We start from the raw sequence: 56309 nt of genomic DNA, 5'->3' as shown, positions 1-56309 counted from the left end.
CTGGTCCGCGCCCTCGGCGCCAGGCAAGCCCACGTGATCGGGCACGCCTGGGGTGGGTTGCTCGCCTGGACGGTCGCGGCACTGCATCCCAGGGTGGTCGCCTCGATCGGCTCCGTAGCCGCGGCACACCCGCTGGCCTACCGCACCGCGCTGCGGCGGGGTTTGTTCCGCCACAGCGGGCAGTCCCAGTTACGAGCCAGCAGGCACGTGCTGCGCGCGCAGCTACCGGTCATGGCCGAGCGGTGGCTCACCCGAGACGGCGCCGCCACCGTCGAGCGGCTGCTGCGAACCTGGTCCGGTCCGGTGTGGCCGGAGCGACCCGAGTACCGGGAAGCCGCCTCCCGCTTACGTTCGGCGATGCTCATCCCCGGGGTGGCCCACTGCGCCCTCGAGTACTACCGGTGGGCGCTGCGCTCGCAACTACGAGCCGACGGCAGGCGCTTCGCCGCGGCGGTCGATAGGCCGTGCCCGTCACCGGTGCTACAGCTGCACGGCACTGCCGATAGCTGCATCCTGCCTGCCACCGCTCGATCCTCGGCCGCATGGGCGGGCACCCGGTCACGGCTGGTGCAGCTACCCGGTATCGGCCACTTCCCGCACCTCGAGGTTCCCGACGAGACCTCACGGCTGCTGCGGGAGTGGCTCGACGAGGTGTCCTGACGCCCAACTCGCGGTGTCGGGACACGAGACACGGGGTGTCACAGTGCCAGACACGGGGTGTCACACGCAGGGACCGGTGCTGACCTCATTGGTCATGCCGGGGGCCGCGGACACCTCGGAGGAGACCTGGTCGGCGGTGAGCGTGAACCCGGTGTCCGGGTCCTGCACCGAGGCGCCGAAGACCACACCGACCACGCGGCCCTGCGGATCCACCATCGGACCACCGGAGTTCCCGCTGTGCACCTCGGCGCGCACCGTGAAGACATCGCGCTGCACGGTCGCGCGGTCGTAGATGTCCGGCCCCTGTAGGTTGATGCGGTCCCTGATCCGCGCGGAGGTAGCAGTGTACGGGCCGTCCAGCGGGTAGCCGAGCACGATCGTGCTGTCGCCCGCCTGGCCCGCTCGCGGAGCGAAGTCGAGGACGGGGGCCTGCAACCGCGGCACGTCCAGCACGGCGACGTCGATGCCGGGGTCGAAATGCACCACCCTGGCCGGCAACGTGCCCGCGTCGGTGTTCACCCGCACGCTGTCGGTGCCGGCTACCACGTGCGCGTTGGTCATCACCCGCTGCGGCGCGATCACGAACCCGCTGCCTTCGAGCGACCGGCCGCAGGCGGGTGCGTCGCCGCTGATCTTCAGCACGCTCGGCCGAACCTCCTGCACGACCGGGCTCGCCTGCAGAGCCGTATCGGGAGGCTCCACCTCCGGGGCAGGCGCCCGCATGAACGGCTGCTCGAAGGTGGGAAAGATGGTGGCATCCAGCAGGTTACGCAGGTCGTTCGGTAACCGCTGTGCCTGCGGGGGCATCACGTCGTTCACCCCGCCGAGCACCACCGAGTTGTTGATCGCCGCCGTCAACCCCGGCATCCCGCTCACGCTGGTCAGCGGCACCGCCAGGAGCCAGGCGACGACGAATACGACCGCCCCCTGCATCACCGCGCCGAGCGACTTGTCGAGCCAGGACAGCTTCGGCAGCGAGACCCGTTCCTTGACCGTCCGGCCGATCCACACCCCGAAGGTCTCCCCGAGGGCGACCAGAAACACCACGGTGGCCACCGCGAAGATGACCTTCGCGGCCGGGTTCTCGACAAGCTCGACCACCGAAGGCGCCAGCCGAATGCCGAGCACAGCACCCGAGAGCACGCCGAGGAAGGCGGGCAGCGCGACGATCACTCCCTGCCTGCCACCGGAAACCGCGGCGAGCAGTGCCAGCAACACAACCAGCAGGTCAACCCAGTTCACGAGCACTCCCTCGGGTGCGCCGCGCACCGCTCGGCCTGTCGCGCCGACTTCATCACTGCCTTGGCCATCTCCCGCATCACCCTAAGCGCTGACCGTGTTCCCTCAACGCTACATCCAGCGGGCGTACGTCCGAGGTGTCCCACTGACGCTCCCAGCCACCGAGCGCGAGCAGCACGCTGAGCAGGCCCGCCGTGAATCCCCACACGAACAGCCCGTCGACGCGGAACGCGGGACCCTGCCAGCCGGCGTCCTCCCTGCGTACCTGGAACCGGTTGGCCGGGTCGGCGAGCGAAGCGAGCCGCACCCTCGCCACCTCGGCGACCTCACCGGGATCAACGACGTCGACCGGGGTGGGGTTCTCCCAGTGCGCCAGCACTGGCCTCACCGCGAAGCCGGAGACCGGCACATACAGCTCAGGGAACAACGCGACCGGCCGCACGCCATCGGGATCCAACCCGGTCTCCTCGCGCGCCTCGCGCAGGGCGGTGGCCACCGGGCCACCGTCACCGCGGTCGACACCACCGCCGGGAAAGGCCACCTGGCCCGCATGCGAATCCTGCCCGTCCGCCCTGCGCACCAGCAGCACATCCGGATCGGCGGCACCGTCCGCCGAGGGCGCGTCACCGCTGCCACCGGCGAGCAGCACGAGCACAGCGGCCTGCCGCGCCGAGCCGTCCCGCGGCGGGGTGAACCGGGTGAACGCGCCGGTGTCCAGCTCATCGGCCATCCTGACCAAGCCACGCAGCCAGCCGGGAACCTCCCCGGCGTCGACCAGCGCACCGTGCCGCATGCCGCGATCCGTATCGCTACCGGTCGCACCGCCGGGTGCCTGCCCGTTCACGCCTGCCCCCCGAACTCGCGCACCGCCTGCCGGACATCGTCGACGCTGTGGAACAGCCGCGGATTGGTGATCAACTCGATACCGCCTTCCGGGGTCACCAGGTACGAAGCGGGCAGCGCGCGCGGCACCCGGAGTGCCTCGCGCACCGGGCCGCTCGCGGAATCCCCGTCGTAGACCGACGGGAAGCTCACATCGAGCTCCCCCAGCATCTCCAGGCCCTCCACCGGGTCGCTGTCGACCTGCACGCCGAGGACATCGACCTCCTGCTGTGACCCGGCGTAGGCCTCCAGCACCGGCAGCTCGTCGAGGCACGGCGTGCACCACGTCGCCCAGACGTTGACCAGTGTCGTGCCGCCTGCCAGCAGCTCACCGAAATCCACCGGCTTGCCGTCGGCCAGGCACACCGTCTCGACATCACGCACCTGCCCGGGAACCTGACCGCCGGGCTCGGTGCCGCCCTCGCACGGGCGCAACGCCGCGTCCTGCCGTGCCTGCTCGAACTCGGCCGAGGCCGCGACGTCCGGCGGTTCGATGCCGTTACCCCCTTCGCCGCGATCACCGAGCATCGGCAGCAACGCGATCACGCCTGCGAGCGCGAGGGCACCGCACACCAGTGCCCAGCGCGCCGCCACGCTCATCGCGTGCCTCCCGCCAGTTCGAGCAGGTGCTCCCGCTCCTGGCCGCGCACCAATTCCGCGGCCTCGTCGAACCCGGTGGGCCCGATCCCGAAGGACGGGCACTGGTCAGCCAGCAGGCAGGCGCCACAAGCGGGTTTGCGAGCGTGGCAGACCCGGCGGCCGTGGAAGATGATCCAGTGGGACAGCTGGGTCCAGTCACGACGCGGGATCAGCTCGGCGACCGCATGCTCGATCTTGGTGGGATCCTCCTCCCTTGTCCAGCCCCACCGGCGCACCAGCCTGGCGAAATGGGTGTCGACGGTGAGTCCGGGAATCCCGAAGGCATTGCCGAGCACCACGTTCGCGGTCTTGCGCCCCACGCCCGGCAGGCTGGTCAGCTCCTCGAGGGTTCGCGGCACCTCGCCGTCGAACCGCTCGACGAGCGCGGCCCCGAGCCCGAGCAGCGCGTTCGCCTTGTTGCGATAGAAACCCGTCGGCCTGATGTAGGACTCGAGCTCGGCGCGGTCGGCACCCGCGTAGTCGGCCGCGGTGCGGTAGCGCGCGAACAACCCGGGCGTGACCTCGTTGACGCGCTTGTCGGTGCACTGCGCGGACAGGATCACGGCGACGAGCAGTTCCAGCGAGTTACCGAAATCGAGCTCGCACCGCGCGTCCGGGTAGGCCTCGGCCAGGCGCCGCGCCATCCGGCGCGCCCGACGCACCAGCGCGAGCCTGCTCTCTTGCCCGTTCGCGCGCCTGCGCGCCACCGCGCCAGGCGCTTTGGTCACCGGGGCGTGCGAACCTGTCTCGGTGGAGGGTGGCACACGTCCAGCCTACGGGCGATACGTGACACCCCATCGGAGGGCCGGTGCGCATCACTCACCGTGCATCGGCGAAGATGGCGCGTATGACCGTGTGGTTCGTTGTCGTGGTACCGGTCGTCATCATGGCCTTCGCGCTGTTCATGGAGCGCGTGGAACACCGGCTGAAGAACGTGTCCGTGCGGGGCGAGGAGGTGGAGGAGTTCCTGGAGCAGGCCCGCCCCAACGAGGTGAGGGCCCTCTACGGGTACGGCATCGGCCGGGCCCTCGAACTGTTCCGCCGCCGCAGGTTCGGCAGCCGAACCGGCAGGGCCCGTACCCGGAGGGCGCGCGCCTGAGGGGCTACCGCAGGCTCGGGGGCCTCGCCTGCGTCGAAGCTGGTATCAAGCAGGCACGCAGACCGCTTGGCCCGAACGGACCGGCCGGTCATCTCCCCCGACCGGGCCAGTATCGCCACAGAATCGCCCGGGATCGGCGGGTCTGCACAGGCTGAATGCGGCACGGCTTACACTACCGAACGTAAGGATGTTGCTTTGCGGTTATTACGGATGGCCGTAAGGCAGCCCACACCGAGCACAACACGCTGTGCCGACCTACAGTAGCGCGTGAGAGTTAGATGAGGCACAGTGATCGGCGACACGCATCCTCACGCCGAGGACGGCGGTCGCGTGTCGACAGGAGGCAGGAGAGGTGGACGAGACCCTCGCCCGCGCGGGCATCTTCCAGGGCGTGGAACCAGCTGCGGCTGAGGCGCTTGTACAAACCCTGGAGAGCGTGGAGTTCCCACGCGGCCACGTCATCTTCAACGAGGGCGAACCCGGCGACAAGCTCTACATCATCCAGTCAGGCAAGGTGAAGATCGGCCGCAAGTCGGCCGACGGGCGGGAGAACCTGCTCGGCATCTTCGGCCCGTCCGACATGTTCGGCGAGCTGTCGATCTTCGATCCCGGGCCCCGGACGTCCACGGCGACGACGGTCACCGAGGTTCGCGCGGTGGTCATGGACAGGGCGGCGCTGCGGCAATGGATCTCAACCCGGCCGGAGATCTCCGAGCAGCTGCTCCGGGTGGTCGCGCGCAGGCTGCGCCGTACCAACAACATGGTCGCCGAGCTGATCTTCACCGACGTCCCCGGTCGCGTGGCGAAGGCACTGCTGCAGCTGGCGCAGCGTTTCGGTAGCCAGGAAGCAGGGTTGCTGCGCGTCACGCACGACCTTACCCAGGAGGAGATCGCGCAGTACGTCGGCGCGTCCCGCGAGACGGTCAACAAGGCGCTCGCGGACTTCGCGCACCGCGGCTGGCTCCGGCTCGAAGGTAAGAGCGTGCTGATCCTCGACCCGGAACGACTCGCGCGTCGCGCGCGCTGACCGCCTAGTCGCCGCCGGGCCGGTTCCGCCGTCCGGCCAGGACACGAGGCGCTGCGGTCACCTCACGTGCCTCACGCGAGCGAACCGGGCAAATACAACAGCGAACACAACAATAGGGGCCGGGCGCCACCCCCGACGTGGCACACCGGCCCCTATTGCTCGCGGTCCATCCCCCGACGTACCGCGTTTCCCCGCCCTCCGGCCGAAGGCCCCGACCCGATACCGGAGGGAGTCTCGCGTCATACTGTTATGGTTGCGACGACGGTGCTCGGCCGGGATGGTAGAGCACCTCAAGCGCGTGGTGTGACTTTCCACGATCCACGACAGGTCCCGTCGGTCTCAACCCGATTCACTCGCTAGGACGTATGTCGGAGCCGATTCGTTGTCAATCAGGCCGTAAAATCCCGTGATCGTTACTGGATCGAGACCGACTCGTGATCCCCGGCGTTGGTCCCGTCATTCCGGTCGGGTCCTCAGGTAATCCAGCTGGGCGCGTACGCTCTCCTCCGCCGCGCCCCACAGGGCAGGGTCGGTGTCGGAGTAGACGTACTCCACGATCGCCCTGGCGCTCGCGTCGCGGCCGAGCACCCGCAGCGCCTGCCGGATCTGGTCGAGGCGTTGCTGACGGTGCTCCAGGTACTCGCGCACGGTGCCCGTCAGGTCTCCCAACTCGGCACCGTGGCCAGGCAGGCCGAGCGCACCGCCGGGGAGCTCGCTCAGCAGCCGCAACGAGTACAGGTACTCGCCGAGATCGCTCAGCACGGTCGTGCCACGCCCCAGGATGGTGTCGCCGGTGAAGACATGGGAGCGTTCCGGGCGATCGAGTACGAACGTCACCGAGTCCGCGGTGTGCCCCGGGGTGTGCAGCACCCGTATCACCAGCTCACCAGCGGCAACGACCTCGCCGTCGACCAGCGGTCCGGCGCCGTGACACTGTGCCGGCGCGAACGCGCGCACCGGTGCGCGGACCTGGTCGGCGAACCGGGAAGCGCCCTCGGCGTGGTCGGGGTGGTGGTGGGTGAGCAGCACGAGCTCGACCTCGCCCGCGGCCGCGGCGAGCCGCTCCAGGTGGTCGTGGTCATCGTGTCCCGGGTCGATCACCACGCAGGGAGCGTCGTCACGTGCGCGCACGATCCAGCTGTTGGTGCCTTCCAGGGTCATCGGGGAGGGGTTACGTTCCAGCAGCACTGCGGTCACCGGGCTGACGCGTCGCAACTCGCCGTAAGCGGGATGGCTGGGCGTCATAGCGTGAACTCCTGCCCGTCGATATCCACTCGCAGTCCCCGATCGTCCCGGATCAACCGTGGCGTGATCCGGCGGATGCTGCGCTCGGCCGCGAGCGCGTCGGCCACCGAGCCCAGCTCGGCGAGCTCGGCCAGTGCCACCCAAGTCGGCGGCAGCACGGTCGTGCGGCCCGCGCGCGCATCAGCCAGCGCGTCGGCAGGCTGCTGCCATCCCGAGCCGACCGCTTCGGTCGTCTCGCCGTCCGCGCACTGGCCTTCCGGTAGCGCGGCGAGAAAGAACCGCGTGTCGTAGCGGCGCGACTCACCGCGTGGGGTGAGCCAGTGCGCCCACGGCCGTAGCAGGTCGGCCCGTAACACCAGCCCGGTGCCGGTGAGGAACTCCGCGAGCGACAGTTGCCTGCTCACCAAGGCGCGCCGAGCCTCACGGAACCGGCCGGTGTCACCGACCACCGCCCCGGAAGCCTCGCCTGCCAGCAGCACGCCGGACTCCTCGAAGGTTTCCCGCACCGCCGCGCAGGCCAGCGCCCTCGCCAGTGCGGGGTCGCAGTCGAAGTGCGCCGCCCACTCCTCAGGCGGCGGTCCCTGCCACGCGATCGAGGCATCGGCATCGCGCCGGTCGACCCCACCGCCGGGGAAGACCGTCATACCCGCGGCGAAGTCCATCTGCGCCACGCGGTGTTGCAAGAAAACCTCCGGCCCACCCGCGCCGTCGCGTAGCAGGATCACCGTGGCGGCAGGCCGGATCGGGACGTCATCCCCGTGGGCATCATCCCCGCGAGCGTCATCGCAGGCGGTGCCGCCTGCCCCCGGCTCGCCAGCCGTGCCCTCGTCGTGCCGCGAACTCACGCGACCTCGACGATCAGCTCGACTTCCACCGGTGCGCCCATCGGTAGCTCGGCCACACCGACCGCCGACCGGGCGTGCACCCCGGCCTCGGCGAAGATCTCACCGAACAGTTCGGAAGCGCCGTTGAGCACCGCGGGCTGCGCGGTGAAACCTTCGGCGGACGCCACGAATCCGACCACCTTGACGATACGGACCACCGAGTCGATACCCACCAGGTTGTGCACAGCGGCCAGCGCGTTGAGCCCGCAGGTACGCGCGAGCTCGGTGGCCTCGGCCTCACTCACCTCGGCACCGACCTTGCCGCTCGCGGCCAGCGTCCCCTGCACCATCGGGACCTGGCCCGCAGTGTAGACCAGCGACCCGGTCCGCACCGCGGGGACGTACGCGGCGACCGGCGCCGCCACCGGCGGCAGCTCGATCCCCAACTCGGCCAGCCTCGCGCTCCAGCTCATCCCAACTCCCTCGATACCGGCGATCTCGATCAGCTACCCGCTTCGCTCGCACGGTAGCGGTGACCGCCCGCGGTGTCAGCCCTCCAGCGGACGCTTGAGGTAGGCGACATGCTGCTCACCGGTCGGGTTCGGCAACACCGTGACCAGCTCCCAGCCGTCCTCGCCCCACTGGTCAAGGATCTGCTTGGTGGCGTGGATCAGCAGCGGAACCGTGGCGTACTCCCACTTCGTCGCGCTCACTGCGCATCCTCGTTTCGTTCTCGGGTGCCGTTACTCCCGGCAGCCTAGCTGCCGGGACGCCGGCCGGAGCGCAGGGGAGCGCCCGCCGGTAAGCCTCACCGGCCGCCCTAACACCAGCGACAGAAAACGGCTGTTGTGTCGGTAAGCCGGTTATGGCTAATCTCATGCGCATTGTCCCGTACCGGGCGCGCCCGCCCGGCTGCCCGCCGAACGAGGTGAAGCATGCGCACCGTGCCGTACGTGTTCTCGATCATCGCGGTCCTGGTTCTGGCCGGCCTTCCGGCCCAGGCTTCGGCCACACCCGCCGCAGCTACCGGGACCGGCCCCTCCGCGGGCGTGCTGGCTTCGTCGATCGAGCCGGACGCTGTGGAGATCGGTGATCCCGACACCCCACCACCTGGTGCGAACGACTGGTCCTGCGAGCCGGATGAGCAGCGACCGAACCCCGTCGTGCTGGCGCACGGGCTGCTCGCCAACCAGGCGGCCAACTGGCGGATGCTGGCCCCGCTGCTAGCCGACGAGGGCTACTGCGTCTTCTCGTTGACCTACGGTGTCAAGGACGGCGTCGGGACCCCTGTGTACACCCCGGGCGGGATGACCAGGATGGAGGATAGCGCCGAGGAGTTCGGGGCGTTCGTCGACAGGGTGCTCGCCGAGACCGGCGCCCAACAGGTCGATCTGGTTGGGCACTCGCAAGGCACCCTCATGCCCAGCTACTACGTCCGGTTCCTCGACGGTGCCGCCAACATCGACAACTACATCAGCCTGACCCCGCTGTGGCAAGGAACCACGCTGCTCGGCCTGGACACCCTGTATGCCTACGGCGAGGTTCTCGGCCTGCGGCCGGTGGTGGATCTCGCGCTGGAGACGGTGTGCGAATCCTGCTCCCAGTTCCTGCGCGGCTCGGACTTCCTCAAGCGGCTGCACGCTGTCGGGATCTTCGACCCGGACGTCACCTACACCAACGTCGTTACCCGCTACGACGAGGTCGTCGTGCCCTACACCAGCGGCATCGCCGAGGGCGAGAACATCACCAACATCGTGTTGCAGGACGAGTGCTCCCGGGACTTCGGCATGCACGTGGCGCCTGCGTTCAGCACCCATGCCGCTGGCCACGTGCTGAACGCGCTCGACCCGGCAGCAGCCGAACCGGTGCCGTGCCGGTTCGTCGGCCCGGCCGGTAACCGGTGGTGGTGATCCCGCTCACGCCCGCCGGTGGTTCACCACGTCAGGGCAGCTCGCGGGCTGACCGCGATGCTGTGCCACAGCACGTCCTGGCTTACGCTTGCCACTGATGACATCGCTCGACAGCCTCGACCACCTGGCGCATGCGGGCGCTGGTTGGACAGCCGAGCTCGCCCGTGCCCGCCTGCACTTCGTGACGGGTAAGGGAGGGACGGGCAAGACGACGCTGGCCACCGCACTGAGCCTCGCCCTTGCCAGCGGTGGCCGCCGGGTACTGCTCGTGGAGGTCGAGGGCAGACAGGGCATCGCGCAGGTGACCGACAACGAACCGTTGCCCTATGGTGAGCGGCACGTCCTCTCCGCCCGCGACGGCGGTGACCTGCGCGCGCTGCACATCGATGCCGAGGCCGCGCTGCTCGAGTACTTCGACATGTTCTACAACCTCGGCTTCGCCGGACGCACCTTACGCAGGATGGGTGCGGTGGAGTTCGCCACCACGCTGGCCCCTGGGCTGCGGGACGTGCTGCTCACCGGCAAGATCAAGGAGTGCGTCTCGCGCACGGAATCCGACGGCCGTTACACCTACGATCACGTGGTGGTCGACGCGCCACCGACGGGCCGCGTGGTGAAGTTCCTCGACGTAACACGCGCACTGACCGACATCGCGAAGACCGGCCCCATCAGGAGCCAGGCCGAAGGCGTGGTCAAGCTGATGCACTCGGAGAACACCGTGGTGCACATCGTCACGCTGCTTGAGGAGATGCCGGTCAGGGAAACCCTGGAGGCCGTCGCCGAGCTGGACGAGGCCGACCTGCGCCCCGGCGCCGTACTGATCAACCGCATGCGCCCGCCGCGGCTACCGCAGGACACACTGCCCGAGGCCGCGCGGGGGAACCTCGACGTCGACACGATCCGCCGCGAGCTGTCCAGGATCGGCTACGACCTGGCCGACGAGGTGCTGCACGGCCTGGTGGCCGAGGCCAGCGAGCACGCCAAGCGGGTCACCGCCGAGCAGTCCGCGCTCGACCAGCTCGCCGAGGGAGACCTTCCCGCGCTCCAGCTGCCCGAGCTGACCGCCGGGGTGGATGTCGCGGCGCTATACGAACTCGCCGACACGCTCAGCGAACAGGGGGTGCGGTGACCATGGCAGGCGACCGCACACCGCATCAGGAGTACTCCGGTATCGATATCGACGGCTTGATCGACAACCTCGACACCAAGGTCGTGGTGTGCTGCGGCTCGGGCGGCGTCGGCAAGACAACCACCGCGGCGGCGCTGGCGATGCGGGCCGCCGAACGCGGCCGACAGACGGTCGTGCTGACGATCGATCCGGCGCGCAGGCTCGCCCAGTCCCTCGGTCTGCGGGAACTGCGGAACTACCCGAAGCAGATCACGGTCGAAGGGTTCGCCCCCAAGGGCGAACTGTGGGCGATGATGCTGGACATGCGCCGCACCTTCGACGACATGGTGCTCGCGCACGCGGGCAAGGAACGCGCCGAGCAGCTACTGGCCAACCCCTTCTACCAAACCATCTCCTCGTCGTTCTCCGGGACGCAGGAGTACATGGCGATGGAGAAGTTGGGGCAGCTGGTCCAGGCGGGGGATTGGGACCTGATCGTGGTGGACACCCCACCCAGTCGCTCCGCCCTCGACTTCCTGGATGCCCCGAGCAGGCTTTCCAGCGCGCTCGACGGGCGCATGATCAGGATGCTGACCGGACCGGCCAGAGCAGGCGGGTGGGGCATCCGCAAGGTCGTCTCCGCCGGGTTCTCGATGTTCTCGAAAGCCGTGTCCACGGTCGTGGGAGGTCAGCTGCTCGCCGATGCCTCAGCGTTCATGCAGGCCTTCGACACGATGTTCGGCGGGTTCCGCGAACGGGCGGAGAAGACCGCCGAGCTGCTGCGCTCGCCGGGCACCTCGTTCCTCGTCGTCGCCGCACCCGAGCCGGACGCGCTGCGGGAGGCGAGCTACTTCGTGGAGCGGCTCTCCGAGGAATCCATGCCGCTGACCGGGTTGATCGCCAACCGCACCCACCCGGTGCTCGCTGAACTCAGCGCGACCAAGGCGCTGGCCGCCGCTGACGCGCTGGCCGGTAACGACGAACGCGCAGGAGAGGCGATCACCGAGGCCGTGCTCCGCCTGCACGCCGACCGGGTGTCGCTCGCCGAGCGGGAGAAGCGGTTGCTGGCCCGCTTCACCCGGGCGCACCCGAACGTCGACGTCGCAGGCGTGCCCGCCCTGCCGACCGATGTACACGACATCGACGGCCTCCGTGCCATCGGCGACCGGCTCGCCGGGTTGGCATGACCGGCTCGGTCGCGTCCCTGGCCGGGTTCGGCGTGCCGCTCGGACGGTCACGACGCCACATGGTGCTCGCGTTTGGCCTCGTCGAGCAGGTCGTACCAGGACGTGACGTCCGGCCTGCGGCGCAGCAGCGACCGGCGTTCACGTTCGGTCATGCCTCCCCATACCCCGAAGTCGATCCGGTTGTCCAGTGCTTCGGCCAGGCACTCGGCGCGCACCGGGCACCCCATGCAGATCAGCTTCGCGCGATGCTGCTCGGCACCCCTGACGAAGAGACCGTCGGGGTCGCTGTCCCGGCACGACGCCCACATACGCCAATCGGCCCGAAGAGACCTCTCCGTACTCGTCTCGTTCATGCCCCCAGCTCCCTCAACTGGTATCTACCAGCGCATCACTTCAGGAGACGCGCCCCTCAGTCATGCTCTGGTCTCCTCATGCCTGACTCTATCCAACTCCCGTACCGGGCTTGCATGAGACCTTGACGCACGGTAGCGCCAAGTGGTTCCAGTCGGATTCCCTTTCAGCCCTAACCCGAAAGGCTGATATCCCAACTCACAGCGAAGCATCCGACCGATTGAGTACCCTCAGAGATGTGCGCGTACGGGATGGACTGCTGAAGCTCACCGGGCTGTGCCTACTTGCCGGCGTCCTGGTCGCCGGTTTGCTCTTCCCGGTGGTGGGCGGTCTCGGCGTCATGTCCAACCAGGCGAGCGCCACGGTGGACGACATGTCGGCCGAGCTGGCCACCGACCCGCCGCCGCTGGTGACCACCATCACCGACGCCGAGGACGAACCGATCGCCACGCTCTACGACCAGTACCGCATCCCGAAGGCCAGCGATCAGATCTCGGATGCGATGAAGTGGGCGCTGATCTCGGTGGAGGATCGCCGCTTCTACGAACATCACGGCGTCGACTGGCGGGGCACCATGCGTGCCGCGATCTCCAACCAGACCGGTGCCGACACCCAGGGCGCTTCCACACTGACGCAGCAGTACGTCAAGAACTACCTGATCAACGTGGTGCACGGGGGCGACGACCCCGAGGACAAGGTCGGGCGGCAGCGGGCGCAGGAGCAGACCATCGCGCGCAAGCTCCAAGAGGCGCGGATCGCGATCCAACTCGAGAATCGGATGGACAAGGAGCAGATCCTCACCGGCTACCTCAACGTCGTGGAGTTCACCCATGAGATCTACGGGGTCGGAGCCGCCGCGCGCGCCTACTTCGACACCGAGGCCGAAGACCTGACCGTGCCGCAGTCCGCGCTGCTCGCCGCGATGGTGATCAACCCGGTCATGCACGACCCATGGCAGTACCCTGAGCGGGCCAAGGAACGCCGCGACCTGGTGATCGACCTGATGGTGCAGAACCGCAAGCTGTCGGAGGAAGACGCCGAGGAAGCCAAGGCGGAGCCGCTCGGAGTCGTGCCGGGCGGGCCGGAGAAGCCGCCTGCCAACTGCATGGGGGCAGGTCCGGAGCACGGGTTCTTCTGCCAGTACGTGGAGGACTACCTGCTCGAATCCGGCGTCGACAAGGAAGCCCTCTACCAGGGCGGCTACACCATCAAGACCACCCTCGACCGCGATATCAACCGCATCGCCAAGGAATCGGCCGAGGAACAGGTCGACAAGACCGAGGACAATGTGGCCAACACGCTGTCGCTGGTTCGCCCCGGCACCGACAGCAGGGAAGTCGTGGCCCTTGCCGCCAACAGGGACTACGGGACCAATGCCGATGAGGGGCAGACCAGCTGGGCACTGCCATCGGCGGTGGCCAACGTCACCGGCGCCGGATCGACCTACAAGGTCTTCACCGCGGCCGCGGCGTTGCAGGAGGGGGTCGTTGGGGTCTACGACGACGTCGACGTGCCCAACACCTACGCCTCGGACGTGTTCATCAGCAGCCAGCCGCACTGTCCGGCGATCAACCAGTACGGCGACACCAAGTACTGCGTGCGCAACGCCGAGGGTGCGAATTTCCCCTCGCGGATGACGCTGCAGGACGCACTCGCGCGCTCACCGAACACCACGTTCGTCATGCTGGCCGAGCAGGCGGGCATGGACACCATCGTGGAGATGGCCAGCGACCTGGGAATGCGGCGCTCCATGGCGGTCAACGGCCTGGGAAGGGAGCCGGATCCGGACTCCGACGAGCGCGCGGTGCAGCTCAGCCAAAAGGAGCACTTCGGGCCGTCCGGCAACTCGCCGGGACTGGGCTCGTTCACCCTCGGCCCCGCCGCGCTGAGCGGGCTCGAACTGGCCAATGTCGGGGCCACCATCCTCAGCGACGGCGTGTGGTGCCCGCCGTCGCCGGTCCGCGAGGTCCTCGACCGGGACGGCAACACCGTCGAGTTCGAGGAGGAATCCTGCGAGCAGGTCATCGACGAAGGTGTCGCGCACGCCCTCGCCGATGGGATGAGCGTGGACCACCTCGAGGGCGCCACGGCCCACCGCGCCGCATCCGAGGTCGACTGGGGTGACCGCCCCATGATCGGCAAGACCGGCACCACCCAGAACAACAGCTCGGGCACGTTCCTCGGCGCCACCCCGCAGCTGTCCGGCGGCGCGATGGTGTTCCGCCCCGATCAACCCAACGGCGGGCTCTGCTACCACGGCGTCGGTAACGTGCGCGCTTGCGGCATCGACGAGGGGACCATGTTCGGTGGCCGCACGCCCGCACAGACCTGGTTCGGCGCGATGAGCGAGATCCTCGACGGCGAGGACCCCGAGCCCGTACCCGAAGCACCCGATGAGTACCGGCACGTGAACGGTGACTGAGCACGGCGGCACGTATCCTCAGGCTGTGAGCATCCCCGTTCGCCGAACCCCGAAAGCTCTGGGCCACGCCAGCGACAGCGGCGACGAACCCCGGAACACCAGGCGCGGGCGTCGGGCGCGCACCTGGGCGCTGGCGACCGCCGCCGCGGGTGTGGCTGGCGTGGCCTACGCCTCGGCGATCGAGCGAAGGCTGTGGGCGCTGCGCGGCGCCGAACTCGGCGTGCTTGCCGAAGGGGCCTCCCCGATCCGGATCCTGCACATCTCTGACCTGCACATGCTTCCTGGGCACCGGGCGAAGCAGCGCTGGGTGGCCGGGCTGCGTGACCTGGAGCCCGACCTGGTGGTCAACACCGGCGACAACCTCTCCCATCCCAAGGCCGTGCCCGGGGTGCTTCGGGCATTGGGACCGCTACTCGAGTTGCCGGGGATGTTCGTCTTCGGCAGCAACGATTACTACGCGCCCAAGCCCAAGAACCCTGCTCGCTACCTGATGCCCGAAGGGCGGAAGAAGCGGATCCACGGCCCGAAGCTGCCGTGGGAGGATCTGCGGGCGGCGTTCCTCGAACGCGGCTGGCTCGACCTCACCCACCGCAGGCACACCGTGGCGGTCGGCGGCTCGGTCATCGAAGCCGCCGGTGTGGATGATCCGCACCTCGGCTATGACCGGTACTCCACGATCGCCGACCGCGGTCACGAGCCGGCTGCCCCCGGCACCGCGCAGGCAGCGCGGTCGGCGCCTGCCCTGCGGCTGGGGCTGACCCACTCGCCGGAGCCACGCGTGCTGGACAGCTTCGCGCGTGACGGCTACGACCTGGTTCTCGCCGGGCACACCCACGGTGGCCAGCTGCGGGTACCCGGTATCGGTGCGCTGGTGACCAACTGCGAGCTCGACCGCTCCCGCGCGCGGGGCGCGTCCCGGTGGGGTGCCCACATGTGGCTGCACGTCTCGGCGGGGTTGGGGACGTCGCCGTTCGCGCCGGTGCGGTTCGCCTGCCGCCCGGAGGCCAGCCTGCTCACCCTCGTCCCGCGACCGGCGACGCAACGGCAGGATCGAGCCCGCTGCAGCGCCGGCAGCGATGTGGGCTAGACTGGCACGCGGTTCGCCACGCTAGCCGCGCTAGCCAGCAGAACCATCCCGGGGTGTAGCGCAGCTTGGGAGCGCGCCTCGTTCGGGTCGAGGAGGTCGTGGGTTCAAATCCCGCCACCCCGACAGCAGGGCGAGCCGAAGGGCCTGTCCGGTGCCGCTGCGGTACCGGAGGAGTCCTTCGGCTCGCCCTTTGGCACGATCAGGGGGTGACTCGCGACAACCACCCTGCACCCGAGATCCCGTCAGTCCTGTTCGCCGACCCCGAGGCCGAAGCCCGGTGGCGCGCTCGATTCACCGCGCCGCGAATGTCCCCTCCCAGCTGGGCGCTCGACGCGCCGGAGGCCAACATCTACGTCTCCAACGCCAGCGGGGTGTGGGAGGTCTACGCCTGGAACCGCACCACCGGCGAGCACCGCAAGGTCACCGACAGGCCCAACGGCACAGTGATCGCGACGCTGCCACCCGACGGCACGTCGATCTGGTGGTTCAACGACACCGACGGGGACGAGTTCGGGTCCTGGGTCTGCGAACCGTTCCATGCCACGGGCGAGAAGGCCAGCCGCGCGCTGGTCGAGGTCCCGGACGGCTACCCGGCTGGCCTCGAGCTGGGGCGTACGCTCGTCGCGGCGGGAGTGTCCACCGATGCAGGCAGCAGCCTGTACGCGCGCTTCGCTGACCGCACCGTCACGTTCTACACCAGCACCGACGACGCCGGTGTCAGCGCGCTCTCGCGGGACGAGCGGCTGCTGGCAATCTCGCACTCCGAGCACGGCGACTCGCGGCATCCCGCGCTGCGGGTGCTGGCCACCGACGGGTTCGGCACGGTCGCCGAGAAGTGGGACGGGCCGGGCAAGGGGCTGGCGGCGGCGGAGTTCTCCCCTGTCGCGGGCGATTCCCGGCTGCTGGTCTCGCACGAGCGGTACGGCAAGGACGAGCTGCTGATTTGGGAGCCCGAAAGCGACACCGAGCAGGAGCTCTCGCTGGACCTGCCGGGGGATGTGCTCGCAGGCTGGTACCCGGACGCCTCGGCGCTGCTGGTTCTTCACTTCCACGCGGGCCGCAGCTCGCTGTACCGCTACGACATCGCCAGTGGTGAGCTGACCGACTTGCAGATCCCGCCGGGTCGCATCGGCGGCGCCGGGGTGCGGCCGGACGGCACGGTGGAGTACTCCTGGTCCTCGGCGGAGACTCCGCCGGTGATCCGCGCCCGCGGCCCGGAGGGCACCGACCGCGTGCTGCTCACCCCGCCCGGCGAGCGTCCCCCGGGGTCCCAGCCGGTCAGCGACGCCTTCGTCGACGGCCCTGCGGGGCGGATCCACGCTCTTGCCGCACGCCCGGCGAACGCGCCGGAGGGCGCCCCGTTGCCCGTGGTGTTCCTGCTGCACGGTGGTCCGCACGCCGCCGACGAGGACCGGTTCTCCGCCTACCGCGCGACCTGGCTGGAGGCGGGTTTCGCGGTCGTCGAGGTGAACTACCGCGGCTCGACCGGCTACGGCTCCGCCTGGCGCGACGCCATCGAGGGACGACCGGGCCTGACGGAGCTGGAGGACGTCGCCGCGGTGCACGACTGGGCGGTGGATTCCGGGCTGGCCGATCCCCGGCGCTGCGTCGCCGCCGGGGCCTCGTGGGGTGGCTACCTGACCCTGCTGGCGCTGGGTACCCAGCCGCAGCGGTGGGCGGCCGGGGTCGCAAGCGTCCCGGTGGCCGACTACCCGGCGGCCTACGCCGACGAGATGGAACAGCTTCGGTCGTTCGACCGGGCCCTGTTCGGCGGTTCCCCTGAGGAGCTGCCTGAGGTGTACCGGCAGTGCTCACCGCACACCTACGTCGACGAGGTTCGCGCGCCGGTGCTGGTGCTGGCGGGCGACAACGACCCCCGCTGCCCGATCCGGCAGATCGAGAACTACCTGAACCGGCTGGCCGAGCGCGGCGTGCCGTACGCGTTCTACCGCTACGACGCGGGCCACGGCTCGCTGGTGGTGTCCGAGACGCTGGATCAGGTGGCGGTCGAGGTGCACTTCGCGATGCGCGCGGTCGGGCTGGCCTGAGCAGCCGAGCGGACCCCTGTGAACCATGACAGCTGTCACCGGTAGCCGGTGACACCGCGAACTACCGCATCCGTCGTCATCACGGCACCGTTGGTTGTGCCGCGAACAACACGGGGTCACCGACCCCGCCGCGTACACCGACGCTGCCACGCACTAGGGGGACGGATGCGACACGGATCAGCACCAGCGCGAACGTCACGTCGTCGGGTTCGGCGAGCCGAACGAGCACGACGCCATACACTTGTCCTCATAGGACTGATAGCCGCCCTGCTGTGGTCACATGTCTCGGTGGCTTCAGCCGAGGAAGCGAGCGCACCCACGGCCGCGGAGCTGGATTCGGTACAGGAGGCCCTTGACGGGATCGTAGCGGGTGGCGCGCCCGCCGCCCTCGCCATTGTCGACCACGGGAACGACAGCTGGCACGGTGTCAGCGGTGTCAGGGACGAGCGCTTCCACTTCGCCCCCCGTGTGGACGGACGTCTACGGGTAGCCAGCATCACCAAAACGTTCGTCGCCGTAGCCGTCCTCCAGTCGGTCGCCGACGACGCGTTCGGGCTCGATGACGACATCGCCGACTACCTTCCCGGGGTCCTGCCCTACGATGAGCGGATCACCGTCCGGCAGCTATTGCAGCACACCAGTGGGATACCGCGCGACATCGCGCACTGGGAATCACTGGAGGACGTCGATCGGCAACGCTTCGAGCGGTTCACCCCCGAGGAGCTCATCAAGCTCGGCACCGACGGTGAACCGTTGACGTTCCCACCCGGCGAGGGCTGGTCATATTCGAACCTCGGTTACGTCGTACTCGGAATGCTCCTCGAAGAAACGACAGGAACTGGTTTGCATGCGGTGCTACGGGAGCGGATCATCCGGCCGCTCCGCCTCCGTGACACCGCACTCGTCACCGACTTTCCGTTCCTGATACGCCCGGCTGCCCGGGGTTACGAGCAGCTGTACGACGAATCCGCTGCGCTGACCGACGTGACCACATACAAGTATTCGCGGGTGTGGGCCTCCGGAAACCTCGTGAGCTCACCGCGCGATCTCAACCGGTTCTTCCGGGCGCTGCTCGGCGGCGAGCTGCTCCCGGCCGACGAGCTGTCCGACATGAAGAACACCGTCGCCACGGATGGCGAGCTGGGCGGGTTCGAGTACGGGCTCGGCCTGATGGCATGGCGCGATCGGTGCGACGAGCAGACGTGGTGGGGGCACGGCGGGGATCTTCCCGGGTACCACACCTGGAGTCTGCACACAGCCGGTGCCCAGCGACAGGTCACCACCGGGATGACGCGTTCGTTGACAGCGTCAATGGAGTCCGCCGACAGCATGATCAACGGAGTGCTACCGGCGGCGCTCTGCCAGGACGCCGACGACGCCGACCCGCTCGACGCACGTCCCATGACTGAACTTTCCGTGCTCGGCAGCCAAACGATGCCCTGAGACCCGCTGGACCCGAGCCGTGAGCGAAACGGCCATAGGGCCGGAGCGACTCGCGACCAGTGACTACGACGAACTCCCACCGTGTCGGTGGGAGTTCGTCGTATGCCGAGCCAACACCGTCACGTCGCGCGTCTGAGGCGGCCGTCGCGGCATGCTTGAATACGGATCAAGTGGAGGTGAGCCATGACCGCAGCGCACCACGGCATCGGGCCGTGGACGGTGCGCGATCTGCTGGCGCTGCCCGAGGACGGCAACCGGCACGAGCTCATCGACGGGGCGCTGCTCATGAGCCCGCCACCTAGCCCCGAACACCAAGAACTCTCGTTCCATCTGCATACCTTGCTTCGATCAGCGGCGTGGTCCGCGGGCGCACCGGTACGTTTGTGGGAAGGTGTCGGCATCCGCCTTTCGGCCGATGGCGCGCTGGTTCCTGACCTGGTGGTCGCAGTGCGGAATCCGAGTCGAGCCACGTGGCCGCTCCTCGAACCGGACGATGTCCGTCTCCTGGTCGAGATCGTGTCGCCAGGTTCATCCACCCGGGACCGCACCGAGAAGCCGTACCTGTATGCCGAGGCGGGAATCCCGCACTTCTGGCGGATCGAAACCGCCGACTACCGCGGCCGCGACAAACCCCTCCCCGTCATCCTGCGCTACGAGCTCGTCGCGCTCGCCGAGTACCGCATCGTCGACACCATCGGCGCAGGCGAAACCCTCCGCGTCGACGAACCGATCCCGATCACCTTCGACCCAGCCGCGCTCACCACCGGCTAACCACGGTCGTCGACCCGCTTACCCGCACAGCCGCAGGTGAGCAGCCGGTGCAGTTCCCGCTCCACGTCCCGCAGGTCGCAGGCCGGATAGTTGAAGGCGATGCGCACGTCGTGATCGCCTTCCGTGGATTCCACACGCAACCGCAGGCCGAACCGGTCCAGCCCAAGCGGGCGGAGCCTGCCACGCGGCACGCGCGGTGGCACGTGCCGCGCCAGGCCGCGCAACACATCAGGATGCTCGGATTCGAGGTGAGCCAGCCACTCCGATTCCCAGCGGCTGAACGGGTCCGGCCGCGCCGTGAGGAAGGCGGGCAGCCGCACGGGTTGCGTTCCCTCCGCGTCGGCGAGGACCACGGAGGCCAGATGCACGCACAGCACGCCCGCGCCGTGACCGACGTCCAGCAGATCGGGATGGGGGTCGCGTTCGGCGATGCGGATGGCTCGCGCGTGCGCTTCTGACGCTTCGAGCCCGTGTACCCGACCCGTGATCCACAGCAGGCCACGTGCTGGCTCCCGCAACGGGACGGGCGCGAGGTCCACCAGTTCCACCATGGTGGTGCCGCGCCACCGGGCGTACTCGCTGATCACCTGCTGCCGCCGGTCCTCGTCGAGGACCACGCTGAGCGTGCCGTCCGAATGCAGGTGATGCACCGCGACCGGAACCGGTGCCGGTTCGCTGCCATCACCAGCGACCGGCGGCACCAGGGTGGCATGGCCACGGCGAACAGCGATGGATTTGGCTCGCACCTCGGCGTCCGGAACCCGGGGACGTCGCTTCACAGCGCACCACCTCCCTATCGACGACTTAGGTAAGGCTAACCTATATGTCACACCGGGAGGAAGGTTCTGATGCGAGCTCGTCCGGCAACACCATCCCGACGTCCGAACGATCACGGACCCGACCAGTGCTGCGCCGCCACACACAGCGGGCAACGACGCCAGGATGGATCATCGAAGTCGAACACCCGGTCACCGGAGACCCAGGCCATGCAGAGCGCGATTCCGATGCGCTCTCCACGATGGTCCAACACCCGAGGCACACCGTCGCAGGTCTCCAGCACGTGCAGTACATCAGGCTGGTAGAGACTGCGCGCCCAGTTCGGTTCGTAGCTGCTCAGCACGCGAGCCATGGGCGACCTTCCCACCGGTGGCCGGCCCGCGCGCCCTCGCGGCTGGGAGGGTACGGGGCGCGCGGGCCGACTGAATGACCAGCGGCGGCGGTTCGGTCGGGGCGACCACCACCGCTGGCCGATAGGACCGCACCCATCCGGACCAGGATCATCCGGTTGATGCGGCGAGCGCGGCGCTCCTCGGCGAGCTGCGACAGACCCCAGAACACCCAGGAAACGACGAGCAGACCGAGCGCGACACACGCCAGTACGGCGAGGGCGAGGTACAGCGCATCCAGCATCTCCAACCCCAGCTAGTTTGTGGATGTACAAAGTGTTGTTTCACGCTTGTGTGCACGGTAGCGAGCATAGAAGATGTACTTACAACTTGGCTATGCCGCCTCTCGGGTGATGGGTACCGGCGAAGGGATTGTGATGTCGCCCCAGACGATCTCCATGCAGCGCAGGCAGCTCGGCACCGAGCTGCGCCAGCTTCGCGAGGCCGCGAACCTGCTACAGGAGGACGCGGCGCGACAGCTGGGCAAGGCGAACAACAAGATCAGCAGGCTGGAGAACGGCAAGGTGACCGTGACCCGCCTGGAGCTGGACACGCTGCTGGAGCTGTACCGGGCGAGCGACGAGGAGGCCAGATGGTGCCGCGACGTGCTGGGCGGCACCACCGCCAAGCGCGGTAAGGCCGCCCAGGCCACCGTGCTCCGCGGCCCCACGTGGTTCCGCCCGTTCCGCGACTTCGAACGCGACGCCAGCGAGATCTTCCAAGTCAACGTCGAGTTGGTGCCAGGTGTTCTGCAGACGCCGGACTACATCAAGGGATTGTTCACCAGCCGAGGCCGCGACGCCGAGGGCGCGGCAGCCGACGAGACCCTACGCATCAGGGAGGCGCGCCGGACCGTGCTCACCAGGGACGAACCACCCAAGTTCCATTTCGTGCTCAGCGAATCCGCCCTGCGCCGACAGATCGGTGGGCCAGCAGTGATGGCTGCCCAGCTCGAGTACTTGGCTGAAGTTGCCCGGCTGGACAACGTAGAGATCCAGGTGGTCCCGTTCGACTCGCAGTCGTACGAGCATCTGACGTCCAACTTCACGATCTTCCGGTTCGACTCGGACAGCGCTCATGACATCGGCTACATCGAGTTGTACAACGACGCGATGTACCCGGATATGAACAAGAATCCGGAGCTGGTCCGCAGCCTCAATGACCTGTTCGGGCGTCTCCGTGCGGTAGCTCTCGGACCGGTGGAGTCCCGTAGCCTGGTGGTGGAGCTGGCCGAGGAGTTTGGCCGGCAGGCTGGGAGACCTACCGGAAGGGATGGGCGCGATGTCCACCGCCGAGATCGACTGGACGACGAGTAGGTTCGTGAAGTCCTCTTACAGCAGCAACAACGGCGGCGAGTGCGTCGAGGTGGGGCGTGCACATGACCGCGTTGGCGTGCGTGACTCCAAGCGCGGTCAGGCCGGCGAGGTGCTGACCTTCTCCACCATCACCTTCACCGCGTTCCTACGCGGCGTCGGCCGGTAAGCCGCTACTCCGCCTGCGATGTTCTCCTCAATCTGACGCGAACCGCTCCCGCGAGCCGTCTCGGTTACTTAGCATGATACGGCGGCTACAGTGGGTCAGCAACGACGGTGTCTCCTCGCGGGCGATCACGGATCCTCCGAGGCTGCGCTCAACACCACCCAGGGCACCGACTTCGCGTGCGAGCTTGTGAACGCCACCGGGCCAAGCTCATAGCCCGCCGCGGAACATCACCTACCCTTCTACTCCTCGGCGGGGCGTTTGTAGATCAGGTGGTAGGACAGGGCGACGACGAGGCTGCCGCCGATGATGTTGCCGGCGATGACGGCGCCGAGGTTCACCACCCCTCCCGTCAGCGAGATCGTCTCGGCGCCCTCGGCGAGGTGCGGCAGGAAAAGCTCCACCAAGAGGCCCCTCGGGATGAAATAAAGGATCGCCACCACGTGGTCCAGGTCCATCGCGCCGATGGCCGACAGCGGCAGGACGGTGCCGACGATCTTGTCGGTCACGGTGCGCCCGGCCAACGCCACCCACACCGCGAGACAGACGAACAGGTTCCCGAGGATGCCGAGCGCGAATGCTTCCAGCGCCGGCCGTGCCGATTTCTCCGCGGCGAGCTCGACCGCCCGCTCACCGACGGCCGCCTGATGTGCCTCGGGCAGGCCCGAGATGAGGAACAGCGCTGACAGCACCAGCGCACCCAACGCGTTCGCGCACAGCACGATTCCCCAGTTACCGAGCACGTTTCGCGTGGTGAGCTTCCGGGCCACCCACGCCATGATGAGCAGGTTGTTGCTGGTGAACACCTCCGCGCCGACAAGGATCGCGATGATGTACCCGGTCGCGAGGACCACGCCGCCGGCGAGGTAGTTCCACACCGAGTCATCGATGGTGGCGAAGGTGAAGAACAGCCCGCCCAGCGCGACGAATCCACCGGCGAGCGCGCCCAGCGTGAACGACTGCGACCATCGGCTCCGCGTCTTGGCGATGCCGAAGTGCTCGACGCGCTCAGCGACGCGTTTCGGCGAGAAATCGTCCAGATTGGTGGTATGAGCCAGTTCCGATGCTTGGTACCGCTGGTTATCGTCCTGGCCCGGTCCTTCCCGATCTGTCATGCCCGTTCTCGGCGCGCTCCCCGTCCGGTCACCAGCCGGTACACCAGCAGCACGACGAGGGCGCCACCGACCGCGAGCAGCCAGGTGCGCAGCTCGAAGAAGGTGCCAAGGTCGGTATCGAAAATCGCCCGACCGAGGAACCCACCCACCAGCGCGCCCACGATGCCCAGCAGCATGGTCAGCAGGAACCCGCCCGGCTCGCGACCCGGCATGATCGCCTTTGCAATCGCCCCGGCCAGCAGGCCGAGCACGATCCATCCGAGGATGCCCACCATGTTCTCCCTCCGTCGAGAACGGAAGTACCCGCTCGCCCGGCACATTACTCCTGGATCGCCGCTGTGATGCTCACCTGTGCCGTGATCTGCCACGACTCACCCGTACGAGCACCGCGCACAGTGGGTCGTTTCGGGTCACCCCTGCGCGGGTACACATATAGCGACATCATCATCCGTTCGTCCGAACAGCGATCAGCGCGGCCGCAGCCCGGGCCGTCGAGGGATGCGAGCAGTGCGAGCAGGGAGGTGCACGTCCATGAAGGCAGCCATCGTATCCGAGTTCGGCCAGCCGCTCACGCTCGAAGATCGGCAGGCAGGCGAGCCCGATTCCGGCCAGGTATTGGTCCGGACCGAAGCATCGGGCCTGTGCCACACCGACCTGCACGCGGCCGCCGGGGACTGGCCGGTGAAGCCCAGCCCACCGTTCATCCCCGGACATGAGGTGATCGGCACCGTGGAACGAGCCGGGGCGGACGTCACCCGGGTCAGCGAAGGTGACCGGGTCGCCATTCCCTGGCTCGGCTGGGCGTGCGGCGAGTGCGAGTACTGCACCAGCGGCCGGGAGAACCTGTGCGAGAGCCAGGTCAATACCGGCTACGGAGTCGACGGTGGCTGGGCCCAGTACGCGCTGGGCAACGCCAGCTACATTGGCGTCGTGCCGGAGGGCATCGATCCCTTCGACGCGGCTCCGCTGACCTGCGCCGGTGTGACCACCCACAAGGCGGTCAAGATGTCCGGCGCGCAGCCGTCGGACCTGGTGGCCGTCTTCGGCGTCGGCGGGCTCGGCCACCTGGCGGTCCAGTACGCGCGGATCGCCGGGGCACAGGTGGTCGCCGTGGACCTGACGGACGACAAGCTGCGAATGGCCAAGGAGCTCGGCGCCAGTTACGTGGTCAACGCCCGCGAGCAGGACCCGGCCGAGGAGATCCAGCAGCTCGGCGGCGCCGATGCTTGCATCGGACTGGCAGGTAGCCCGAAGGCCTTCGAGCAGGCCTACCACTCGCTCCGGCGCGGCGGCACGCTCGTACTCGTCGGGCTGCCTGCGGAGAACGAGCTGCGCATCCCGATCTTCGAGACCGTGCTCAGCGGCATCAGCATCGTCGGTTCGATCGTGGGCACGCGGGTGGACCTGAAGGAGGTGTTCGAGCTGCATGCCGCCGGAAGGACTCGGGTGCAGCACGAAACCCGCTCCCTCGATGACGTCAACGAGGCCATGCGTGAGCTGGAGGAAGGTGAGGTCACCGCGCGGCTGGTGTTCGATCCGGCGCGCTGAGCCCTCATGACGGTGCGGCCACCCTGCGCAGTGTGACGACAACCAGCACAGCGACCACAGCGCAGCTGAAGGCTGCGATCCACAGCGCGCTCGTCAGCGCATGGGAGAACGCCTCTCGCGCCGCCACAAGCACCTGCTCGGCGATTGGACCGGGCAGCCGTTCGGCGGCATCCACTGCGCCGGCGATGGTGCGTTCCGCCGTCTCGGCGACCCCGTCCGGCACCTGCTCCGGGAGCACCCGGCCCATGGTGACCCGGTACACCAACGCGCCGAGGCTGCCGACCAGCGCCATGCCCAGCGCCGCGCCGAGCTCCCCGCTCACCTCCTGCATCGCCGCGGCCGAACCGGCTCGCTCCACCGGCGCCGTTGAGATGATCAAGTCACTGCCCAGTGTCATCGCGACGCCCTGCCCTAGGCCCGCGAGCGCGAACCAGGCCACGACCTCAGGCAGCCCGGCCGCCACACCGATCGTCGCCGCAGCGGCCGCACCGACGACACAGGCGAGCATGCCCAGCGCCATCGCGTAGGCGTGGCGGACCCACCGGACGAGCAGCGGCGCCAGCAGCGCACCGACGAGGCTGGCCAGCACGTACGGCAACGTCCACAGACCCGCCTGCAACGGTGTCAGCTCCAGCACCCACTGCAGGTACTGGGTGAGCAACAAGAACGCCCCAGCCAGCGAGAAGCCGGAGAGCAGCACCGCCCCCAGCGAGGCGCTGAAGCGGCGATGAGCGAACAACGTCAGGTCGAGCAGCGGGTCGGCCAGCCGTCGCTGGCGGCGCACGAACACCACCCCCAGCGCTACCGCCGCCACCAGCACCAGCAGGTGCCTCGCGGCGAAACCGTGCTCGACGGCCTCCTGCAGCGCGTAGATGACACCGAGCATCGCACCGAGCGAAAGCCCCACACTGGGCAGGTCGAGTCGCTGCGCGTCGGGGTCCCGGTATTCCGGCAGCAGCCACGGCCCCACCGCCAGCAATAGCGCCAGCGCGGGCAGGTTGATCAGGAACACCGAGCCCCACCAGAAGAACTCCAGCAGCACGCCCCCGAGCAACGGGCCAAGCGCGGCGCCTGCCATGAACGCCGCCATCTGCACCGAGATCGCGAACCGGCGCTGGCCCGCGTCGTGGAACATGCTGCGCAGCAGCGCGAAAGCCGACGGCATCAGGGTGGCGCCCGCGACACCGAGCAGTGCCCTGGCCGCGATGAGCATCGCGGGATGGACCGAGTACGCCGCGACCACCACGAGCGCGGCGAACGCCGCTGCTCCGGTCAGTAACAGCCGCCGCCTGCCGATCCGGTCGCCGAGCCTGCCCATGGTGATCAGGAATCCTGCGATCGTGAAGCCGTAGATGTGCAGGATCCACAGCATCGCCGAGGCGCCCGGCTGCAAGTCCGCGGTGATGGACGGCATGGCGAGCAGCAACACCGTCAGGTCCGTGGCCAGCACCAGCACGGGCAGCGACAGAACCGCCAGCCCCGTCCACTCGCGCCAGGTCGCGCGGTGTGCCACTGACGTGTGGGCCGCGCTCGTACGCTCCGTCATCGAGATTCGAACCTCCGGTAACGTGGGGTCATCACTGTCCAGGCGCGAGATCTCGCCTCGCATCGCGAGATCCGGCGCCGCGGCGCATCGACACGCATGGGGAGGCGATCGGGCCGTGACGACAATCCCGCTCGTCGGCCGCGACCAGCCCCGCACTGTTCTGGGGGCGGAGATCGACCGCACATGCACCAGTCACGGCGGCATGGTGCTGGTCGCGGGTGAACCGGGTATCGGCAAGACCGCACTGGTCACAGAGATGGCCGAGGAGGCCAGCGCGCGCGGCGTGATCCTGCTCAGCGGCGCCGCATGGGACCGGGAAAGCGCGCCCGGCTACTGGCCGTGGGTGCAGGTGGTCCGGAACCTCCGGCGCGCGGTCCCGGCCGGGCAGTGGCAGGAGATCGCCACCGCGGCTGGGGACGGGTTGTCCTACCTGCTGGGTGAGGCGGAGGAACCAGCCGAGCGGGCCGAAGCCGGGGAGCACGCCTTCCGTATCCAGGACGCGGTCACCACCGCGCTGGTCACCGCCTCGCAGCGCAGGCCGGTCCTGGTGGTGCTCGACGACCTGCACTGGGCGGACACGGCCTCGATCAGGCTGCTCGAGTTCGTCGCCCGCCACACCTGGTTCGAGAAGCTGCTGCTGATCGGCACATACCGGGATGTGGAGACCGACTCCACGGCGCACCCGCTGCACGAGGCGATCGGTGCGCTGCTGATGAAAGCGACCCTGATCACATTGACCGGGCTCGATGCGGGCGAGGTCGGCCGCCTCATGGCGCGCACGTCGGCGGCGCCGCCGCCGGGCGACGTGGTGGCGCAGGTACATCGCAGGACGGGAGGGAACCCGTTCTTCGTGGAGCAGGCGGTGCGGCTCTGGCAGGCAGGCAACTCGCTGGAGTCCATCACACCGGGAATCCGGGAAGCGCTGCGCGCGCGGCTGTCGCACCTGCCGGTGGAGGTCGCGCGGGTACTGGGCGGGGCGGCGCTGCTCGGTAGGGAGTTCGACCGGCGCGTCCTCGCGGCCGCGGCCGGGCTCGGCATGCCCGAACTCGACGAGCTGCTCGAGCAAGCCGTCTCCGCCCGGCTGGTCAGCTCGGGTGACGGCGGCCGGTTGTCGTTCGTCCACGATCTCGTCCGCGAGGCTCTGCAATCCGGTGTGGACGGTGCCGAGAAGCGCCGGTGGCATGCCGCGGTCGTGCACGGCATCGAGCACGTCGCCGCGCGGCCGGGCGAGGAGCAGTACGCCACGCTCGCGCACCACGCCTACCTCGCCGTGCCGGAGATCCCGCCTGAGGTGGCGCGGGATCACCTGCTGGCCGCCGCGGAGCATGCGTGCGGAAGGCTGGCGGCAGACGAGGTCGCCGTGCACTACCGTCGCGCTGTCGAGCTCGTTCCCGACAGCGAACCGGAACTCTACGCGCAGCTCGCGCTGGAGCTGGGCACGGCTTTGCGGTGCGCGGGCGAGCTCACCGAGGCGCGCACGACGTTCGAGGACGTGGTGCGGCGCGCCCGCCTGCTCGACGCGCCGAGGCCCTTCGCCATGGCCGCGCTCGGGGTGCACGATCTGGGGCTGCCCGATCCGGATGCCGACGGGCACCGGGAGATCGAGCTGCTCGACGAGGCACGGGAACGGCTCGCAGGCGCGGGCGTCCCCGACGACGACCCCCTCGCGGTGCGGACGCTGGCGGCGGCAAGCAGGGTCCGGGTCCACGCCGCGCGACGCAACGACCACGCACGGCAGCTGGCGTCCCGCGCGGTCGAGCTTGCACGCGCGGCAGGCGACGACGAGGCGCTGGGCTTCAGCCTGCTCGCCAGGCACGACACGATCTGGGAACCGGGAACGGCTGACGAGCGCGTCGCACTCGCCGACGAGATGGCAGCCGTCGGGCGCCGCTGCGACGACGTCGAGCTGGAGCTGCACGGGTCACTGCTGCGTCTGGTCGGGCTCCTGGAAAAGGGGGATCCCCGCGCGCCAGGCGAGCACGCCGCCTTCGCCGCACTCGCCGAACGGTCCCGCATTCCCCGGTTCCGCTTCGTCGCGCTCTCCCGGAAAGGCACGATCGCCACGTTGCTCGGCCGGTTCGACGAGGCCAAGAACGCCATCGACAGCGCGTTCGCGCTCGGCGAGGAGCTGCAAGAGGTGGATCGCTTCCGGTTGTGGCTGGAGCAGCGGTGGGCGCTGGCGTTGACGCAGGGCGATACCGACGAAGCCGACCGCCTGGTTGGCCGCTACCGCGATACCGGCCATGATTTCAACCTGCTGCCCGCCGTCATCACCGGCGCGCAGCGCGGGGACGCCGAGCCCGCGCGACACCGGGTGGACGAGCTGTCGAACCTGCACGAGGACTACCCCGGCATGTTCCTGCCGATCGCGCTTCTCGCGCAGATCCAGGCCACGATCGTCACGGGCGAATCGCGGCTGCGTGAGCAGGTGCGCACGGCCCTGACTCCGCTGCGCGAGCTCTGGGTGGTCGTGGCGGGAGGGGGTGCGGTGTACGGCCCGTACGCGTTCTGGCTCGCCAGGCTCGACGCGGCCGAGCAGCGCTGGGACGACGCCGTGGCCGGGTTCGACGCCGCCAGGCAGGCGGCCGACGCACTCGGCGCGCGGCCGTGGTCGGTCGAGGCCCGACGACATCTGGCGATGGTCCTGCTTGAGCGCGACGGACCAGGGGACCCCGCCACGGCGGCGGACCTCATCACAGGCGTCACCGAGGAGGCAACCGAGCTCGGGATGCACACCACGGCCGAGGCGGCTCGCAAGCTCACCGCCGGACGTGCTGGCACGGATCCCCACGGGCAGGAAATCCCGGCTGCGCCGCCGCCCGTCGCGGACGACCGCAACGAGTTCCGCCGGGAAGGGCGGGTGTGGAACCTGCGTTTCGCGGGCAGGACCGCCCACCTGCCGGATGCCAAAGGGCTAGGTGACCTGCATGCCCTGCTGGCCAGTCCCGGTGTCGAGGTCCCGGCGACGGAGCTGGTCAACCCCGATGGCGGCGAGGCGATGCGTGCCGAGCGCAGCCTCGGTGCGGACGTGGTGCTCGACGAGCGGGCCAAAGCTGAGTACCGGCGCCGGTTGACCGAGCTCGGTGAAGCCATCGACCAGGCGATCGCGCGCCACGACGACGCGCGTGCCGCCGCTCTCGACGAGGAACGGGAAGCCCTGCTCACCGAGTTGCGCACCGCCACGGGCCTGGCGGGCCGCTCCCGCCGCCTCGGCGACGGAACCGAACGTGCCCGCAAGACCGTCACCGCCAGGATCCGCGACACGCTCCGCCGCCTCGACCAGCACCACCCCGAGCTCGCCGAGCACCTGCGCGCGACGGTATCCACCGGAATCACCTGCCGGTACCAGCCCAGCCGCGAGATCTCCTGGTCGCTGTAGCGGCCCCTGGATCTCGCGACGCGAGATTCGATCTCGCGCCTTCCCGGTGAAACGTCACGACCGGGAGGTACCGATGCCTATTCACATCGATCACATCATCGTTCCCGCACGAGACAAGGTCGAGTCCATGAACTGGATCTCGCACCTCCTCGGCGTCGAGCCCGGACCCGTTGTCGAGCCGTTCGCGGTCGTCGAGCTGGGCGAGGCGAACCTCGACTACATGACCGTGCCGGAGGCGAATCTGCGCTACCACCACGTGGCGCTGCGGGTCGACGAGGACCACTTCGAGGACATTCTCGCCAGGGTCATCGACGCCGGGATTGATCACTTCGGCCACCCGCAGGACCCGCAGGACCCCGCGAAGGGCGAAATCTACTACAGCAACGGTGGCCGCGGGTTCTACTTCTGGGACCCCAACGGGCACGCCATGGAGATCAAGACCTCGCGCGACAGTTTCGATCCCGAGGTTCAAGCGAACGACTACACCGCCCCCTACGTCCCGGCAGTCCCGGCAGGGCATCGGTAGCGCCACAGCACCGGACACCGGCAACGCGCACGCACACCGGCCCTTCGGGCCCCAACAAGCGATGGAGGACAACATGTCCACACCCACCGAGACCAGCACCGCGACCCGCCCGCTGCGCATCGGCGTGATCATCGGCAGCACGCGGCACGGCCGGGCGGGCAAGCCGATCGCCGACTGGTTCACCGGCCAAGCGGCGGCCCACCCGGATATCGACATCGACCTGATCGACCTCGCCGAGGTCGAGCTGCCGGTGGTGATACCCGACTTCGATGTGGCGGAGATTCCCGATGAGGTCACCGCGCTCGGGCGGAGGCTCGCGGCGGCGGACGGCTTCGTGGTGATCACACCCGAGTACAACCACGCCTACCCGGCCGCGCTGAAGAACGCCATCGACTGGTTCCACGAGGAATGGAACGCCAAGCCGGTCGCCTTCATCTCCTACGGCGGTATGGGTCAGGGCATCCGCGCTGTGGAGCAGCTGCGGCAGGTGTTCGCCGAGCTGCACGCCACCACTACCCGCGACGGGGTCAGCATCAACCTCGACCACACCGATGAGCGCGGCTGGCCGAGTTCCCCAGGGGTGGACGGCGCGGCCAAGCTCATGCTGGATCAGCTGGTGTGGTGGTCACGTGCGTTGCGCGCCGCCCGCGCGACGCATCCTTATGTGGTCTGACCGCGGCCGGTAGCACAGTCCGCGGGCACCTGACTCGCGGCGACCAGGATGCCGCCGAGCAGGTGCCCGCGGAACCACTCCTTGCGATACAGGTACTTCTCGTGCCCGAGCGCGGTGTAGAAGGCGGGACCGCCGAGATTGGTGTGGCACCAGCTCATCGGATGGTCGCCCATGTAACCGCTCTCGCCTGGCAGGAAATCCTCGTTGAACTCGCCGTCGGCGTCGAAGGGAAGGTGGCTGGTATTGGGGAAGGGCAGGTAGGTGCGCTCATCGATGGTCAGCAGCACCCGCACGTCGGGACGCGGGTTGTGCCGGAAAGAGTAGAACTCGTCGAACACGGTGAACCGCTCGGGCAGGTGCCCGGTGGCCGGGTGATCGGGCACCTCGTTGTCGAACCGGGCGAACTGCTGCACCGGATGGGTGTGGAAGTAAGCACCGACCAGCCGCTCGTAGAAGGGCCACTCGTACTCGGTGTCCGAAGCGGAGTGCACGCCGACGTAGCCACCACCGGCACGGATGTAACTCTCCAACGCGCCGCGCTGCCCTTCGGTGTCGAGCACGGTTCCGGTGGTGTTGAGGAAGATGACGGCCGCGTAGTCGCGCAGCTGTCGCTGGCTGAACACCTCGGGATCCTCGGTGGCATCCACCCCGAAGCCGTGCTCGGCTCCCAGCTCCTCGATCGCGGCGATTCCGTCCGGAATGGACGCGTGCCGGAAGCCGGTGGTCCGGGAGAAGACCAGCACCCGGAACCGCGCGCCGCGCCCGCGCACCGCGCCCGCCGCCGTACCGCCGGAGACCGCCAGCAGCGGCAGTGCGAGCGCGAACGCGCCGCAGCCGCGGAGTACGGCACGCCTGCCGCGCTGTACGGAATCACTGTCTCGCATGTCAGCTCCTCTCCTGCGGACCCGCTCACCTGCCGCCAGCGATACCCCGCGCCACCCGCAGCGCGTTGGCCATGATGGTCGGGGTGGGGTTGAAGCCGGGGAACGTGGGGAAAGTCGATGCGTCGGCGATGTACAGGTTGGCCAGCTCGTGAACCCGGCAGGCCGGGTCGCACACCGAGGTGTCCGGATCGGTACCCATGCGGGCGGTGCCCGCCAGGTGAGCGCTGTAGACCGCGCCGTCGGAGACCACCGGGTACGGCACGAACGCCGAGGCGATCGCACCGGGAGCTGCCTGGTGGAAAGCCTGCATCCTGGGGCCGAGCAGCAGCGCCGCGGCCTGCTCATGACGGTGCGGGCTGTAGGTGATCCGTGCGGCAGGCTGCCCGAGGAAGTCCGTGACCTCGGGGTCGAGGTCGACACGGTTGTCTGCTTGCGGAAGGTCCTCGTGCCACAGCGCCGATCCGCCGATGCGGGTATAGGTCAGCGCCGCCTTCATCAGCTCCTTGTGTGGCTGCCCGTACCCGACGAGACCGGCGTACAGCTCCGCGCTGTCCAGGATGGGCGCCCCACCACCGACCTGCACCATCGCGCCCTTGACGTAGGGCACGCCGAGCGCGCGCACCTCCAACCCGGTGAACGGGCCAACCAGGTCGTCCAGCTGCAACCCGTTCGTCTGCGAGCGCAGCGGGTGCACGTCGTGGTCGAACACCGCCACCGCCAGCGTCAGGTTGTGGAACATCATGTTCCTGCCGAGCTGGTCGGAACGGTTACCGAGCCCGCCCGCGTGCGCGTCGTTCGCCGACAGCAGCAGCAACCGCGCGGTATTGATCGGGCTTCCGGCGAGCACGATCACATCACCGGAGGTGGCACGTTCGCGACCCGATACGTCGAGGTACCGGACCCGGGTGGCACGGTGCCCCTTGCGAGTGGTGTCGATGCGATGCACCCACGCGCGATCGATCACCCGCACGCGCCCCGACCGCACCGCCGGGTTCAACCACGACACCAGCGCATCCCCCCGCGCGTTGATCGGGCAACCGAACCCGGAACACAACCCGCACGAGTTGCACGCCGGCCTGCCGTCGAAGCCCGTCGAGTTGACTGCCGCTGGCTGCGGGTAAGCGGTATAGCCCACCCGCTCGGCCCCCTGCTCGAGCAGCGAGGACACGTACGGCACCGGGTTCGGCGGCATCACGAAATCCGCGCTGCGCGGCGACTGCTCACGGGTGCGTTCCGGCATAGCGGCCCAGTCACCCTGCACCCCGAGGCGCCGCTCCACCTCGTCGTAGTACGGCGCCAGTTCGTCGTAGCCGATCGGCCAATCCGCCACCTGCGCCCCGGCCACCGGGCCCAGGTCGGACAGCTGGGTGAAGTCCTGCCGCCAGAAGCGGGGGCTCTTCGCGTTGTAGTGCAACGTGGTGCCACCGACGGCCGCACCCAGCTGGCCAAGCTGGCCCTGCGCAGAACGCGGGGTCCCCTCCCGAGCCTCGGCCTGAGTGCGAGTGGTGTAGGGCTCCAGCAACCCGTCGGGGAAGCCCATGTCGCGTGTCAGGCACTTGATCTCGTCGCTCCCGTACCGGGTACCCAGCTCAGCGCTGGGGCGGTCACCGAATCCCGGCCGCAGGTGTCGGCCCCGCTCCAGCACCGTCACCGACCATCCCTGCCTGGCCAGCTCCCAGGCCACCACGCTGCCTGCGGCACCGGAACCCACCACCACCGCGTCACCGGCCACCGGTCACCCCTCCCGCTGCGCCCGCGACCTCCCGGGTCGCCGTCACCGCCGCGCTCACCACCGCCCCGATCTCGCCGCGTAGCGCGCTCAACCTGCCGTCGCTGCGCGCGAGCGCACCGCGCACGGTCTCCGGATGCGCCAGCGCCAGCGCGGTGACCAGCTGCTCGCGCGGCACCACATCCGGCAACGGCGGTGCCGGACCGCCGTCGGCGTCGCGCCGCTCGACCTCCTCCCTCGTCCACCCGCGCGGCTGCACATCGCCCTGGTACCCGGTGTAGTCCCAACCCACCAGGTCACGGTTGCCGCCGTATTCCGGCGCGCCGTAGGTGAACTCCATGGTGTGTCCCACTGCGTGCTCCATCAGCTCGGTCACAGCCGGGTTCCGCGAGGTCCGCAACACCAGGTCCCGTTTCAGACCCGACAGCTCCGCGAACCGCCGCCCGGGCACCTGCTCGTCGAGCGCGGCCAGCCCTTGCCGGTAGATGGTCTGCAAGCCGGTCACCGGCCCGTTGCGCTCCAGCTCCGGCCTGCCGCGCGAACCCTCGATCCGCAGCCGCCACGCCATCTCCTCGTAGGCATCCAGCGGCAGGAACTCCGCGAAGTGATTCACCGGGCTACCCGCCCGGTCCGAGAACGGCGCCCCCGCGAAGATCCGCGGCGGGTCCGTCAGGAAAGCCCCGAGCAACCCGTCGATCGCCTCGGCACATCCCGCCCACTCCGCACCGCGCGCATGGTGATCCGCAGGCACGATGCGATCCACCACCGCCCGCAACGTCCGCAGCTCGTCCTCGGTCAGAAAGAGCGGCCCTGCGTCCGGATCGCCAGCCACCGCGATCGGCTGCCCGGCACTACCGATCGGGAGGAACACCGCGAGCGCGGCCACCCCTCCACCGCGCAACGCCACCCGCCTGGTCAGGCTGCCGTCATCACCGAGCATCCACACCTCCGTGTGCCGCGCCGCCGGATGCCCGGAGTCGCGCCGCGCACCCGGAGAAGGGTTCCGGGAAGTGTAAGCGGACTCACCTAGAAATGTGAATAGCTCTCAGAAACCAGCCGGGTAGCCGCGCGGGCTCACCGGCTCGTGGCGAACGACACCACCTGCTCGCCGATGGTGCGCAGCGTCGCCTCCACCTTGGGCTCGCTGGCACCGCCCGACTCGTCGAACTTGGTCTCGACCGAGTTGACCGCACCGCCCAGCGGCGTCGGCCAGCCGCGCAACGCGTGCACCGTGGTACGCAGCTGGTCGAGCGTGGTCACCGCGGCCTGCCACCCGAAGGCCACCGCGACGGTTCCCACGGCACGGTCATCCAGGTAGGGGCGATCCTCGCCGCCCAGATCCTCCAGGTAATCCAACGCGTTCTTGACCAGGCCGGACATGCCCCCGTGGTAGCCGGGTGAGGCGATCACCAGGCCGTCAGCAGCGCGGACCGCATCGACCAGCTGCTCGGCCTGCCGGGTGCGGTCGGGGATCGCGATGTCGTAGAACGGCAACACGAGCGCGTCACCGGTGATCACGCTCGTACGTGCGCCCGCATCCGCGGCCCCGGCGAGCGCGATACGCAGCGCGCGCTCCGACTGCGAGCCGGGCCGTAACGACCCGCCGATACCCACCACATTGATCGCCATCGCAAGTCATTCTCCCAGCAGCGGTCACACCACCGTCGACCACCGTACGGTGCGCCGGATCGTGTCGCCGGTCCACGTCCCGGTACACCCCGCCTGGCCGCCGGGCGAGCCACCGGGACCATCATGAGATACTGCGCGTATCTGGAAGCCCCTGAGGAGGTCCCATGCCGAGCCTGACCGAGCGTGTACCGCCCCATGTCCAGGCAGCGACGCTGAAGGCCGTGTTCTCGCTGCCCCGCCCGGCACGCCGCCGCATCGCGGGCAAGCCCGTCCGGGTCGACAGCCAGGAGCTCGCGTTGGATGCCCAGTTGCTGCTGCGCCTGCAGCAGGCTTCGGGAACCTCGCTGGTGGGCAGCAGTGACCTCGCCGAGGCGAGGCGCATCCTCGACACTTCAGCCTGGATGACGGCTGGCCAGCCGATCCAGCCGGTGCTCACCAGGGAGCTGGATATCCCCACAAGGGACGGCGCCATCCGCGGGCGCCTCTACAGTCCCGGCGGGGTGATGGCGCCCGCGCCCCTGCTGATCTTCTACCACGGCGGCGGCTACGTGCTCGGCAGCCTGGACAGTCACGACAACCCCGCCCGGCTGCTGGCCAAGCACGCCGGTGTGCGCGTACTTTCCGTGGACTACCGCCTCGCCCCCGAGCACCCGTTCCCGGCCGCGGTCCACGACGCGATCGACGCGTTCGACTACGCCCGCGAGCACGCCGAGGAGTTGGAGATCGACCCGACCCGCATCGCCGTCGGCGGCGACAGCGCGGGCGGAAACCTCAGTGCCGTGGTGGCCCACCAGACCACCCGCCGTGGCGGCCCGTCGCCCGCGTTTCAGGTGCTGATCTACCCCGTCACCGACGTCACCCGGCAGTCACCGTCGCGGGAGCTGTTCACGGAAGGTTTCTTCCTCACCCGCGCGGACATCGACTGGTTCGAGCGGAATTACATACCCGAGGGGACCGACCTCGCAGACGACCGGCTGTCGGTGCTACGGGCGCAGGACCTGTCCGGCTTACCACCGGCCTTCATCACCACCGCGGGCTTCGACCCGCTACGCGACGAGGGGGAAGCCTACGCCTCGGCGCTGGCCAAGGCGGGGGTGCCGGTCGCGTTGAGCAGGCAGACCGACCTCATCCACGGCTTCATCAACACCATCGGGCTGGGTGGGCGCTTCCTGGAAGCCACCACCGAGATCGCCGGGGCGCTGCGCACCGGCCTCATGCTGGCGGACAAGCGCTGACGAGCCGCCATCCGGTCGGCGGCACGTCCCAACCGGAAAACGACGAACCGGAATCCGGCGGAGCTCATCCGCCGGATTCCGGTTCGTCCACAGAACGGTAATACGACCGAACTTATTCTTCGTCGTTCACTTCATCCTCGGCTTCGTCGAGCACGTCCTCGTCCGGAACGTCGACCAGGTCGTCATCGGGCAGTTCGGGCAATTCGTCGATCGGCAGATCGGCACCGTCGAATCCACCGCCGAGAATGGCGTCGACCAGGTCGACGAGCGCCATCAACAGGCTCTGCACCAGGCCACCGAGCATGTCGAGCAGCCGCGGTTCGGCACCCTCGAGCTGCTCGAGCTCGGCCGCGACCTCCGAGGCCTCAGCCTGCGCGGCCCTCGCCTGGGCGGTGACCTCGTCGGACAGGTTGTACCGATCCGTGGTACCGAACTCGTCCAGCAGGACCTCGGCCCGCTCGACACCTGCCGTGGTGCCCGTCAAGTCGCCCGCCTCTGCTGCCTCGGCGATCTCGTTGTGGACCTCGCTGACCTGCGAGGCCGCGCTCACCGTACTCGATGAGCCGGACGAGCCGTCGACGGCACTGTCCACAGCACTCGCCGCTGCGACCCCGGAGCCTGCGAACAACAATAGGCTTCCAGTCGCCGCCACCGCGATCGAACGAGCAATTTTCCCGTTCATCAGTTTCTCCTCTCGGCACCTTACGGAAAAGTCGGGGTGTGCGCTCCCGCCAGATTCCATGCGTACTCCCCGTGTCGATCACGCACCACATGGGAAACGCAACGAAATGCCGCAGCGATGATCACGATATGAATACCCGGAAACCGATTTCGCCGAATCTGATGAGCAACCCCCTCGACCGTGTCGGAACCACCGTGGGCGCAGCGTCATGTTCGGTGACGTACCGCCACCTGCTATCACCCTGTGGTGCCTGCCGTAACCCACACCGGTTGTCTCCGGACCCGATGCCCTCAACCGGGGGATACTCGCACCGCCCAACACATACTCAGGGCGCCCCTAGCTTGCACGAGCAGCCCAAGGATATCCCCCACACTGGGAGGTACCGAGCAATCCCCTCGGTGTGTCATCCCGCTCGAGGCCTCAGCCGCGGCACGTGCGGGGGCGTTGACGGCGCACCGAGGGCAGCCGCGAGGATGTGGGACATGGACGTGCGTGACTTCACCTTCACCGTCGGCGACACCGTCTGCGCCGCATGGCTCTACCGGCCGGACGGTTCCGGCGAGCATCCGGTCGTCGTGGCCGCACACGGCTTCACCGGCACGCGCGAGCTCGCGCTCGACGCCTACGCCGAGCGGTTCGCCGAGGCGGGGTTCGGCGTACTGCTGTTCGACTACCGGTCCTTCGGCGCCAGCGCGGGCGAGCCCCGCCAGCTACTCGACATCGGCAACCAGCTCGACGACTGGCGTGAGGCCATCGCCGCCGCCCGCGCGCTGGACTGGGCCGATCCGGAACGCGTCGCGCTGTTCGGTTCCTCGTTCTCGGGGGGACACGTGGTCACCCTTGCCGCCGAGGACCGGCGGATCGCCGCGATCGTGGCGCAGTGTCCGTTTTCCGACGGCCTCGCCACGCTACGCGCGACCCCGGTACGGCACGGGCTCCGGATGAGCGGCCACGCACTGCGCGACCAGCTCGCCGCCCTGTTCGGCGGGTCACCGCACTACGTACCCGCGGTCGCCGATCCCGGTGAGCCGGGCATGATGACCACCCCGGACGCCAAGGCCGGGATGGAGGCACTGGTCCCCGCGCAGACCACGTGGCGAAACCAGGTGGCAGCACGGATCGCGTTGCGCCTGCCGCTCTACCGGCCGGGGCGCGACGCCGCGAAGGTAGCGTGCCCGGCGCTGTGGTGCGTCACCGATCACGACACGCTTTGCCCCGCGGAGAACACCGTGCGCTGGGCGCGGCGCGCGCCGCGAGCGGAGATCCTGCGCTACCCGATCGGCCACTTCGACATCTATACCGGGGAGCATTTCGAACGCGCGGTCACCGACCAGATCGCGTTCCTCACACGCCACCTGAAAAAGGGATAAGAATATATGTCGACAAATTCACTGCATGCGGTTCCACCGGGGCTGTGCGGTGGGATCCGGTGGCGGTCGGGCACACCGGAGTTGATCTGCACCGAACGCGACGGTGGTCAGGAGCACCACACGCCGCTCGAACGGGGGACGGAGATCGGCCTGCGGCTGGGCGGCACCCGGTTCTGCGTCGGCATCCGGCGCGACGGCGCGCGCCGCTGCCCGTACAGTAACCGGATCCGCACGCACTCCACCGAGACGCAGTGCCGTGCCTGCGCCGCTACCGACCCCGGCAGGGCGATCGCCAGGGACGCGGTCGTCGACCCGCGCCCGTTCCACCTGTACCTCGCCTGGTTCGGTCCCGGCGTGCTCAAGGTCGGCATCACGACGGTGCAACGCGGCCAGGACCGGCTCGCCGAGCAAGCCGCACTGGCCTTCTGCTGGCTGGCAAGCGGGCCGCACGAAGTCGTGCGCGCGGCCGAACGGGCGATCGCCGCCGCCGGGATCGCTCCGGAACGCAGGCGGCGGGCCACCAAGCTGGCAGCCCTGTGGGACCTGCCTGCCGCCGAGGACCGGCGTGACGAGCTGTGGTCGGCCTACCAGCAGGCCATCCGGTGCGGCGGGTGGCCAGCGGAACTGGCGGCGTTGCCGTTCGCCGCGATCGACAACGCCGCCCTGTTCGCGCTCGACCGCCTGCCTGGCAGCGTCGCGGACATCACCGAGCTGCGCCCCGCGAGCGTGCTGTCCGGCACCGCGATCACGGTGATCGGCACCGACATGGTGCTCGACACCGCGCACGGGCCCACCATGCTGGGCGGCAGGCTGCTGGCCGGGTGGCCGGTGGAGCCCACAGGAGAGGCACCGTCCGGGTACCGCACCACCCAGCGCGGCCCCGGCGAGCACGCGCTGTTCTGAGCGAGGCCCGTATGGCAGGCAGAGCCGTGTTCAACCCTTCACGCACACCACCTGCCCCAGCTTGGTGACGGGCTCGACCAGGTCGGACTGCTCGGCCATGACCGTGCCAATGTCCTTGTACGCCGCCGGGAGTTCGTCGACAACGGCGGCGTCCTTGCGGCACTCCACCCCGCGGGTCTGTGCCTTGAGGTCGCGCACCGAGTATGTCTTGCGTGCCTGGTTACGCGATATCCGGCGGCCGGCGCCGTGAGCTGCCGATCGGAAGGCCTGCTCGTTGCCGAGACCGCGCACGATGTACGACCCGGTGCCCATGCTGCCGGGGATGATGCCGAGCTCGGCGGCGCCGGCCCGGATCGCGCCCTTGCGGGTGATCAGCAGGTCAACGCCGTCGTAGGTCTCCTCGGCCAGATAGTTGTGGTGGCACGAGATCGGCTCGTCGAATCCCACCCCGGGCACCGTGGCCGACAGGGCGTCCTGCACCAGCCACCGCATGACCGCGCGGTTGCGCGCCGCGTAGTCCTGCGCCCAGAACAGGTCGTGCCGGTAGGCACGCATCTGCGGCGTGCCTTCCAAGAACACCGCGAGATCGCGATCCGGCAGGTCGGCGTTGTGGGGTAGCTCGCGAGCGATCTCGGTGTGGCGTTTGGCCAGCTCGTTGCCGATGCCCCGCGACCCGGAGTGCAGCATCAGCCACACCCGCCCGTGCTGCTGGCCACCCTGCTCGAGGCACACCTCGATGAAGTGGTTACCACCACCCAACGTGCCCAGCTGCGCGCGGGCGCGCTCCCGCATGCGGCGCACACCGGGGTGCAGGTCGTCGAAATCACGCCAGAACGCTGCCCAGCCCGCGAGACCCGGGACGCGGTCGGTGTCCACCGGCCTGCGATGCGACTCAGAGCCAACCGGCACCGCTGCCTCGATGCGCCTGCGGAGCTTGCCGAGATCGGCTGGGAGATCCTCGGCGTACAGTGACGTCCGCACCGCGCTCATGCCGCATCCGATGTCGACACCCACCGCGGCGGGGGCCACGGCGTCCCGCATCGCGATCACGCTGCCGACCGTGGCGCCCTTGCCGAGGTGCACATCCGGCATCACCGCCAGCCCGTGGGTCCACGGCAGGTCGGCGATGGTGTACAGCTGCCCCATGGCGGCGGGCTCAACCGTAGCCGGATCGGTCCACATCCTGATCGGCACCCTGGTCGTGGTCACCACAGTGTGCATATCCCCTCCTCGCGTACCGACCCCACCCCAGTGTGCCCCGCCGCGCACCGCGCCGTCGTGGCCATACCGACAATTCAGTTGCACGGACGTACCAGAAACGATCTCATGGCGGGCATGCCGCTGCAGCAGTACCGATACGTGCTCGCCAACCACCGGGTACCGACCTCGCTGCTGCTGACGTTCCTCGCGCGGGTACCCATGACCGCGATGGGGGTGACGCTGACCCTGCACGTCGTCAGCACGCTCGGTATGGGCTACGGCGCAGCGGGCCTGGTCGGCATGATGACCACGCTCGGGACGGCGCTGGCCGCGCCCTACCTCGGCAGGATGTTCGACCGTCACGGCCTCCGGCCGGTGATCGCCGCCTGCACCGCCGCCTCCGCCACCTACTGGATCAGCGCGCCACACCTGGCGTACGGCGCGCTGCTGGCGCTCGCCCTTCCGGCTGGCATGCTGGCCGTGCCAGCCAGCTCCGTCGCACGGCAGATCCTCGCCGTGCTCGTGCCGTTCCAGCGGCGTCGCGCCGCCTACTCGCTGGACTCGATCTCCGCCGAGATGTCCTTCATGCTCGGCCCAGCGGCCGGGATCCTGCTGGCGACCCAACTGTCAAGCACGATCGCGCTGACCGCCATCGGGACGTGCTACGGGCTCGCCGGTACCGCCCTGTACCTGGCCAACCCGCCCATCCGAGCGAGCGACACCGTGCCGTTGCGCAAGGCCGAGCGGCCGCCGCTGCGCAGCTGGCTGCGGCCGCGGCTGGTGCGCACGCTGCTGATCGCCGTCGGGGCGCTGTTCGTGCTGGTGGGCACCGAGCTCGCCGCGCTGGCAGCCCTCCGCGAGCAGGGCCAGGTCGCGTGGACCAGCGCCGTCATCGTGGTGATGTGCCTCGCATCGCTGGTCGGCGGCCTGACGCACGGCGCAGCCCGGCGTTCGCTCTCCCAGCCGTCACTCATGGCACTGCTCGCGGTACTGGTGATCCCCGTAGCGCTGGTCACCGAACCGTGGTGGCTGCTCGCACTCGCGCTGATCCCCACCAACCTGGCATGCGCACCGACCCTGGCCGCAGGAACCGAGCTGGTGAGCAAGCTCGCCCCCGCCGAGGTACGCGGGGAAGCGATGGGGCTACTCGACGCCTCGACCCGCGTCGGCCTCGCGATCGGCTCCCCCGTCGTGGGCTTCGTGATCGACCACTCCTCGGGCGCATGGGGCTTCGTCACCGCAGGGGCGGGTGGTCTCGTCATCATGGCCGTGGCACTGGTCATCGGCCGCCTCGAACCGGAACGTGCGGCAGCGGAGCCTGCGCCCGCTACGACAGCCGCATGAACGGCGATGCGTACCGGAACACGCCCCGGGTCGACGGGTCATAGGTGGTCAGGGCACGGACCTGGAAGTGATCACCGAACGTCGGGTCCGGCGCGTCGATGCCGAACTCCCCGGCGGGGGCGAAGCCGAACCGGCGATAGTAGCCGTGATCACCGAGCAATCCGACCAGCGGCTCGCCCATCGCATCGGCCGCGCCCAGCACTGCGTGCATCAACGCACTACCGACACCGCCACGCTGACTCCCGGAGCGGACCCCGAGCGGGCCGAGGCCGATCGCGCGAAGGTCGCCCACCTCCGCGCGGCTGCCGAGGACATGGCCGGTGACCTCGCCGCACTCGACCGCCACCAGCGAGAGCTCCGGGATCCAGGCATCACTGCCGCGTAGCGTGTCGACCAGCCATACCTCGCCGGGGTCACTATCCCGACCGGGAACCGCGAACGCGGAGGCGTGCACCTCCCGGATCGCGACGGCATCCCCGGCGATCTCCCTGCGCACGAACATGACAATCGAGCATGCCGGAACGTCTCCGCCGCGGCAACGGAATTACTACCGCGTCTCGGCCACCAGCTCGGCGATCTGCACCGTGTTCAACGCCGCGCCCTTGCGCAGGTTGTCGTTGCTCAGGAACAGCACCAGCCCCTTGCGGTCATCCACACTGGAATCCTGGCGGATCCTGCCGACGAAGCTGGGGTCCTTGCCCGCGGCCTCCAGCGGCGTGGGGATGTCCGCCAGCGACACACCGGGCGCCGAGGACAGCAGCTCCGCCGCTCGCTCGGGCGTGATCGACCGGGCGAACTCGGCATTGATCGACAGCGAGTGCCCCGTAAAGACCGGGACACGCACGCAGGTCCCGGAAACACGCAGGTCCGGGATGGTAAGGATCTTGCGGCTCTCGTTGCGGAGCTTCTGCTCCTCGTCGGTCTCGCCCGAACCGTCGTCGACGATCGAACCCGCCATCGCGAGCACGTTGAACGCGATCGGCCGCGCGTACTTCTCCGGCTCGCCGAGCGACACCGCGCCACCGTCGTGGGTGAGCTGTTGCGCCCGGTCCCCCGCGGCCCGCAGCTGCTCACCCAGCTCGCGCACGCCTGCGAGACCACTGCCCGAGACCGCCTGGTAGGTGCTGGCGACAAGCCGCCGCAGCCCAGCCTCGTCGTGCAGCGGCTTGAGCACCGGCATCGCGGCCATGGTTGTGCAGTTGGGATTCGCGATGATGCCCTTGCGGGCCTCCTTCACCGCCTGCGGGTTGACCTCGCTGACGACCAGCGGCACCTCGGGGTCGAGCCGCCACGCCGAGGAATTGTCGATCACCGTCACCCCGGCCTCTGCGAACCGCGGCGCCTGCGCCTTCGAGGTGGCACCACCCGCGGAGAACAGCGCTACGTCCAATCCGGACGGATCGGCTGTCTCGACATCCTCCACCGTCACCTCGGAGTCACGCCACGGCAGCGTGGTGCCCGCCGAGCGCGACGACGCGAAGTAGCGCACCGACTCCGCGGGGAATTCCCGCTCGGCAAGGATCTCTCGTATCACCGCGCCGACCTGTCCGGTCGCGCCGACGATCCCGACTCGCAGCCCGCCAGCCATCACCGACCACTCCCCGCGTAGACAACGGCTTCCTCGTCACCGCCGAGGTCAAAAGCTTCGTGCAGTGCGGCCACGGCAGCGTTCACATCGGAATCGCGGATCAGCACCGAGATCCGGATCTCTGAAGTGTTGATGATTTCGATGTTCACCCCGGCTCCGGCGAGCGCCTCGCAGAACGTCGCAGCCACGCCGGGATGGGAACGCATCCCGGCACCGACCAGCGACACCTTCCCGACGTGCTCGTCACACAACACCGCATCGAAACCGGTGTCCTCGCGCACCTTCTCCAGCGCATCCACCGCGGCCTGGGTGTTGTTCTTGGACATCGTGAAGGTGATGTCGGTGACGCCCGACGAGGTGCGTGAGACGTTCTGCAGCACCATGTCGATATCGATCTCGGCGTCGGCCACCGCGCGGAAGATCTTGGCCGCGGCGCCCTCATAGTCGGGCACGTCGGTAACCGTGATCTTCGCTTCTGACGTGTCGTGCGAAACGCCGGTGATCAGCGCTTGTTCCACGGGAATCTCCTCGATCGACCCGGCGACCAGCGTGCCGGGCTTGCTGCTGTACGACGAGCGGACGCGGAGCGGGACACCGTAACGGCGCGCGTACTCCACCGACCGCAAGTGCAGGATCTTCGACCCGGTAGCGGCCAGCTCCAGCATCTCCTCGTACGGGATGGTGTCGATCTTGCGCGCGTTGCTCACGATGCGCGGGTCGGCCGTGTAGACACCGTCGACGTCCGAGTAGATCTCGCACTCGTCGGCATGCAGCGCCGCTGCGAGCGCCACCGCCGTGGTGTCCGAGCCACCCCGCCCAAGCGTGGTGATGTCCTTGGTGTCCTGCGCGACACCCTGAAAGCCCGCGACGAGCGCGACATACCCCTCGGCGAGCGCCTCGGTGACACGGCTCGGGGTCACGTCCAGGATCCGCGCGTTGCCGTGCGCCGAGGTGGTCACGACCCCCGCCTGTGAGCCCGTGAACGACCACGCCTCGGCTCCCTGCGCGCTGATCGCCATGGCCACCAGCGCGTTCGAGATGCGCTCCCCGGCGGTGAGCAGCATGTCCATCTCACGCTCCGGTGGCGAAGGATTCACCTGCTGCGCCAGGTCGAGCAGCTCATCGGTGGTATCACCCATGGCGGAGCAGACAACGACGACATCGTGACCGGCCTTCTTGGTCTCGACGATCCGCTCCGCGACGCTCTTGATGCGATCGGCGCTCTCCAGCGACGAACCACCGTACTTCTGGACTACGAGCGCCACAGCGCCTTCACCCTGCTTTCACGCTCCTCAATACGCCTCGCCCGGAACGGGCAAGCGCGAGTACACACTTGCGGACCAGGGTACAGTCCCCCGCCACCGGCGCGGTCACTCCGTGTGGCAACCGCCACTCCAGCCGACCCGAGTCTCCAGCATAACCTTCCGGTATGTCCGAGCCCATCGACAAGCCAGCAACCACCAGCGTCCCCGTACACGAACCGATCGCGAGGCGCTGGAGCCCGCGCGCGTTCGACCCCGACGCGGCCGTAGGCGAAACGCGACTACGCGCCCTGCTGGAAGCCGCCCGCTGGGCACCGTCGTTCGGCAACACCCAGCCCGCCCGTTACCTGGTCGGCAGGCGAGGGGATGCGGTGTACGGCACGATCCTGCGCACGCTCACCGAGCGCAACGCCGACTGGGCCAAGCGTGCCGCCGTGCTGCTGCTGGCTGTGGCCGTGACCGAGAACACCAAGGGGACGATCCCGTACGCCGAGTACAGCGCCGGGTTGGCCACCGAGAACCTGGTGTTGCAGGCCACGGTGAGCGGGCTCGCCGCCCACCAGATGGCTGGCTTCGACGCCGATGCCGCGCGGGCAGCGTTCTCGCTCCCGCCGCACGCCCGGCCGCTGGTGGCGATCGCGGTCGGGCTACAGGCAGCCCCTGAGGTGCTGGACGAGGACAGCCTGATCGAGCGCGAGCGGGCACCGCGTAGCCGCCTGCCGCTCACGAAGATGGCCTTCGGCGCGTGGGGTGAGCCCGCGTTCGCGCCCGACCGCCCGTGAGCTACATGCTGGTCCCACCGAGTCTGCGGATCAGGTTCGAACCGACCGAGGAGATGATCAACCAGAAGACCGCCGCGATGCCGAAGTTCACCAGAACCTCGGTGTTGCGCTCGTCGAAAGTGAACATCTCCTCGAAGCCGAGGGTCAGCGACGGCGCGATCCCCGTCACGAAGTCGACGATCGTGTTGTCCGGGTTGGCATCGGCGACGGTGAAGACGATGTGCAGCACCAGCAGCACCGCGAAGACCAGGCCGACCCACCGGACCAACCCGGCGAGCACGCCGACGAACTGGTCCTTAACGGCGCGCCAATCCACAGCAGGCTTCCTGCGCGCGGCCCGCGACCGCGGCTGGGCGCCCTGCTCGGGCGAGCCCCCTGCCTGCGGCATGGCACGTGTCTCGTCGCTGCCCTCGGGTGGATCATCCTTGGGGTGCTCTGCCATAAGGGGAGTTTGGCATGCCAGCGGAAATATCGCTACTGGCACGTAAGGTTGCGCGGTTTACACCGATAACAATGTTGACACGCACAAGCCGCTACCGCGCCCGCGTTCCGGCACCCGCGCCCCACCTAGGCATCGCCACACCGTCCGGGTTACGCTAAGAGGCGATGGCGCTCGTTCTCCTGCTTCGCTGCCGCGACGGGGCCCGATAGACCGGCTCCCCGTCGCGGGGTTTCGTCGTGGCGCCGGTCGGAACCAGGACGCTCCCGACTGAAGAAAGCAGGAGACCTCACCGATGACCACTTCACCGCGACCGGGGGTCGGCCAAAGCCCGCGCAAGCCGTCCAAACCCGCTCCCGCTGACCAGCCGGTATGGAACGCCCAGCTGGGTAGCTCGATGCCGTACCACCGCTACCGGCCCTGGTACGAGCTGGTCGAGGACATCTCGTTACCCGACCGCACCTGGCCGGATGTGCGGATCTCCCGCGCACCGCTGTGGTGCGCCGTCGACCTGCGGGACGGTAACCAGGCCCTGATCGACCCCATGTCACCCGCGCGCAAGCGCAAGTTCTTCGAGCTGCTGGTTGGGATGGGGTACAAGGAGATCGAGGTCGGCTTCCCCGCGGCCAGCCAGACCGACTTCGACTTCGTCCGCGAGATCATCGAAGACGACGCGGTCCCGGACGACGTGCACATCCAGGTGCTGACCCAGTGCAGGCAGGACCTGATCGAACGCACCTTCGCCGCGCTGGAAGGCGCCAAGAAGGCGATCGTGCACTTCTACAACTCGACCTCGATCCTGCAACGGCGTGTGGTGTTCCGCGAAGAACGTGAGGGCATCAAGAAGATCGCTACCCAGGGCGCCGAGATCGCCAAGGAACTGGCTGGCAAGTACACCGACACACACTTCCGGTTCCAGTACTCCCCGGAGTCCTACACCGGCACCGAGCTCTCCTACGCCGCAGAGGTCTGCAACGCGGTCACCGAGATCCTCGAGCCCACCCCCGAGTACCCGGTGATCCTGAACCTGCCCGCCACCGTGGAAATGGCCACCCCCAACGTCTACGCGGATTCGATCGAGTGGATGGGGCGCAACCTGGACCGCAGGGAATCGATCATCCTGTCGCTGCACCCGCACAACGACCGGGGTACCGGCATCGCGGCCGCCGAGCTCGGTTACCAGGCCGGAGCCGACCGGATCGAGGGCTGCCTGTTCGGTAACGGCGAGCGCACCGGCAACGTCGACCTGGTGGCGCTGGGGATGAACCTGTTCAGCCAGGGCATCGACCCGCAGATCGATTTCTCCGACATCGACGAGATCAAGCGCACCGTGGAGTACTGCAACCAGCTCCCGGTGCCCGAGCGCACCCCGTGGGGCGGCGACCTGGTGTTCACCGCGTTCTCCGGCAGCCACCAGGACGCGATCAACAAGGGCTTCGACGCCCTGGAATCGGCCGCGGACAAGGCAGGCGTGCCGGTCGACGAGTACCCGTGGGAGGTCCCGTACCTGCCGATCGACCCGAAGGACGTCGGCCGCAGCTACGAGGCCGTGATCCGGGTCAATTCACAATCCGGCAAGGGCGGCGTCGCCTACGTGATGCGCACCGAGCACCAGCTCGACCTGCCGCGTCGGCTGCAGGTGGAGTTCTCGCAGGTGGTGCAGAAGTACACAGACACCCAGGGTGGCGAGATCGACCCGGAGACCATGTGGCAGGCCTTCTCCGTGGAGTACCTCACCTCAACGAGCCCGCTGGAGCTGGTGCGTTCCCACGTGGTCGACAACGGCGGCGGGCACTACTCGATCACGGTGACCGTACGGGTCGACGGGGACGAGCAGGAGATCTCCGGCTCCGGCAACGGCCCGATCGCGTCGTTCTTCGACGCCCTGGCCACCATCGGTTTCGACATCCGGTTGCTCGACTACAGCGAGCACGCCATGACCGCCGGTGACGACGCACAGGCCGCTTCGTACATCGAGTGCGCCATCGGCGACCAGGTCTACTGGGGCGTGGGTATCGACCCGTCGATCGTCACGGCGTCGCTGCGCGCGGTGCTCTCCGCCATCAACCGCGCCTACCGGTAACCCGCCGTGTCGGGCTCGCAGACACCCCGTGTCCGGCGCACCAGCACCTTATTGTGGGTGCTGTGACAACCCATATTGGGTGCTCGGGCGCCCAACTCGGGGTGTCGTAGCGCCGGACACAGGGTGCCGGGGAGACGGACACGACGGGCTACTGGCCGGCTACCGCGGAGGCCTCGTCGCGCAGCATTTCCAGCACGGCGGCCACGGCTGGCCTGCTGGGGTGGTGCGTTCGCAGCACCGCCTCCACGTGCCGGGCGGCGCGGATGCCTGCCAGCGGGCGGCGGACCAACCTGCCACCGCGCGTGTCCATCGTGTATCGGGGAAGCAGCGCCACCCCGTGCCCGTCCGCGACGAGTGCCTCGATGACGCGGAAGTCGTTGATCCGCTGCACCACGGTGGGGTTCACCCCGGTGCGCATCGCGAGCGAGCGAAGCACGTCATCGGCGGGAAATCCCAGGTCCACACTGATCCACCGCTCGTGTGCCAGCTCGGCCGGTTCCAGCCTGTCCCGCCCCGTTAGCCGGTGTCCCGCTGGCAGCGCGATGTCGAACGGCTCGCGCAGCAGGTGCACCACGCGCAGCCTGCTCGCGCCTGCACCAGCCGCTCCCGAGGGGGAGTCCAGTGGTTCGGCGTGCTCATCCCGGTGGGTGAGCACTACGTCGAAGTCGGCGAGCAAGCCGGGAACCTCGGGCGGGGTCATGTCCACATCCCTGGCCTCGACTTCCAATTCTCCCTGCCGTGTCACCCGGTGGAGGAAGCCGGGCAGCAGCATCAGCGCGGCCGAGGGGAACATCGCCACCCGAACCGTGCCGCGCGGGGTGTTGCGGTAGTTGTCCAGCTCCGATTCCGCGCGATGCACGGCGGCCAGCACCTCGTCGGCGCGCGCCACCAGCGCGCGGCCCGCGTCGGTTAGCCGCATCCCGCGACCCGCGGGCTCCGTCAACGCCACCCCGGCCTCGGCCTGCAATGCACGCAGCTGCTGGGAGACCGCGGACGGCGTGCAGTGCACGGCCTTGGCTACCGCGGCGACGCTGCCACGATCGGCGAACTCCCGCAGGATACGCAGCCGCGCAATGTCCATACAGTAATACTACACAATATATCCATATATTTTCGCTTGTACTTCACATTATTCCCGACCAGTCTCGGGAGCGTGACCTCACGAGATCGACTCATCGCCATCGTCATCGCCCTGATGTGGGGAATGAACTTCGTCGCCATCGACCTCTCCCTCGAACACTTCCCACCGTTGCTGGCCGCGGCGCTGCGCTTCGTGCTGATCGCCATCCCCGTGCTGCTGTTCGTACCCCGGCCACAAGTACCGCTGCGCTGGCTCATCGGTTACGGCCTCGGCACCGGAACACTGCAGTTCGCGTTCCTGTTCATCGGCATGAACGTCGGGATGCCCGCTGGGCTCGCCTCGCTCGTGCTGCAGGCCTCGGCACCGTTCACCGTGATACTCGGGGCGTTGCTGCTCGCCGAACGGCTCGGTCTCACCTCGATCATCGGCATCGTGCTCGCCACCGGCGGCATGGCGGTGATCGCGTGGCAACGAGCCGAGCACGCCGCGTTGCTGCCGATGATCCTGACCTTGCTCGGCGCGCTGAGCTGGGCTTTCGGCAACCTCTGCGTGCGCAAGGCGAGGGCGGAGTCACCGCTGCGGTTCACGGTGTGGATGGCGGTTGTGCCACCGCTGCCGCTGCTCGTCCTGTCCCTTGTGGTCGAGGGACCGGCCGCCGTGTGGCAAGCCGTTTCGACCGTCCACTCCGCACAAGCCTGGCCGTCGCTGGCTGCGCTGGCCTACGTCTCGCTGTTCGGCAGCGTGGCGGCCGCGGCACTGTGGGCGGTGCTCATGGGGCGCAACCCGGCGGGAACCGTCGCCCCGTTCGCCATGCTCGTGCCGGTCGTCGGTATGACGGCCGCGTTCGTCCTGCTCGGCGAGCGGCCAACGGCAGTCGAACTGCTCGCGGCCGCGGTCGTTCTCGGTGGTGTGCTGCTCGGCTCCACCGCGCGGCCATCATCGGGTAGCGCCGCCTGCGGGGCCGATGTCACCGCTTCGGCCGGTGGGATCACGGGGTGTCGCCCGGAGCCGGTACCCGGTCACCGTACCGGGGTTGCACGGTACCTGCCCGGATTTCTTCGGCATAGTGGCAGGCGACGCGGTGCCCTGGCGCGATCTCCCGAAGCGGTGGACGCTCCGTGTCGCAGCGCACCGGCTGCCGCCACGGGCACCGGGTGTGGAATCGGCACCCGCTCGGCGGGTCGGCTGGAGAGGGGAGGTCACCGCTGAGCAGGATCTGCTCCCTGCTGTCCTCCACCTGTGGATCCGGCACCGGGACGGCGGACAGCAGCGAGCGGGTGTACGGGTGAAGCGGCTCGGTGTACAGCTCGTTCGAGCCGGCCTCCTCGACGAGCCCACCGAGGTACATCACCCCGATCACGTCCGAGACGTGCCGCACCACCGCGAGGTCGTGCGCGATGACCAGGTAGGTCAGCCCGAAGTCGGACTGCAGTTCGGCGAGCAGGTTCAGCACCTGCGCCTGCACCGAGACATCCAGCGCGGACACCGGCTCATCGCAGATGATCAGGTCCGGCTCCAGCACGAGCGCCCGCGCGATGCCGATGCGCTGGCGTTGCCCACCGGAGAACTCGTGCGGGTACCGGGACAGCGCCCTGGCCGACAGCCCCACCCGCTCCAGCGTCTCGGTGATCACGGCGCGCCGCTGAGCCCTGTCGGTGCCGATCCCGTGCACCTCGAGGCCTTCGGTCAGCAGGGATTCGACGTTCTGCCGCGGGTCGAGGCTACCGAGCGGGTCCTGGAAAACCATCTGCATACGACGCCGCAGCCTGCGCATCCGCTCGGTGGACAACCCATCCAGGTCGGTGCCGTCGAAGGTGACCCGGCCCGAGGTGACGTCCACGAGCCGCAACACCGCCCTGCCGAGGGTGGTCTTGCCGCACCCCGACTCGCCGACGAGACCGTAGGTGGTGCCACGCTCCACCGACAGCGAGACCCCGTCGACCGCCCGCACGGTACCGACCGTGCGCTCGATGATCACGCCGCTGCGGATCGGGAACCCGACCGAGACGTCGTGCAGCTCCAGCAAGCTCACCGCACGCTCCCTTCGCCTGCCGCCCGCGCCGCGCTCGGCTCCGGCGTGGGGTGGATGGGGTGCACGCACCGGTGGTGGTGGCCGTCGCGATCACCGCCCACACTGGTGAGTTCGGGCGCGCCCGTCAGGCACGCCATGGTGTAGTGGTCGCAGCGCGGCGCGAACGCGCACCCGTCGGACCAGTCGATGGCGTCGGTCACCGAGCCCCGAACCGGGCGCAGCGGCTGACCCTGTTCGGCATCGAGCCGGGGCACCGAGTCCAGCAACCCCACCGTGTAAGGGTGGCGCGGCGCGGCGAACAGCTCGTGACGCGGGGCCGATTCGATCACCCTGCCCGCGTACAGCACGGTGACGGTGTCACAGAGGCCAGCGACCACCCCCAGATCGTGGGTGATCAGCAGCAGCGCGGTGCCCTCGGACCGGACCAGCTCACCGAGCAGGTCGAGGATCTGCGCCTGGATGGTCACATCCAGCGCCGTGGTTGGCTCGTCGGCGATCAGCAAGCGCGGTGCGCACGCCACGGCCATGGCGATCAGCGCGCGCTGCCGCATCCCGCCCGAGAGTTGATGGGGGTAGTCACGCAGGCGTGCCGCGGGGTCGGGAATCCCCACCCGCTCCAGCAGCTCGGCCGCCCGCTTCCGGGCCGCCGAGCCCCGCATTCGGCGGTGACGCGCCAGCGTCTCGGTGATCTGCCTACCGATCGGCACCACCGGGTTGAGGGAGGACAGCGGGTCCTGGAAGATCATAGCGAGCTCACTGCCCCGTATCTCACGCATACGCTTGGGCGGCAGCCGCAACAGGTCGGTGCCGTCGAATGTGGCTGTGCCGCCGACCCGCACGCCGCGGCGCGGCAGCAACCCGAGCAGCGCTAGCGAGCTCACGCTCTTGCCGCAGCCCGATTCACCGACCAGGCCCGCGACGCTGCCTTCGGCCAGCGAGAACGACACGCCGTCCACCGCGCGCACCGGGCGCTTGCCCTGCGCGGTAAAGGTGACCGAGAGGTTGTCCACGGCGAGCAACGGCATGTGATCACTTCCGCAACTTCGGGTCCAGTGACTCCCGCATCGCTTCACCGAGCAGGGTGAAGCCGAGGGCAGTGATGATGATGGCCACGGCCGGGTAGACCGCCAGACTGGGCGCGCCGACCAGGAATCGCTGGGCGTCGGCGAGCATCGCCCCCCAGTCCGGTGTGGCCGGGTCCGGGTTACCGAACCCGAGGTAGGATAGCGCCGCGGCTTCGATGATGGCCGTGGCCAGTGTGAGCGTGGCCTGCACGATGACCGGGCCGAGCGAGTTCGGCAGTACGTGCCCCAGCACGATCCGGCGCCTGCGCACGCCGAGCGCTGTGGCGGCAAGCACGTAGTCCGCATGGGACTGCGCCAGCATGGAGCCACGCAGCAACCTGGCGAAAATCGGTATCTGTGCCACTCCGACCGCCACCATCACCGTGGTCAGGCTCGGCCCGAGGATCGCGGCGATGCTCACCGCGATCAGCAGCGAGGGGATCGCCAGCATCATGTCGACGAAGCGCATGATGACGGTGTCCAGGCGCCGTCCCCAGGCACCACCGAGGCCAACCGCGGCCCCGGCCAGCCCGCCGAGCAGCGCCCCCGCGCTGAAACCGAGCAGTGTGGCTATCACCCCGACCAACAGCGAGTTCTGAGCGCCGACGAGCATCCTGGAGAACTGATCCCTGCCGAGGTGGTCGAGGCCGAACCAGTTCTCGGCCCTTGGCCCGACGAAGACGTTGTGGTTCGGTTGTACCTCCCTGCCCCAGAGCTGCGCCGCCGGGTCGTACGGCACCACGAACGGAGCCAGCAGCGCGACGATGACGAACGTACCGATGATGGCCGCGCCGGTGATCGCCATCGGGCTGCGACGCAGCCTGCCGAACGCCTCTCGGAGCAGGCTCCCGCCCTCGGCATCGCTGTCGTGCCGGGCGGACAGCTCCGCGAGCCGGTCGACCTTGTCGGCCTTGCCTACCGTGCCGCCCGGTTTCCCGTTGATCTCCGTCACCATCAGCGCACCCGCACCCTCGGGTCGAACAGCGTGTAGGACAGATCGACCAGCAGATTGACCACGACGTAGATCACCGCGATAAGCATCAAGAAGCCGAGGATCGCCGGGTAGTCCCGCTGCTGGGTGGATTCGTAGATGAACGATCCGATGCCGCCGAAGGCGAACACGCTCTCGGTCAGCACCGCCCCGGCGAGCAGGCTACCGACCAGCAACCCGATCGCGGTGATCACCGGGAGCATGGCGTTGCGCAGCACGTGCCGCCCACGCACCACATGGGGCCGCAGCCCTTTCGACTCGGCGGTGCGCACGTAATCCTGGCTGAGTACCTCGAGCACGCTCGCCCTGGTCATGCGCGTGATAACGGCCAGCGGGATGGACGACAGCGCCAAGCCGGGCAGCACCAGGTGGCTGATCGCGTTGACGGTGACATCGAACTCCCCGGTGAGCACGCTGTCCAGCACGCGGAACCCGGTGACCTCGGTGTAGTGCAGCCCGGGGCTCATGCGAAACGCCGACGGCAGCAGGCCGAGCTTCTCGGCGAAAACGACCTTGAGCATCGCGGCGAGGAAGAACACCGGGATGCAGATGCCGAGCAGCGACCCGGCGACCGCACCGGAATCGAGCAGGCTCCCCCGCCTGCGGGCGGCGAAGTAGCCGAGCGGGATACCGACGCATACCGCGATCAGCATCGCGGTGAGCGCAAGCTCGGCCGTTGCCGGGAATCGCGTGGTGAATTCCTGCATCACGGGCCTGCCGGTCTGCAGCGAGTTGCCGAAGTCGAACTGGGCGAGCCGCTGCAGGAACAGCCCGTACTGGACGATGATCGGCTCGTTCAGCCCGAGCGATTCCCGCAGTGCCTCCCGCTGCTCGGCGGTGGCGTCGTCCGGCAGCAGCGTGTTCTCCGGGCCGCCGGGCAGTAACCGCAGCCAGAAGAACAGCAGTATGGATAGCCCGAACAGCGCGGGAACCAGCTGGGCCAGTCGCTTGATGGTGTAGCGGAGCACGTTGGTTCTCGTGCCTTTCCACGCGTGCCCTGTCGGGGCGCGCCGCCTCGTTGGCCGCGGCGCACCCCGGCAGGGAGGGGGTTACTCCTCGACGAAACCGACGTCCTCGAACCTCTCCTGCGTCAGCGGGGACACGTCCATCGGCTCGACGTCGGGCGCGAACGCGATGGACGGCGGTGAGCTGGAGATCGGCAGGCCCGGCAGGAAGTCCATGATCAGCTCGTTGGCTTCGGCCAGCAGGCCGACCCGGTCATCGGGGTCAGGAGTGCGGTCGATCTCGCCGAGCAGATCGAAGATCTCCTCGTTGTGGAATCCCCACTCGTCGCTCGGCCGGTCGAACCAGGTGCCGAGGAAGTTGTAGCCCTCGTTGAAGTCGCCGGTCCAGCCGAGCAGGTACAGACTGCACTGGCCGCTGTTGGTCGCCGGGATGTACTGGTCCCATTCCATCGGCACCGGATCGATGGACAACCCCACCGACTCCAGGTCGCCTTCGATGATCTCGAAGATGTCGCGCACCGCGGGCATGTACGGACGGGAGGTGTCGGTGACGTAGCAGAAGTCGACCGTCAACCCGTCCACTCCGGCATCGGCGAGCATCTGCTCGGCGAGCTCGGGGTCGTAGTCGTAGGTGGTGACGTCTTCCGACCACCCGTCGACCGTTGGCGGCATGAACTGCGTGGCCACCTCGCCACCCTCTGGGAGGATGGTGTCCACGATCCGCTGCCGGTCGACGGCGTGCGCCAGCGCCTGCCGCACCTCGATGTCGGCGAACTCGGACGTGGTTTCCTGCTGGAACGCGAGGTACAGGATGTTGAACACGTCGCGTGTCGGAACCTGGAACCCGTTGTCTTCCAGCGGCGTGACGTCTCCCGGGGCGGCGAGGTCGTAGCCGTCGATGTCGCCGGCCTCCAGCGCCTGGCGTCGTGCCGTTTCCTCCGAGATCGTCTTGAAGATCAGCGTGCTGACCTGGGCGGGCTCGCCCCAGTAGTCGTCGAATCGCTCGAGGGTGAGCTCCTGCGCGCCGTGGTCCCAATCGCCGATGGCGAACGGGCCGGTTCCGGCCAACACGCCGGGACCCTGCGTGTAGTCGGGGAAGGGGGAGTCTGCGCTGGTGATCTCGTCGTCGCTGATCTCCTCCAGGCTGGCAGGGCTGACGATGCCGAAGGTGGCCATGCTGAACGCGCCAGGATAGTTCGCCGAGGGCTCGGCGACCTCGATCGTCACGGTCAACCCGTCGGCGCTGCACGACCGGTACTTCTCCCCGGTCTCCACGCCTTCCTCGTTCTCGGCGAAGCCGCCGAACATGTTCTGCCAGTAATACGTGAAGTTGGTGTCCTGGTATGCGCCGGAGAAGTTGTGCCACCGATCGAAGTTGGCGCAGACGGCCTCGCCGTCGAGCTCCTCCCCGTCGTGGAAGGTCACCCCTTCCCTGAGGTGGAAGGTCCACTCCAGACCATCGTCTGAGGACTCCCAGTCCTCGGCCAGCCCGCCAACGATCTCCTTACCGCCGGGTTCGTGGTCCAGCAGCGTGTCGTAGATCTGCCGGGTCACTCGGAAGGTCTCACCGTCGGTGGTGAAGATCGGATCGAGGGTCCGGGCGTCGGTCGGCACGCCGAACACGAACGGCTCGGTCTCACCCCGGTCGCCCCCGGCGGCATCACGCTCGGAT

54 protein-coding genes, 1 tRNA gene and 1 pseudogene (2 of these 56 cut by a window edge) are annotated in these 56309 nt (G+C 68.8%); 25 read left to right on the top strand and 31 right to left on the bottom strand.

Going from position 1 to position 56309, the window contains the following annotated elements:
- Positions 1-660 carry the 3' portion of an alpha/beta hydrolase gene (locus F8178_RS02465; RefSeq protein WP_317492932.1) on the top strand. The gene continues 285 nt to the left of window position 1, outside the view, so 660 of the gene's 945 nt are visible here — the last part of the coding sequence; the start codon falls outside the window, past its left edge; it ends in the stop codon at positions 658-660.
- A 60-nt stretch (positions 661-720) separates the two neighbouring features.
- On the opposite strand, the gene F8178_RS02460 is transcribed toward F8178_RS02465, so the two are convergent.
- The 4 genes from F8178_RS02460 to nth all read right to left on the bottom strand — a co-directional run bounded on the left by F8178_RS02460 (position 721) and on the right by nth (position 4064).
- The gene (locus tag F8178_RS02460) at positions 721-1902 is read right to left on the bottom strand and encodes a MarP family serine protease (protein WP_317492931.1); all 1182 of its coding nucleotides are present in this window, start codon (positions 1900-1902) and stop codon (positions 721-723) included.
- Positions 1903-1978: 76 nt separating this feature from the next.
- Positions 1979-2692 carry a CoA pyrophosphatase gene (locus F8178_RS02455; protein ID WP_317493063.1) on the bottom strand — a complete coding sequence of 238 codons (714 nt, stop codon included), beginning with the start codon at positions 2690-2692 and terminating at the stop codon, positions 1979-1981.
- 47 nt (positions 2693-2739) lie between these two features.
- A complete protein-coding gene (locus F8178_RS02450; protein ID WP_317492930.1) occupies positions 2740-3381 on the bottom strand; it encodes a TlpA disulfide reductase family protein in 642 nt (213 codons plus the stop codon).
- Entirely contained in the window at positions 3378-4064 is a 687-nt protein-coding gene (nth, locus tag F8178_RS02445; protein ID WP_317493062.1) for an endonuclease III, read from the bottom strand. Before nth ends, F8178_RS02450 begins: the two co-directional genes overlap by 4 nt.
- A 203-nt stretch (positions 4065-4267) precedes the next feature.
- Between nth and F8178_RS02440 the strand changes: the two genes are divergently transcribed.
- Complete coding sequence (locus F8178_RS02440) at positions 4268-4519, top strand: hypothetical protein (protein ID WP_317492929.1); 252 nt, start codon at positions 4268-4270, stop codon at positions 4517-4519.
- A 352-nt stretch (positions 4520-4871) separates the two neighbouring features.
- On the top strand, positions 4872-5546 hold the full coding sequence (locus F8178_RS02435; protein ID WP_317492928.1) for a Crp/Fnr family transcriptional regulator: 675 nt from the start codon (positions 4872-4874) through the stop codon (positions 5544-5546).
- Positions 5547-6002: 456 nt separating this feature from the next.
- Here F8178_RS02435 and F8178_RS02430 read toward each other — a convergent pair whose 3' ends face one another.
- The 4 genes from F8178_RS02430 to F8178_RS02415 form a co-directional block, all read right to left on the bottom strand.
- Positions 6003-6791 carry an MBL fold metallo-hydrolase gene (locus tag F8178_RS02430; protein WP_317492927.1) on the bottom strand — a complete coding sequence of 263 codons (789 nt, stop codon included), beginning with the start codon at positions 6789-6791 and terminating at the stop codon, positions 6003-6005.
- Positions 6788-7534, bottom strand: coding sequence for an NUDIX hydrolase (locus tag F8178_RS02425; protein WP_317493061.1), 747 nt, complete (start codon positions 7532-7534; stop codon positions 6788-6790). The genes F8178_RS02430 and F8178_RS02425 overlap by 4 nt, the downstream gene beginning before the upstream one ends.
- Positions 7535-7632: 98 nt before the next feature.
- Complete coding sequence (locus F8178_RS02420; RefSeq protein ID WP_317492926.1) at positions 7633-8088, bottom strand: RidA family protein; 456 nt, start codon at positions 8086-8088, stop codon at positions 7633-7635.
- A 75-nt stretch (positions 8089-8163) separates the two neighbouring features.
- Entirely contained in the window at positions 8164-8328 is a 165-nt protein-coding gene (locus F8178_RS02415; protein ID WP_317492925.1) for a DUF4177 domain-containing protein, read from the bottom strand.
- Positions 8329-8550: 222 nt separating this feature from the next.
- Between F8178_RS02415 and F8178_RS02410 the strand changes: the two genes are divergently transcribed.
- The 3 genes from F8178_RS02410 (at position 8551) to F8178_RS02400 (ending at position 11820) form a co-directional block, all read left to right on the top strand.
- Positions 8551-9525 (top strand): alpha/beta fold hydrolase, encoded by a 975-nt coding sequence (locus tag F8178_RS02410; RefSeq protein WP_317492924.1) that lies wholly within the window; start codon positions 8551-8553, stop codon positions 9523-9525.
- A gap of 97 nt (positions 9526-9622) precedes the next feature.
- Complete coding sequence (locus tag F8178_RS02405) at positions 9623-10654, top strand: ArsA-related P-loop ATPase (RefSeq protein WP_317492923.1); 1032 nt, start codon at positions 9623-9625, stop codon at positions 10652-10654.
- 2 nt (positions 10655-10656) lie between these two features.
- Positions 10657-11820, top strand: a complete 1164-nt coding sequence (locus F8178_RS02400) for an ArsA family ATPase (RefSeq protein WP_317492922.1) — start codon at positions 10657-10659, stop codon at positions 11818-11820.
- A gap of 47 nt (positions 11821-11867) precedes the next feature.
- Here F8178_RS02400 and F8178_RS02395 read toward each other — a convergent pair whose 3' ends face one another.
- Positions 11868-12173: a WhiB family transcriptional regulator gene (locus F8178_RS02395; protein ID WP_317492921.1), complete on the bottom strand. Its 306-nt coding sequence runs from the start codon at positions 12171-12173 to the stop codon at positions 11868-11870.
- 236 nt (positions 12174-12409) lie between these two features.
- Here F8178_RS02395 and F8178_RS02390 point away from each other — a divergent pair, with 236 nt between their 5' ends.
- From F8178_RS02390 to F8178_RS02365, 6 genes are all read left to right on the top strand, one after another.
- Positions 12410-14593 carry a transglycosylase domain-containing protein gene (locus F8178_RS02390; RefSeq protein WP_317492920.1) on the top strand — a complete coding sequence of 728 codons (2184 nt, stop codon included), beginning with the start codon at positions 12410-12412 and terminating at the stop codon, positions 14591-14593.
- 130 nt (positions 14594-14723) lie between these two features.
- Positions 14724-15680: a metallophosphoesterase gene (locus F8178_RS02385; protein WP_317493060.1), complete on the top strand. Its 957-nt coding sequence runs from the start codon at positions 14724-14726 to the stop codon at positions 15678-15680.
- 49 nt (positions 15681-15729) lie between these two features.
- Positions 15730-15803, top strand: a tRNA-Pro gene (locus F8178_RS02380).
- Positions 15804-15886: 83 nt separating this feature from the next.
- Positions 15887-17728, top strand: coding sequence for a prolyl oligopeptidase family serine peptidase (locus F8178_RS02375; RefSeq protein WP_317492919.1), 1842 nt, complete (start codon positions 15887-15889; stop codon positions 17726-17728).
- 288 nt (positions 17729-18016) lie between these two features.
- The gene (locus tag F8178_RS02370) at positions 18017-19171 is read left to right on the top strand and encodes a serine hydrolase domain-containing protein (protein WP_317492918.1); all 1155 of its coding nucleotides are present in this window, start codon (positions 18017-18019) and stop codon (positions 19169-19171) included.
- A 183-nt stretch (positions 19172-19354) separates the two neighbouring features.
- Positions 19355-19942: a Uma2 family endonuclease gene (locus tag F8178_RS02365; RefSeq protein ID WP_317492917.1), complete on the top strand. Its 588-nt coding sequence runs from the start codon at positions 19355-19357 to the stop codon at positions 19940-19942.
- Here the strand turns inward: F8178_RS02365 and F8178_RS02360 are convergent.
- From F8178_RS02360 to F8178_RS02350, 3 genes are all read right to left on the bottom strand, one after another.
- On the bottom strand, positions 19939-20721 hold the full coding sequence (locus F8178_RS02360) for a DUF2470 domain-containing protein (RefSeq protein WP_317492916.1): 783 nt from the start codon (positions 20719-20721) through the stop codon (positions 19939-19941). The two genes, F8178_RS02365 and F8178_RS02360, sit on opposite strands and share 4 nt — an antisense overlap.
- Positions 20722-20831: 110 nt before the next feature.
- Complete coding sequence (locus tag F8178_RS02355; protein ID WP_317492915.1) at positions 20832-21071, bottom strand: hypothetical protein; 240 nt, start codon at positions 21069-21071, stop codon at positions 20832-20834.
- Complete coding sequence (locus F8178_RS02350; RefSeq protein ID WP_317492914.1) at positions 21056-21358, bottom strand: hypothetical protein; 303 nt, start codon at positions 21356-21358, stop codon at positions 21056-21058. The genes F8178_RS02355 and F8178_RS02350 overlap by 16 nt, the downstream gene beginning before the upstream one ends.
- A gap of 127 nt (positions 21359-21485) precedes the next feature.
- Here F8178_RS02350 and F8178_RS02345 point away from each other — a divergent pair, with 127 nt between their 5' ends.
- Both F8178_RS02345 and F8178_RS02340 read left to right on the top strand, forming a co-directional pair.
- Positions 21486-22424 carry a helix-turn-helix transcriptional regulator gene (locus F8178_RS02345; RefSeq protein ID WP_317492913.1) on the top strand — a complete coding sequence of 313 codons (939 nt, stop codon included), beginning with the start codon at positions 21486-21488 and terminating at the stop codon, positions 22422-22424.
- Positions 22390-22590 (top strand): DUF397 domain-containing protein, encoded by a 201-nt coding sequence (locus F8178_RS02340; protein WP_317492912.1) that lies wholly within the window; start codon positions 22390-22392, stop codon positions 22588-22590. Before F8178_RS02345 ends, F8178_RS02340 begins: the two co-directional genes overlap by 35 nt.
- 239 nt (positions 22591-22829) lie before the next feature.
- On the opposite strand, the gene F8178_RS02335 is transcribed toward F8178_RS02340, so the two are convergent.
- Both F8178_RS02335 and F8178_RS02330 read right to left on the bottom strand, forming a co-directional pair.
- Positions 22830-23702, bottom strand: a complete 873-nt coding sequence (locus F8178_RS02335; protein WP_317492911.1) for a formate/nitrite transporter family protein — start codon at positions 23700-23702, stop codon at positions 22830-22832.
- Positions 23699-23974, bottom strand: coding sequence for a GlsB/YeaQ/YmgE family stress response membrane protein (locus F8178_RS02330; protein WP_317493059.1), 276 nt, complete (start codon positions 23972-23974; stop codon positions 23699-23701). Before F8178_RS02330 ends, F8178_RS02335 begins: the two co-directional genes overlap by 4 nt.
- Positions 23975-24233: 259 nt before the next feature.
- Here F8178_RS02330 and F8178_RS02325 point away from each other — a divergent pair, with 259 nt between their 5' ends.
- On the top strand, positions 24234-25250 hold the full coding sequence (locus F8178_RS02325) for a zinc-dependent alcohol dehydrogenase (RefSeq protein WP_317492910.1): 1017 nt from the start codon (positions 24234-24236) through the stop codon (positions 25248-25250).
- A 4-nt stretch (positions 25251-25254) separates the two neighbouring features.
- Here F8178_RS02325 and F8178_RS02320 read toward each other — a convergent pair whose 3' ends face one another.
- On the bottom strand, positions 25255-26796 hold the full coding sequence (locus F8178_RS02320; RefSeq protein WP_317492909.1) for an MFS transporter: 1542 nt from the start codon (positions 26794-26796) through the stop codon (positions 25255-25257).
- A gap of 115 nt (positions 26797-26911) precedes the next feature.
- On the opposite strand from F8178_RS02320, the gene F8178_RS02315 reads away from it, so the two are divergent.
- The 3 genes from F8178_RS02315 to F8178_RS02305 all read left to right on the top strand — a co-directional run bounded on the left by F8178_RS02315 (position 26912) and on the right by F8178_RS02305 (position 31374).
- Complete coding sequence (locus F8178_RS02315) at positions 26912-30175, top strand: AAA family ATPase (protein ID WP_317492908.1); 3264 nt, start codon at positions 26912-26914, stop codon at positions 30173-30175.
- 73 nt (positions 30176-30248) lie between these two features.
- Positions 30249-30701, top strand: coding sequence for a VOC family protein (locus F8178_RS02310; protein ID WP_317492907.1), 453 nt, complete (start codon positions 30249-30251; stop codon positions 30699-30701).
- 73 nt (positions 30702-30774) lie between these two features.
- Complete coding sequence (locus F8178_RS02305) at positions 30775-31374, top strand: NAD(P)H-dependent oxidoreductase (protein WP_317492906.1); 600 nt, start codon at positions 30775-30777, stop codon at positions 31372-31374.
- Here the strand turns inward: F8178_RS02305 and F8178_RS02300 are convergent.
- The 4 genes from F8178_RS02300 to F8178_RS02285 form a co-directional block, all read right to left on the bottom strand.
- Positions 31362-32258 (bottom strand): ThuA domain-containing protein, encoded by an 897-nt coding sequence (locus F8178_RS02300; protein WP_317492905.1) that lies wholly within the window; start codon positions 32256-32258, stop codon positions 31362-31364. The genes F8178_RS02305 and F8178_RS02300 overlap by 13 nt on opposite strands.
- 25 nt (positions 32259-32283) lie before the next feature.
- Positions 32284-33990, bottom strand: coding sequence for a GMC family oxidoreductase (locus tag F8178_RS02295; protein ID WP_317492904.1), 1707 nt, complete (start codon positions 33988-33990; stop codon positions 32284-32286).
- Positions 33980-34927, bottom strand: coding sequence for a gluconate 2-dehydrogenase subunit 3 family protein (locus F8178_RS02290; protein ID WP_317492903.1), 948 nt, complete (start codon positions 34925-34927; stop codon positions 33980-33982). Before F8178_RS02290 ends, F8178_RS02295 begins: the two co-directional genes overlap by 11 nt.
- 134 nt (positions 34928-35061) lie before the next feature.
- Positions 35062-35616, bottom strand: coding sequence for an NADPH-dependent FMN reductase (locus F8178_RS02285; protein ID WP_317492902.1), 555 nt, complete (start codon positions 35614-35616; stop codon positions 35062-35064).
- 164 nt (positions 35617-35780) lie between these two features.
- Between F8178_RS02285 and F8178_RS02280 the strand changes: the two genes are divergently transcribed.
- Positions 35781-36851: an alpha/beta hydrolase gene (locus F8178_RS02280; RefSeq protein ID WP_317492901.1), complete on the top strand. Its 1071-nt coding sequence runs from the start codon at positions 35781-35783 to the stop codon at positions 36849-36851.
- Between the two features lie 112 nt (positions 36852-36963).
- Here the strand turns inward: F8178_RS02280 and F8178_RS02275 are convergent, their stop codons facing one another.
- The gene (locus F8178_RS02275; protein WP_317492900.1) at positions 36964-37533 is read right to left on the bottom strand and encodes a hypothetical protein; all 570 of its coding nucleotides are present in this window, start codon (positions 37531-37533) and stop codon (positions 36964-36966) included.
- A gap of 89 nt (positions 37534-37622) precedes the next feature.
- On the opposite strand from F8178_RS02275, the gene F8178_RS02270 reads away from it, so the two are divergent.
- Complete coding sequence (locus tag F8178_RS02270; RefSeq protein WP_317492899.1) at positions 37623-38903, top strand: alpha/beta fold hydrolase; 1281 nt, start codon at positions 37623-37625, stop codon at positions 38901-38903.
- A gap of 6 nt (positions 38904-38909) precedes the next feature.
- A complete protein-coding gene (locus F8178_RS02265; protein ID WP_317492898.1) occupies positions 38910-39806 on the top strand; it encodes a DUF2797 domain-containing protein in 897 nt (298 codons plus the stop codon).
- Positions 39807-39836: 30 nt separating this feature from the next.
- Here F8178_RS02265 and F8178_RS02260 read toward each other — a convergent pair whose 3' ends face one another.
- Positions 39837-41027, bottom strand: a complete 1191-nt coding sequence (locus F8178_RS02260) for an RtcB family protein (RefSeq protein ID WP_317492897.1) — start codon at positions 41025-41027, stop codon at positions 39837-39839.
- A gap of 114 nt (positions 41028-41141) precedes the next feature.
- On the opposite strand from F8178_RS02260, the gene F8178_RS02255 reads away from it, so the two are divergent.
- Positions 41142-42350, top strand: coding sequence for an MFS transporter (locus tag F8178_RS02255; RefSeq protein ID WP_317492896.1), 1209 nt, complete (start codon positions 41142-41144; stop codon positions 42348-42350).
- Here F8178_RS02255 and F8178_RS02250 read toward each other — a convergent pair.
- Genes F8178_RS02250 through F8178_RS02240 form a run of 3 tightly spaced genes read right to left on the bottom strand, consistent with a single transcriptional unit; the run spans position 42334 to position 45203 of the window.
- Positions 42334-42852 carry an N-acetyltransferase gene (locus F8178_RS02250; protein WP_317492895.1) on the bottom strand — a complete coding sequence of 173 codons (519 nt, stop codon included), beginning with the start codon at positions 42850-42852 and terminating at the stop codon, positions 42334-42336. The genes F8178_RS02255 and F8178_RS02250 overlap by 17 nt on opposite strands.
- A 45-nt stretch (positions 42853-42897) precedes the next feature.
- Positions 42898-43938, bottom strand: coding sequence for an aspartate-semialdehyde dehydrogenase (locus F8178_RS02245; RefSeq protein WP_317492894.1), 1041 nt, complete (start codon positions 43936-43938; stop codon positions 42898-42900).
- Positions 43938-45203: an aspartate kinase gene (locus tag F8178_RS02240; protein WP_317492893.1), complete on the bottom strand. Its 1266-nt coding sequence runs from the start codon at positions 45201-45203 to the stop codon at positions 43938-43940. Before F8178_RS02240 ends, F8178_RS02245 begins: the two co-directional genes overlap by 1 nt.
- Before the next feature lie 164 nt (positions 45204-45367).
- Here F8178_RS02240 and F8178_RS02235 point away from each other — a divergent pair, with 164 nt between their 5' ends.
- The gene (locus F8178_RS02235) at positions 45368-45982 is read left to right on the top strand and encodes a nitroreductase family protein (protein ID WP_317492892.1); all 615 of its coding nucleotides are present in this window, start codon (positions 45368-45370) and stop codon (positions 45980-45982) included.
- Position 45983: 1 nt separating this feature from the next.
- Here the strand turns inward: F8178_RS02235 and F8178_RS02230 are convergent, their stop codons facing one another.
- Complete coding sequence (locus tag F8178_RS02230) at positions 45984-46424, bottom strand: hypothetical protein (RefSeq protein ID WP_317492891.1); 441 nt, start codon at positions 46422-46424, stop codon at positions 45984-45986.
- Positions 46425-46716: 292 nt separating this feature from the next.
- Between F8178_RS02230 and leuA the strand changes: the two genes are divergently transcribed.
- Positions 46717-48504: a 2-isopropylmalate synthase gene (gene leuA, locus F8178_RS02225; RefSeq protein ID WP_317492890.1), complete on the top strand. Its 1788-nt coding sequence runs from the start codon at positions 46717-46719 to the stop codon at positions 48502-48504.
- A gap of 148 nt (positions 48505-48652) precedes the next feature.
- Here leuA and F8178_RS02220 read toward each other — a convergent pair whose 3' ends face one another.
- Positions 48653-49585, bottom strand: coding sequence for a LysR family transcriptional regulator (locus F8178_RS02220; protein WP_317492889.1), 933 nt, complete (start codon positions 49583-49585; stop codon positions 48653-48655).
- A gap of 114 nt (positions 49586-49699) precedes the next feature.
- On the opposite strand from F8178_RS02220, the pseudogene F8178_RS02215 reads away from it, so the two are divergent.
- Positions 49700-50443: pseudogene (locus F8178_RS02215) on the top strand (EamA family transporter); the annotation flags it as partial.
- A 130-nt stretch (positions 50444-50573) separates the two neighbouring features.
- Here F8178_RS02215 and F8178_RS02210 read toward each other — a convergent pair.
- The 5 genes from F8178_RS02210 to F8178_RS02190 form a co-directional block, all read right to left on the bottom strand.
- Positions 50574-51617, bottom strand: coding sequence for an ABC transporter ATP-binding protein (locus F8178_RS02210; RefSeq protein WP_317492888.1), 1044 nt, complete (start codon positions 51615-51617; stop codon positions 50574-50576).
- Entirely contained in the window at positions 51614-52642 is a 1029-nt protein-coding gene (locus F8178_RS02205; RefSeq protein WP_317492887.1) for an ABC transporter ATP-binding protein, read from the bottom strand. The genes F8178_RS02210 and F8178_RS02205 overlap by 4 nt, the downstream gene beginning before the upstream one ends.
- A 4-nt stretch (positions 52643-52646) precedes the next feature.
- On the bottom strand, positions 52647-53636 hold the full coding sequence (locus tag F8178_RS02200) for an ABC transporter permease (RefSeq protein WP_317492886.1): 990 nt from the start codon (positions 53634-53636) through the stop codon (positions 52647-52649).
- Positions 53636-54640 (bottom strand): ABC transporter permease, encoded by a 1005-nt coding sequence (locus F8178_RS02195; protein WP_317492885.1) that lies wholly within the window; start codon positions 54638-54640, stop codon positions 53636-53638. Before F8178_RS02195 ends, F8178_RS02200 begins: the two co-directional genes overlap by 1 nt.
- An 81-nt stretch (positions 54641-54721) precedes the next feature.
- Positions 54722-56309, bottom strand: partial view of an ABC transporter substrate-binding protein gene (locus F8178_RS02190; RefSeq protein WP_317492884.1) — the 3' portion only. 86 nt of this gene lie beyond the right edge of the window; 1588 of the gene's 1674 nt are visible here — the last part of the coding sequence; the start codon falls outside the window, past its right edge; the stop codon is at positions 54722-54724.

Origin of the sequence: Haloechinothrix sp. LS1_15, assembly GCF_033042135.1 — a bacterium.
In the GTDB taxonomy this organism is placed as follows: Bacteria; Actinomycetota; Actinomycetes; order Mycobacteriales; family Pseudonocardiaceae; genus Haloechinothrix.
This window is presented reverse-complemented; position numbering and strand designations above follow the sequence as displayed.

Excerpts from the sequence above, each read along its gene's own strand:
- F8178_RS02455 (WP_317493063.1), bottom strand. The coding sequence starts at position 2,692 with ATGCGGCACGGTGCGCTGGTCGACGCCGGGGAGGTTCCCGGCTGGCTG.
- F8178_RS02450 (WP_317492930.1), bottom strand. The coding sequence starts at position 3,381 with ATGAGCGTGGCGGCGCGCTGGGCACTGGTGTGCGGTGCCCTCGCGCTC.
- nth (WP_317493062.1), bottom strand. The coding sequence starts at position 4,064 with ATGGCGCGGCGCCTGGCCGAGGCCTACCCGGACGCGCGGTGCGAGCTC.
- F8178_RS02440 (WP_317492929.1), top strand. The coding sequence starts at position 4,268 with ATGACCGTGTGGTTCGTTGTCGTGGTACCGGTCGTCATCATGGCCTTC.
- F8178_RS02430 (WP_317492927.1), bottom strand. The coding sequence starts at position 6,791 with ATGACGCCCAGCCATCCCGCTTACGGCGAGTTGCGACGCGTCAGCCCG.
- F8178_RS02420 (WP_317492926.1), bottom strand. The coding sequence starts at position 8,088 with ATGAGCTGGAGCGCGAGGCTGGCCGAGTTGGGGATCGAGCTGCCGCCG.
- F8178_RS02410 (WP_317492924.1), top strand. The coding sequence starts at position 8,551 with ATGCGCACCGTGCCGTACGTGTTCTCGATCATCGCGGTCCTGGTTCTG.
- F8178_RS02405 (WP_317492923.1), top strand. The coding sequence starts at position 9,623 with ATGACATCGCTCGACAGCCTCGACCACCTGGCGCATGCGGGCGCTGGT.
- F8178_RS02400 (WP_317492922.1), top strand. The coding sequence starts at position 10,657 with ATGGCAGGCGACCGCACACCGCATCAGGAGTACTCCGGTATCGATATC.
- F8178_RS02395 (WP_317492921.1), bottom strand. The coding sequence starts at position 12,173 with ATGAACGAGACGAGTACGGAGAGGTCTCTTCGGGCCGATTGGCGTATG.
- F8178_RS02365 (WP_317492917.1), top strand. The coding sequence starts at position 19,355 with ATGACCGCAGCGCACCACGGCATCGGGCCGTGGACGGTGCGCGATCTG.
- F8178_RS02355 (WP_317492915.1), bottom strand. The coding sequence starts at position 21,071 with ATGGCTCGCGTGCTGAGCAGCTACGAACCGAACTGGGCGCGCAGTCTC.
- F8178_RS02345 (WP_317492913.1), top strand. The coding sequence starts at position 21,486 with ATGTCGCCCCAGACGATCTCCATGCAGCGCAGGCAGCTCGGCACCGAG.
- F8178_RS02340 (WP_317492912.1), top strand. The coding sequence starts at position 22,390 with ATGTCCACCGCCGAGATCGACTGGACGACGAGTAGGTTCGTGAAGTCC.
- F8178_RS02335 (WP_317492911.1), bottom strand. The coding sequence starts at position 23,702 with ATGACAGATCGGGAAGGACCGGGCCAGGACGATAACCAGCGGTACCAA.
- F8178_RS02325 (WP_317492910.1), top strand. The coding sequence starts at position 24,234 with ATGAAGGCAGCCATCGTATCCGAGTTCGGCCAGCCGCTCACGCTCGAA.
- F8178_RS02320 (WP_317492909.1), bottom strand. The coding sequence starts at position 26,796 with ATGACGGAGCGTACGAGCGCGGCCCACACGTCAGTGGCACACCGCGCG.
- F8178_RS02310 (WP_317492907.1), top strand. The coding sequence starts at position 30,249 with ATGCCTATTCACATCGATCACATCATCGTTCCCGCACGAGACAAGGTC.
- F8178_RS02305 (WP_317492906.1), top strand. The coding sequence starts at position 30,775 with ATGTCCACACCCACCGAGACCAGCACCGCGACCCGCCCGCTGCGCATC.
- F8178_RS02300 (WP_317492905.1), bottom strand. The coding sequence starts at position 32,258 with ATGCGAGACAGTGATTCCGTACAGCGCGGCAGGCGTGCCGTACTCCGC.
- F8178_RS02290 (WP_317492903.1), bottom strand. The coding sequence starts at position 34,927 with ATGCTCGGTGATGACGGCAGCCTGACCAGGCGGGTGGCGTTGCGCGGT.
- F8178_RS02285 (WP_317492902.1), bottom strand. The coding sequence starts at position 35,616 with ATGGCGATCAATGTGGTGGGTATCGGCGGGTCGTTACGGCCCGGCTCG.
- F8178_RS02280 (WP_317492901.1), top strand. The coding sequence starts at position 35,781 with ATGCCGAGCCTGACCGAGCGTGTACCGCCCCATGTCCAGGCAGCGACG.
- F8178_RS02275 (WP_317492900.1), bottom strand. The coding sequence starts at position 37,533 with ATGAACGGGAAAATTGCTCGTTCGATCGCGGTGGCGGCGACTGGAAGC.
- F8178_RS02270 (WP_317492899.1), top strand. The coding sequence starts at position 37,623 with ATGGGAAACGCAACGAAATGCCGCAGCGATGATCACGATATGAATACC.
- F8178_RS02265 (WP_317492898.1), top strand. The coding sequence starts at position 38,910 with ATGTCGACAAATTCACTGCATGCGGTTCCACCGGGGCTGTGCGGTGGG.
- F8178_RS02260 (WP_317492897.1), bottom strand. The coding sequence starts at position 41,027 with ATGCACACTGTGGTGACCACGACCAGGGTGCCGATCAGGATGTGGACC.
- F8178_RS02255 (WP_317492896.1), top strand. The coding sequence starts at position 41,142 with ATGCCGCTGCAGCAGTACCGATACGTGCTCGCCAACCACCGGGTACCG.
- F8178_RS02250 (WP_317492895.1), bottom strand. The coding sequence starts at position 42,852 with ATGTTCGTGCGCAGGGAGATCGCCGGGGATGCCGTCGCGATCCGGGAG.
- F8178_RS02245 (WP_317492894.1), bottom strand. The coding sequence starts at position 43,938 with ATGGCTGGCGGGCTGCGAGTCGGGATCGTCGGCGCGACCGGACAGGTC.
- F8178_RS02235 (WP_317492892.1), top strand. The coding sequence starts at position 45,368 with ATGTCCGAGCCCATCGACAAGCCAGCAACCACCAGCGTCCCCGTACAC.
- F8178_RS02230 (WP_317492891.1), bottom strand. The coding sequence starts at position 46,424 with ATGGCAGAGCACCCCAAGGATGATCCACCCGAGGGCAGCGACGAGACA.
- leuA (WP_317492890.1), top strand. The coding sequence starts at position 46,717 with ATGACCACTTCACCGCGACCGGGGGTCGGCCAAAGCCCGCGCAAGCCG.
- F8178_RS02220 (WP_317492889.1), bottom strand. The coding sequence starts at position 49,585 with ATGGACATTGCGCGGCTGCGTATCCTGCGGGAGTTCGCCGATCGTGGC.
- F8178_RS02205 (WP_317492887.1), bottom strand. The coding sequence starts at position 52,642 with ATGCCGTTGCTCGCCGTGGACAACCTCTCGGTCACCTTTACCGCGCAG.
- F8178_RS02200 (WP_317492886.1), bottom strand. The coding sequence starts at position 53,636 with ATGGTGACGGAGATCAACGGGAAACCGGGCGGCACGGTAGGCAAGGCC.